Source organism: Amycolatopsis sp. NPDC045836, from assembly GCF_056431745.1.
On sequence record NZ_JBWKKF010000014.1, the window covers coordinates 56,475 to 110,974 of the forward strand.

62 protein-coding genes and 2 riboswitches (2 of these 64 cut by a window edge) are annotated in these 54,500 nt (G+C 71.8%); of the genes, 22 read left to right on the top strand and 40 right to left on the bottom strand.

Features of this window, described 5'->3' with window-relative positions:
- The 5 genes from AC07EG_RS25835 to AC07EG_RS25855 all read left to right on the top strand — a co-directional run.
- A protein-coding gene (locus tag AC07EG_RS25835; protein ID WP_478255760.1) for a TIGR03086 family metal-binding protein crosses the window boundary here: on the top strand, positions 1-109 show its end. Its footprint begins 470 nt before the window's first position; the window shows 109 of its 579 coding nt (coding positions 471-579); its start codon lies off the left edge, out of view; the stop codon is at positions 107-109.
- 191 nt (positions 110-300) lie between these two features.
- Positions 301-1,668, top strand: coding sequence for a hemolysin family protein (locus tag AC07EG_RS25840; RefSeq protein WP_478255761.1), 1,368 nt, complete (start codon positions 301-303; stop codon positions 1,666-1,668).
- Positions 1,665-2,714 carry a hemolysin family protein gene (locus tag AC07EG_RS25845; protein ID WP_478255762.1) on the top strand — a complete coding sequence of 350 codons (1,050 nt, stop codon included), beginning with the start codon at positions 1,665-1,667 and terminating at the stop codon, positions 2,712-2,714. Before AC07EG_RS25840 ends, AC07EG_RS25845 begins: the two co-directional genes overlap by 4 nt.
- On the top strand, positions 2,711-3,616 hold the full coding sequence (locus tag AC07EG_RS25850; protein WP_478255763.1) for a 3-methyladenine DNA glycosylase: 906 nt from the start codon (positions 2,711-2,713) through the stop codon (positions 3,614-3,616). The genes AC07EG_RS25845 and AC07EG_RS25850 overlap by 4 nt, the downstream gene beginning before the upstream one ends.
- A 412-nt stretch (positions 3,617-4,028) precedes the next feature.
- A complete protein-coding gene (locus AC07EG_RS25855) occupies positions 4,029-4,589 on the top strand; it encodes a hypothetical protein (RefSeq protein WP_478255764.1) in 561 nt (186 codons plus the stop codon).
- Positions 4,590-4,593: 4 nt separating this feature from the next.
- Here AC07EG_RS25855 and AC07EG_RS25860 read toward each other — a convergent pair whose 3' ends face one another.
- Positions 4,594-5,319, bottom strand: coding sequence for an aldo/keto reductase (locus tag AC07EG_RS25860; protein WP_478255765.1), 726 nt, complete (start codon positions 5,317-5,319; stop codon positions 4,594-4,596).
- Positions 5,320-5,426: 107 nt separating this feature from the next.
- Between AC07EG_RS25860 and AC07EG_RS25865 the strand changes: the two genes are divergently transcribed.
- Entirely contained in the window at positions 5,427-6,629 is a 1,203-nt protein-coding gene (locus tag AC07EG_RS25865) for an MFS transporter (protein WP_478255766.1), read from the top strand.
- Here the strand turns inward: AC07EG_RS25865 and AC07EG_RS25870 are convergent.
- A complete protein-coding gene (locus tag AC07EG_RS25870) occupies positions 6,600-7,412 on the bottom strand; it encodes a helix-turn-helix domain-containing protein (protein ID WP_478255767.1) in 813 nt (270 codons plus the stop codon). The genes AC07EG_RS25865 and AC07EG_RS25870 overlap by 30 nt on opposite strands.
- A gap of 110 nt (positions 7,413-7,522) precedes the next feature.
- Here AC07EG_RS25870 and AC07EG_RS25875 point away from each other — a divergent pair, with 110 nt between their 5' ends.
- Entirely contained in the window at positions 7,523-7,879 is a 357-nt protein-coding gene (locus AC07EG_RS25875; RefSeq protein WP_478255768.1) for a nuclear transport factor 2 family protein, read from the top strand.
- Positions 7,880-7,911: 32 nt separating this feature from the next.
- Positions 7,912-8,021, bottom strand: a riboswitch (glycine riboswitch).
- 3 nt (positions 8,022-8,024) lie between these two features.
- Positions 8,025-8,126: riboswitch (glycine riboswitch) on the bottom strand.
- Between the two features lie 42 nt (positions 8,127-8,168).
- On the opposite strand, the gene AC07EG_RS25880 is transcribed toward AC07EG_RS25875, so the two are convergent.
- Entirely contained in the window at positions 8,169-8,735 is a 567-nt protein-coding gene (locus AC07EG_RS25880) for a MerR family transcriptional regulator (protein WP_478255769.1), read from the bottom strand.
- Positions 8,736-8,937: 202 nt separating this feature from the next.
- Here AC07EG_RS25880 and AC07EG_RS25885 point away from each other — a divergent pair, with 202 nt between their 5' ends.
- Positions 8,938-9,570, top strand: a complete 633-nt coding sequence (locus tag AC07EG_RS25885; protein WP_478255770.1) for a TetR family transcriptional regulator — start codon at positions 8,938-8,940, stop codon at positions 9,568-9,570.
- A 40-nt stretch (positions 9,571-9,610) separates the two neighbouring features.
- On the opposite strand, the gene AC07EG_RS25890 is transcribed toward AC07EG_RS25885, so the two are convergent.
- The 7 genes from AC07EG_RS25890 to AC07EG_RS25920 form a co-directional block, all read right to left on the bottom strand.
- Positions 9,611-10,084, bottom strand: a complete 474-nt coding sequence (locus AC07EG_RS25890; RefSeq protein WP_113692302.1) for a bifunctional nuclease family protein — start codon at positions 10,082-10,084, stop codon at positions 9,611-9,613.
- Between the two features lie 245 nt (positions 10,085-10,329).
- A complete protein-coding gene (ftsR, locus tag AC07EG_RS25895) occupies positions 10,330-11,076 on the bottom strand; it encodes a transcriptional regulator FtsR (protein WP_478255771.1) in 747 nt (248 codons plus the stop codon).
- Positions 11,073-11,537 carry a glycogen accumulation regulator GarA gene (gene garA, locus AC07EG_RS25900; protein WP_478255772.1) on the bottom strand — a complete coding sequence of 155 codons (465 nt, stop codon included), beginning with the start codon at positions 11,535-11,537 and terminating at the stop codon, positions 11,073-11,075. Before garA ends, ftsR begins: the two co-directional genes overlap by 4 nt.
- Before the next feature lie 118 nt (positions 11,538-11,655).
- The gene (gcvH, locus tag AC07EG_RS25905; RefSeq protein ID WP_478255773.1) at positions 11,656-12,039 is read right to left on the bottom strand and encodes a glycine cleavage system protein GcvH; all 384 of its coding nucleotides are present in this window, start codon (positions 12,037-12,039) and stop codon (positions 11,656-11,658) included.
- A 48-nt stretch (positions 12,040-12,087) separates the two neighbouring features.
- Entirely contained in the window at positions 12,088-12,729 is a 642-nt protein-coding gene (clsA, locus tag AC07EG_RS25910) for a cardiolipin synthase ClsA (protein ID WP_478255949.1), read from the bottom strand.
- Positions 12,730-13,597: 868 nt separating this feature from the next.
- Positions 13,598-15,298: an AMP-binding protein gene (locus AC07EG_RS25915; RefSeq protein WP_478255950.1), complete on the bottom strand. Its 1,701-nt coding sequence runs from the start codon at positions 15,296-15,298 to the stop codon at positions 13,598-13,600.
- Positions 15,299-15,314: 16 nt separating this feature from the next.
- Positions 15,315-16,160, bottom strand: a complete 846-nt coding sequence (locus AC07EG_RS25920) for a crotonase/enoyl-CoA hydratase family protein (RefSeq protein ID WP_478255774.1) — start codon at positions 16,158-16,160, stop codon at positions 15,315-15,317.
- Positions 16,161-16,283: 123 nt separating this feature from the next.
- Here AC07EG_RS25920 and AC07EG_RS25925 point away from each other — a divergent pair, with 123 nt between their 5' ends.
- Positions 16,284-17,150 (top strand): alpha/beta fold hydrolase, encoded by an 867-nt coding sequence (locus tag AC07EG_RS25925; protein WP_478255775.1) that lies wholly within the window; start codon positions 16,284-16,286, stop codon positions 17,148-17,150.
- Here the strand turns inward: AC07EG_RS25925 and cobA are convergent.
- From cobA to mrf, 6 genes are read right to left on the bottom strand one after another with little or no spacing between them, the layout of a single operon-like run.
- Positions 17,139-18,359, bottom strand: coding sequence for a uroporphyrinogen-III C-methyltransferase (gene cobA, locus AC07EG_RS25930; protein ID WP_478255776.1), 1,221 nt, complete (start codon positions 18,357-18,359; stop codon positions 17,139-17,141). The genes AC07EG_RS25925 and cobA overlap by 12 nt on opposite strands.
- 37 nt (positions 18,360-18,396) lie before the next feature.
- Positions 18,397-18,792, bottom strand: a complete 396-nt coding sequence (locus AC07EG_RS25935; protein ID WP_478255777.1) for an ankyrin repeat domain-containing protein — start codon at positions 18,790-18,792, stop codon at positions 18,397-18,399.
- 1 nt (position 18,793) lies between these two features.
- Entirely contained in the window at positions 18,794-19,600 is an 807-nt protein-coding gene (locus AC07EG_RS25940) for a class I SAM-dependent methyltransferase (RefSeq protein ID WP_478255778.1), read from the bottom strand.
- Positions 19,597-19,755, bottom strand: coding sequence for a 50S ribosomal protein L32 (gene rpmF / locus AC07EG_RS25945; RefSeq protein WP_478255779.1), 159 nt, complete (start codon positions 19,753-19,755; stop codon positions 19,597-19,599). Before rpmF ends, AC07EG_RS25940 begins: the two co-directional genes overlap by 4 nt.
- Positions 19,755-20,012 (bottom strand): type B 50S ribosomal protein L31, encoded by a 258-nt coding sequence (locus tag AC07EG_RS25950; protein ID WP_478255780.1) that lies wholly within the window; start codon positions 20,010-20,012, stop codon positions 19,755-19,757. The genes rpmF and AC07EG_RS25950 overlap by 1 nt, the downstream gene beginning before the upstream one ends.
- The gene (mrf, locus tag AC07EG_RS25955) at positions 20,009-21,253 is read right to left on the bottom strand and encodes a ribosome hibernation factor-recruiting GTPase MRF (protein WP_478255781.1); all 1,245 of its coding nucleotides are present in this window, start codon (positions 21,251-21,253) and stop codon (positions 20,009-20,011) included. Before mrf ends, AC07EG_RS25950 begins: the two co-directional genes overlap by 4 nt.
- Positions 21,254-21,304: 51 nt before the next feature.
- Here mrf and rpmB point away from each other — a divergent pair, with 51 nt between their 5' ends.
- The 4 genes from rpmB to rpsR are packed head-to-tail and all read left to right on the top strand — an operon-like array spanning position 21,305 to position 22,241.
- The gene (gene rpmB, locus AC07EG_RS25960; RefSeq protein WP_478255782.1) at positions 21,305-21,541 is read left to right on the top strand and encodes a 50S ribosomal protein L28; all 237 of its coding nucleotides are present in this window, start codon (positions 21,305-21,307) and stop codon (positions 21,539-21,541) included.
- Positions 21,541-21,705, top strand: coding sequence for a 50S ribosomal protein L33 (gene rpmG / locus AC07EG_RS25965; protein WP_153033109.1), 165 nt, complete (start codon positions 21,541-21,543; stop codon positions 21,703-21,705). Before rpmB ends, rpmG begins: the two co-directional genes overlap by 1 nt.
- Entirely contained in the window at positions 21,705-22,010 is a 306-nt protein-coding gene (gene rpsN, locus AC07EG_RS25970) for a 30S ribosomal protein S14 (protein WP_478255783.1), read from the top strand. Before rpmG ends, rpsN begins: the two co-directional genes overlap by 1 nt.
- A gap of 6 nt (positions 22,011-22,016) precedes the next feature.
- On the top strand, positions 22,017-22,241 hold the full coding sequence (rpsR, locus tag AC07EG_RS25975) for a 30S ribosomal protein S18 (protein ID WP_478255784.1): 225 nt from the start codon (positions 22,017-22,019) through the stop codon (positions 22,239-22,241).
- A gap of 43 nt (positions 22,242-22,284) precedes the next feature.
- Here rpsR and AC07EG_RS25980 read toward each other — a convergent pair whose 3' ends face one another.
- The 5 genes from AC07EG_RS25980 to AC07EG_RS26000 form a co-directional block, all read right to left on the bottom strand.
- Positions 22,285-23,169, bottom strand: a complete 885-nt coding sequence (locus AC07EG_RS25980) for an LLM class flavin-dependent oxidoreductase (protein ID WP_478255785.1) — start codon at positions 23,167-23,169, stop codon at positions 22,285-22,287.
- Between the two features lie 44 nt (positions 23,170-23,213).
- Positions 23,214-24,617 (bottom strand): pyridoxal phosphate-dependent decarboxylase family protein, encoded by a 1,404-nt coding sequence (locus AC07EG_RS25985; protein WP_478255786.1) that lies wholly within the window; start codon positions 24,615-24,617, stop codon positions 23,214-23,216.
- Positions 24,614-25,912 carry an MFS transporter gene (locus AC07EG_RS25990; RefSeq protein ID WP_478255787.1) on the bottom strand — a complete coding sequence of 433 codons (1,299 nt, stop codon included), beginning with the start codon at positions 25,910-25,912 and terminating at the stop codon, positions 24,614-24,616. Before AC07EG_RS25990 ends, AC07EG_RS25985 begins: the two co-directional genes overlap by 4 nt.
- A gap of 240 nt (positions 25,913-26,152) precedes the next feature.
- Positions 26,153-27,178 (bottom strand): LLM class F420-dependent oxidoreductase, encoded by a 1,026-nt coding sequence (locus AC07EG_RS25995; protein WP_478255788.1) that lies wholly within the window; start codon positions 27,176-27,178, stop codon positions 26,153-26,155.
- Positions 27,179-27,188: 10 nt separating this feature from the next.
- A complete protein-coding gene (locus tag AC07EG_RS26000) occupies positions 27,189-28,127 on the bottom strand; it encodes an oxygenase MpaB family protein (RefSeq protein WP_478255789.1) in 939 nt (312 codons plus the stop codon).
- A gap of 81 nt (positions 28,128-28,208) precedes the next feature.
- On the opposite strand from AC07EG_RS26000, the gene AC07EG_RS26005 reads away from it, so the two are divergent.
- Entirely contained in the window at positions 28,209-28,796 is a 588-nt protein-coding gene (locus AC07EG_RS26005) for a TetR/AcrR family transcriptional regulator (RefSeq protein WP_478255790.1), read from the top strand.
- Here the strand turns inward: AC07EG_RS26005 and dmpG are convergent.
- The 3 genes from dmpG to AC07EG_RS26020 are packed head-to-tail and all read right to left on the bottom strand — an operon-like array spanning position 28,766 to position 31,499.
- Positions 28,766-29,809, bottom strand: a complete 1,044-nt coding sequence (gene dmpG, locus AC07EG_RS26010) for a 4-hydroxy-2-oxovalerate aldolase (RefSeq protein ID WP_478255791.1) — start codon at positions 29,807-29,809, stop codon at positions 28,766-28,768. The two genes, AC07EG_RS26005 and dmpG, sit on opposite strands and share 31 nt — an antisense overlap.
- Entirely contained in the window at positions 29,806-30,702 is an 897-nt protein-coding gene (locus tag AC07EG_RS26015) for an acetaldehyde dehydrogenase (acetylating) (protein ID WP_478255792.1), read from the bottom strand. The genes dmpG and AC07EG_RS26015 overlap by 4 nt, the downstream gene beginning before the upstream one ends.
- An 11-nt stretch (positions 30,703-30,713) precedes the next feature.
- Positions 30,714-31,499, bottom strand: a complete 786-nt coding sequence (locus AC07EG_RS26020) for a 2-keto-4-pentenoate hydratase (protein WP_478255793.1) — start codon at positions 31,497-31,499, stop codon at positions 30,714-30,716.
- A gap of 40 nt (positions 31,500-31,539) precedes the next feature.
- Here AC07EG_RS26020 and AC07EG_RS26025 point away from each other — a divergent pair, with 40 nt between their 5' ends.
- Complete coding sequence (locus AC07EG_RS26025) at positions 31,540-32,292, top strand: IclR family transcriptional regulator (RefSeq protein WP_478255794.1); 753 nt, start codon at positions 31,540-31,542, stop codon at positions 32,290-32,292.
- Between the two features lie 56 nt (positions 32,293-32,348).
- Here the strand turns inward: AC07EG_RS26025 and AC07EG_RS26030 are convergent, their stop codons facing one another.
- Positions 32,349-33,773, bottom strand: a complete 1,425-nt coding sequence (locus AC07EG_RS26030; RefSeq protein ID WP_478255795.1) for an ABC transporter ATP-binding protein — start codon at positions 33,771-33,773, stop codon at positions 32,349-32,351.
- On the bottom strand, positions 33,770-34,102 hold the full coding sequence (locus AC07EG_RS26035; RefSeq protein WP_478255796.1) for a hypothetical protein: 333 nt from the start codon (positions 34,100-34,102) through the stop codon (positions 33,770-33,772). Before AC07EG_RS26035 ends, AC07EG_RS26030 begins: the two co-directional genes overlap by 4 nt.
- A gap of 99 nt (positions 34,103-34,201) precedes the next feature.
- Between AC07EG_RS26035 and AC07EG_RS26040 the strand changes: the two genes are divergently transcribed.
- Complete coding sequence (locus AC07EG_RS26040) at positions 34,202-34,756, top strand: TetR/AcrR family transcriptional regulator (RefSeq protein WP_478255797.1); 555 nt, start codon at positions 34,202-34,204, stop codon at positions 34,754-34,756.
- Here AC07EG_RS26040 and AC07EG_RS26045 read toward each other — a convergent pair.
- From AC07EG_RS26045 to AC07EG_RS26055, 3 genes are all read right to left on the bottom strand, one after another.
- On the bottom strand, positions 34,753-35,685 hold the full coding sequence (locus AC07EG_RS26045; RefSeq protein WP_478255798.1) for a hypothetical protein: 933 nt from the start codon (positions 35,683-35,685) through the stop codon (positions 34,753-34,755). The genes AC07EG_RS26040 and AC07EG_RS26045 overlap by 4 nt on opposite strands.
- A 269-nt stretch (positions 35,686-35,954) precedes the next feature.
- On the bottom strand, positions 35,955-37,154 hold the full coding sequence (locus AC07EG_RS26050) for a glycoside hydrolase family 3 N-terminal domain-containing protein (RefSeq protein WP_478255799.1): 1,200 nt from the start codon (positions 37,152-37,154) through the stop codon (positions 35,955-35,957).
- Positions 37,151-37,831 (bottom strand): zinc ribbon domain-containing protein, encoded by a 681-nt coding sequence (locus AC07EG_RS26055; protein ID WP_478255800.1) that lies wholly within the window; start codon positions 37,829-37,831, stop codon positions 37,151-37,153. Before AC07EG_RS26055 ends, AC07EG_RS26050 begins: the two co-directional genes overlap by 4 nt.
- A gap of 194 nt (positions 37,832-38,025) precedes the next feature.
- Between AC07EG_RS26055 and AC07EG_RS26060 the strand changes: the two genes are divergently transcribed.
- Positions 38,026-38,499 carry a carboxymuconolactone decarboxylase family protein gene (locus AC07EG_RS26060; RefSeq protein WP_478255801.1) on the top strand — a complete coding sequence of 158 codons (474 nt, stop codon included), beginning with the start codon at positions 38,026-38,028 and terminating at the stop codon, positions 38,497-38,499.
- Here AC07EG_RS26060 and AC07EG_RS26065 read toward each other — a convergent pair.
- The 3 genes from AC07EG_RS26065 to AC07EG_RS26075 are packed head-to-tail and all read right to left on the bottom strand — an operon-like array spanning position 38,492 to position 41,027.
- Positions 38,492-39,226, bottom strand: a complete 735-nt coding sequence (locus AC07EG_RS26065) for an FAD:protein FMN transferase (protein WP_478255802.1) — start codon at positions 39,224-39,226, stop codon at positions 38,492-38,494. The two genes, AC07EG_RS26060 and AC07EG_RS26065, sit on opposite strands and share 8 nt — an antisense overlap.
- A complete protein-coding gene (locus tag AC07EG_RS26070; protein WP_478255803.1) occupies positions 39,226-39,642 on the bottom strand; it encodes an FMN-binding protein in 417 nt (138 codons plus the stop codon). The genes AC07EG_RS26065 and AC07EG_RS26070 overlap by 1 nt, the downstream gene beginning before the upstream one ends.
- A gap of 8 nt (positions 39,643-39,650) precedes the next feature.
- Positions 39,651-41,027, bottom strand: coding sequence for a ferredoxin reductase family protein (locus tag AC07EG_RS26075; RefSeq protein ID WP_478255804.1), 1,377 nt, complete (start codon positions 41,025-41,027; stop codon positions 39,651-39,653).
- A gap of 131 nt (positions 41,028-41,158) precedes the next feature.
- Here AC07EG_RS26075 and AC07EG_RS26080 point away from each other — a divergent pair, with 131 nt between their 5' ends.
- The 3 genes from AC07EG_RS26080 to AC07EG_RS26090 are packed head-to-tail and all read left to right on the top strand — an operon-like array spanning position 41,159 to position 43,667.
- Positions 41,159-41,857 (top strand): response regulator transcription factor, encoded by a 699-nt coding sequence (locus AC07EG_RS26080; protein ID WP_478255951.1) that lies wholly within the window; start codon positions 41,159-41,161, stop codon positions 41,855-41,857.
- A complete protein-coding gene (locus tag AC07EG_RS26085; protein ID WP_478255805.1) occupies positions 41,854-43,287 on the top strand; it encodes a sensor histidine kinase in 1,434 nt (477 codons plus the stop codon). Before AC07EG_RS26080 ends, AC07EG_RS26085 begins: the two co-directional genes overlap by 4 nt.
- Positions 43,287-43,667, top strand: a complete 381-nt coding sequence (locus AC07EG_RS26090; RefSeq protein ID WP_478255952.1) for a TIGR03618 family F420-dependent PPOX class oxidoreductase — start codon at positions 43,287-43,289, stop codon at positions 43,665-43,667. Before AC07EG_RS26085 ends, AC07EG_RS26090 begins: the two co-directional genes overlap by 1 nt.
- A 667-nt stretch (positions 43,668-44,334) precedes the next feature.
- Here the strand turns inward: AC07EG_RS26090 and AC07EG_RS26095 are convergent.
- A complete protein-coding gene (locus tag AC07EG_RS26095; protein ID WP_478255806.1) occupies positions 44,335-45,048 on the bottom strand; it encodes an MBL fold metallo-hydrolase in 714 nt (237 codons plus the stop codon).
- Between the two features lie 61 nt (positions 45,049-45,109).
- Between AC07EG_RS26095 and AC07EG_RS26100 the strand changes: the two genes are divergently transcribed.
- Positions 45,110-46,138: a hypothetical protein gene (locus AC07EG_RS26100; protein WP_478255807.1), complete on the top strand. Its 1,029-nt coding sequence runs from the start codon at positions 45,110-45,112 to the stop codon at positions 46,136-46,138.
- A gap of 22 nt (positions 46,139-46,160) precedes the next feature.
- On the opposite strand, the gene AC07EG_RS26105 is transcribed toward AC07EG_RS26100, so the two are convergent.
- The 6 genes from AC07EG_RS26105 to AC07EG_RS26130 are packed head-to-tail and all read right to left on the bottom strand — an operon-like array spanning position 46,161 to position 52,834.
- A complete protein-coding gene (locus tag AC07EG_RS26105) occupies positions 46,161-47,177 on the bottom strand; it encodes an N-acetylglucosamine kinase (RefSeq protein WP_478255808.1) in 1,017 nt (338 codons plus the stop codon).
- Positions 47,174-48,454: a 6-phospho-beta-glucosidase gene (locus AC07EG_RS26110; protein WP_478255809.1), complete on the bottom strand. Its 1,281-nt coding sequence runs from the start codon at positions 48,452-48,454 to the stop codon at positions 47,174-47,176. Before AC07EG_RS26110 ends, AC07EG_RS26105 begins: the two co-directional genes overlap by 4 nt.
- Positions 48,451-49,326, bottom strand: a complete 876-nt coding sequence (locus AC07EG_RS26115; protein WP_478255810.1) for a carbohydrate ABC transporter permease — start codon at positions 49,324-49,326, stop codon at positions 48,451-48,453. The genes AC07EG_RS26110 and AC07EG_RS26115 overlap by 4 nt, the downstream gene beginning before the upstream one ends.
- On the bottom strand, positions 49,326-50,312 hold the full coding sequence (locus tag AC07EG_RS26120; RefSeq protein ID WP_478255811.1) for a carbohydrate ABC transporter permease: 987 nt from the start codon (positions 50,310-50,312) through the stop codon (positions 49,326-49,328). The genes AC07EG_RS26115 and AC07EG_RS26120 overlap by 1 nt, the downstream gene beginning before the upstream one ends.
- An 11-nt stretch (positions 50,313-50,323) precedes the next feature.
- Complete coding sequence (locus AC07EG_RS26125; protein WP_478255812.1) at positions 50,324-51,652, bottom strand: extracellular solute-binding protein; 1,329 nt, start codon at positions 51,650-51,652, stop codon at positions 50,324-50,326.
- Positions 51,653-51,682: 30 nt separating this feature from the next.
- The gene (locus AC07EG_RS26130; protein ID WP_478255953.1) at positions 51,683-52,834 is read right to left on the bottom strand and encodes an ROK family transcriptional regulator; all 1,152 of its coding nucleotides are present in this window, start codon (positions 52,832-52,834) and stop codon (positions 51,683-51,685) included.
- 173 nt (positions 52,835-53,007) lie between these two features.
- Here AC07EG_RS26130 and AC07EG_RS26135 point away from each other — a divergent pair, with 173 nt between their 5' ends.
- On the top strand, positions 53,008-53,850 hold the full coding sequence (locus AC07EG_RS26135) for a hypothetical protein (RefSeq protein ID WP_478255813.1): 843 nt from the start codon (positions 53,008-53,010) through the stop codon (positions 53,848-53,850).
- A gap of 1 nt (position 53,851) precedes the next feature.
- Here the strand turns inward: AC07EG_RS26135 and AC07EG_RS26140 are convergent, their stop codons facing one another.
- On the bottom strand, positions 53,852-54,500 hold the final stretch of the coding sequence (locus AC07EG_RS26140; RefSeq protein ID WP_478255814.1) for an ABC-F family ATP-binding cassette domain-containing protein. Its footprint extends 989 nt past the window's final position; the window shows 649 of its 1,638 coding nt (coding positions 990-1,638); the start codon falls outside the window, past its right edge — the gene reads right to left on this strand; its stop codon occupies positions 53,852-53,854.

The following is a 54,500-nucleotide window of genomic DNA, read 5'->3' on the forward strand; positions in this document are numbered from 1 at the left end:
CAGCGGGATCTTCGCCGCCCCGGTGGAAACCGGGCCGGACGCCACCCCGTCGGACCGGCTGGTCGCCCTGCTCGGCCGGGACCCCGGGCTCACCAAGGCGAAGCTGTGAGCAGGGGCATCCGCCGATCACTGGCGCGTTCGGCCCAATCGGCCGGTATCATCAGCGAGACTGACCACTCTTTTTCCGAGGAGAGACTCTTCCGTGCGCGACGCGCCGTCACCTGGTGACAGTACAAAGCCGGGTGGCACACCCGGCTCGCCCGACCCCGCCGGCCCGAGAACCACTCCCGGAGCCCGGTGATGGAAATCCTCCTGTCGATCCTCGGCGTGTTGTTCGTGGTGGTGCTGACCGTCGGCACCGGTCTCGCCGTCGCCGCCGAGTTCTCGCTGACCGCGCTCGAGCGCAGCACCGTCGAGGCCAACGTCCGCCAGGTCGGTGACAAGAAGGCCAAGACGCTGCTGGAAGCCCACCGGACGCTGTCCTTCCAGCTCTCCGGCGCCCAGGTGGCCATCACGCTGACCACGCTGGTCACCGGTTACGTGGCCGAACCGCTGATCGGTGACCTGATCGAGCCGCCGCTGACCGGGCTGGGCCTGCCGCCCGCGGTGGCCGCCGGCACCTCGGTGGTGCTGGCGCTGGTGATCGCCACCTCGCTGTCGATGGTGCTCGGCGAGATGATGCCGAAGAACCTCGCCATCGCCCGGCCGCTGCAGACCGCGCGCGCGGTGGCCGGTTACCACTCGCGCTTCTCCAAGACCTTCAAGTGGCTCATCACGCTGATGAACAACAGCGCGAACTGGGTGGTGCGCAAGTTCGGCGTGGAGCCGCAGGAGGAACTGCGCTCGGCCCGGTCGCCGCAGGAACTGGGCTCGATCGTGCGCTCCAGCGCGGAGAGCGGCACGCTCGACACCGCCACCGCCGAACTGCTCGACAAGTCGCTGCGCTTCGGCGACCGCACGGCCGAGGAGCTGATGACCCCGCGCGTGCAGGTCGAGTCGCTGACCGTGGACCAGTCGATCAGCGACCTGATCGAGCTGTCCCAGCGCACCGGCTTCTCCCGCTTCCCGGTCTACAACTCCGACCTCGACGACGTGCAGGGCGCCGTGCACGTCAAGCAGGCGTTCACCGTGCGCCCGGCCGAGCGCGACACCGTGCGGATCGGCTCGGTGATGCGCCCGGTGCCGACCGTGCCCGAATCGCTGCCGGGGGACGCGCTGCTGAACCGCCTGCGCGACTCGCGGTACCAGCTCGCCATCGTGGTCGACGAGTACGGCGGCACCGCCGGGCTGGTCACCCTGGAGGACGTGGTCGAGGAGATCATCGGCGACGTGCGCGACGAGCACGACGACCGCGAGGAACCGTCGTCGCGGCAGCTCGGCGCGGACAGCTGGGTGGTCTCCGGTCAGCTGCGCGCCGACGAGGTCCGCGAGATCACCGGGTTCCGCATGCCCGAGGGTGACTACGAGACGATCGCGGGCCTGGTGCTCGAACGCCTCGGCCGCATCCCCGCCCCCGGCGACTCGGCCGAGGTCGACCACTGGCAGCTCACCGTCACCGCGATGGACCGGCTGCGCATCGCCGAGGTCAGCGTCCGGCCGAGCCCCGACGAACCCGGGGGTGCCACGGCGGCCCCGCCCGTTTCGCACCGGGTGGAGGTGGCCAGGTGAACGACGGGGTCGCCATCGCGCTGATCGGCCTGCTGCTGCTGGCCAACGCCTTCTTCGTGGGTGCGGAGTTCGCGCTCATCTCCTCCCGGCGGGACCGCCTGGAGGCGCTCGCCGAGCAGGGCACCACCCGCGCCCGGATCGTGATCAACGCCAGCAAGCACGTCTCGCAGATGCTGGCCGGTGCGCAGCTGGGCATCACCATCTGCTCGCTGCTGCTGCTCCAGTTCGGTGAACCCGCGGTGGCGCACCAGCTGGAGGCCGCGTTCACCGCGGTCGGGCTGCCGCTGCCCGGCTACGTGATCCACCCGATCGCCTTCGCCTTCGCGCTGACCGTGATGACCATCCTGCACGTGCTGATCGGCGAGATGGTGCCGAAGAACCTGGCCATCGCCGATCCCGAGCGGCTGGCGCTGTGGCTGGTGCCGGTGCACGTGGCCTGGGTCAAGCTGGCCAACCCGTTCATCTGGCTGCTGAACACGGTGGCCAACGCCGGGCTGCGGGTGCTCAAGGTGGAGCCGAAGGACGAGCTGGAAACCGCCTACACCTCCGCCGAGCTCGCCGAACTGCTCAGCGAGTCGCGGCGCGAGGGGCTGCTGGAGCAGTCGGAGCACCAGCGGCTGAGCCAGACGCTGTCCTCGGTCCGCAAGACGGTGAAGGACGTGCTGGTGCCGGTCAGCGAGCTGACCACCCTGCCCGCCTCACCCACCGTCGGTGACGTGGAGCAGGCGGTCTCCAGCACCGGTTTCTCCCGCTTCCCGGTGCTCGACGCCGACGGCGGCCTGACCGGCTACATCCACGTCAAGGACATCCTGGAGCTGGTCGGCCAGCCCGCCGAGACGAAGCTGCCGCCGTCGAAGACGCGGGCGCTGAGCGAGGTCTCGGCCGGTGCCAAGCTGGACAGCGCGCTTTCGGTGATGCGCCGCGAACGGGGGCACCTGGCCAGGGCGCTGGGCGCGGATGGCACCGTGGTCGGCGTGGTGGCGCTGGAAGACCTGGTCGAGGAGTACGTGGGCACCGTGCGGGACGGCACGCACGTGACGGCGTGAGCACGCCGGTGGTCCTCGCCGAGCCCGAGTGGCGGGCTCGCGAGGAGGCCCACGTCGAGCGGATGCGGAAGTGGACGGTCCCGCACCAGGAACGCCGGTCCCGCGGTGAGAAGCACCCGGTGCTGGACTTCCTGTTCACCTACTACTCGCACCGCCCGGCGCACGTGGAGCGCTGGCAGCCGGGCTTCGGCGTGGTGCTGGCCGGTGCCTCCGCCCGGCGGTTCCTCGAGCGGCGGGGGTACCGCGAGACCGGATCGGGCGTCACCGTGGACGCGGCCGAGTTCGCTCGGGCGCGGGAGCGGACCGCGCGGTTCGTTTCCGCGCTCCTCTCGGCGACGGCTTCGCGCCCGGCCCGGCTCAGCTGCTTCGGGCTGCACGAGTGGGCGATGGTCTACCGGCAGCCGCACGACCAGGTGCGGCACGCCCAGCTGCCGCTGCGGCTGGGCAGCCGCGGGACCGACGAAGTGGTGGAGTCGCTGGAGGTCCGCTGCGGCCACTTCGACGCCTTCCGCTTCTTCACCCCCGAGGCCGTGCCGCGCAACACCCTGTCCCCCACCCGTGAGACGCAGCGCGAGTTCGAGCAGCCCGGCTGCCTGCACGCGAACATGGACCTGTTCAAATGGGCCTACAAACTGGGCCCATTCGTACCGGCCGAACTCGTCGGCGACTGTTTCGAACTGGCCGCCGACATCCGCGAGCTCGACATGCGCGCCAGCCCTTACGACCTGTCCCCGTTCGGTTACCCAGCGGTGCCGATCGAAACGCCGTCCGGGCGAGCGGAATACGCCAGGGCGCAAGCCGCTTTCGCCCGGCGCGCGGCACCCCTGCGGGCTCGCCTGATCGAGTGCAGCGACACACTGTTGTCCGTTTGTACCGATGCTGGCAGGCTGTGCGACAACTGAGGGTCATCACATTTCCCGGACAGATTACGTCTGTTAGAGTGATAACGTTTTGGTTGCATACTGAGAGCGTCTGAGTATCAGAGCAGAAAGGCACACGATGGGGCGACACAGCTTGGTCGAGGACCCGGCTCCGGAACCCCCTCACGGCAGACCGTCCGGCCATCGTTCCCCCGCGAACCGGACGTCCGCTCCCCGGACCGCACCTCCCCGAAACGCACCACCCCGGGCTCTTCCGGCGCCCACGGCATCCCGGACCCCCCGCCGCACCCCGGAACCCCCGCCCTCCTCCTACTTCACCCCCGCACCGCCCGAACCCGAGCAGGGTCCCGAGCGGAACGCCGGCACCACCGGCAGCCACAAGGCGGTCAGCGCCACCGGCAGCCACCGCGCCATCGGCAAGACCCGGCGCCGCGTGGCCAAGTGGCCGATCGCCTGCCTGGTGCTGGTCGCCCTGCTCGGCCTCGGCTGGCTGGGCTGGGGCTGGGCCACCGGCGAGCTGAACAGCCGCGCCGAAGCACAGGCCGCCAGCTGCGCCGAGGGCGACTCCAGCCTGCGGCTGATCGTCACGCCCAGCGCCGAGGCGCCGGTCAAGGCCGCGGCCACCCGCTGGAACGACGCGAAGACCGTGGTGCACGGGCACTGCGTGCTCATCACCGTGGACGCGATGGCCTCGCAGCGGGTGCTCGACGCCCTGCTCGGGCACAGCGAGCTGAGCTCGATCCGCGGTATGCCGGCGGCCTGGCTGCCGGAGTCCTCGTGGTGGACCAGCGAGCTGACCACGAAGAAGCCCGAGGTGATCGGCTCGCCACCGCAGTCGGTGGCGTCCGGGCGCTCGGCGGACTACCCGTTCCTCGGGCTGTCCGGCAACGGCGTGGACGACGTGCAGAAGCGGGCGGCGCAGACCTTCCGCGGTTTCCTCACCGAACCCGCGCAGCAGGCCGACTTCGCCGCCGCGGGGCTCAGCGCCGCGTAGGCGCTCAGGTCCCTTCGAGTTCGGCGATGACCGCGAGGTCGTCGTCGGCGAGTTCGAAGTCGAACACGCCGAGCTGCTCGGCGAGCAGGGTGCGCGGGCCGGGGCCGACCACCACGGCGTGCCCGAGTTCGAGCTGCCAGCGCAGCACCAGCTGGGCCGGGCTCTTGCCGTACTTGGCGGCCAGCCCGCGCAGCACCCGGGGCAGGCTGCCCGGCCCCAGCGGGTCGGCCGCGACGGTGACGATGCCGTGCTGCGCGTGCAGGGCACGCAGTTCGGCTCGTGGTGCCCTCGGGTGCAGTTCGAGCCGGTGCACCGCGGGCAGCCCGATGGTGCCGAGGAAGTGCCGCAGCGCGTCCGCGGTCAGGCCCGCGACGCCGAGCGCGCGGACCTGGTCTTCGGCCTGGGCCCGCTCCAGTTCGCGCCACGCCTGCGCGGTCGGCCGTTCGAGCAGCACCAGGTCGATCCGGTCGGTGCCGAGCATGCGCAGTCCGGAGGCCAGCGCCTCCCCCGCCCCGTTGCCCGGCAGCGTCAGCGTGACGAACACTTCGTCGCGCGGCAGGTCGCGGATCGCTTCCCCGGCACCGGATTCACCGGACGGGCGCACGCCGACGGCCCGGTAGCCGGTGGCCAGCGCCTGGCGCACCGCCCCGGCCACGGTGTCCGGCGGCAGCGCACCGGCGTCGAAGCTGATCAGCGGGAGTTGGACCTCGTTGTGCAGCGCGATGCTCACCAAGTTCTCTTCCTCACTGGCTCCGGCGCGGGCGGTTCCGCTGCGAGAATCCTCTCACCTGAGCGGCTGGGCGTGCCCGGCGGCGCGGGCGCTGCGACGATGATCGAGTGCCCGTCCCCCGCCCGGCGACCACCGGACTGGCGCTGGTCGTCACCGCCTCGCTCGCCGTTCACCTGGTGACCTTCCTGATCCGGCCGGTGGCCTCCTACCGCGTGCTGGCGCTCGGCGGCGACGCGACCGCGGTCGGGCTGGTGGCCGCGGCGGGCGCGCTGCTGCCGGTGTTCCTGGCGCTGCCGATGGGCCGGGCCGCCGATCGCGGGGCGATGGGGTGGCTGCTCACCGGCGGCGGGCTGGCGATGACCGCCGGTGCGCTCGGCCTGGCCTTCGCCGGCACGCTGCCGGTGATGGCCGCGGGCAACGTGGTGATCGGCGTCGGCCAGCTCGCGCTGATGCTGGCCTTCCAGGGCCTGGTCGCCGAGCTTTCCCCGCCGGAGCACCAGGACCGCAACTTCGGCTGGTTCACCGCGGCCGCCTCGGTCGGGCAGCTGATCGGCCCGCTCACCGGTGGCTGGGTGATCGGTTCGGCCGGTGCCGGCGGGATGATCGCCGAGACCCGCGAGGCCTTCCTGCTCGCCGGCGGGGTCGGTGCGGTGATCACCGCCCTCTGCCTGGCATTGGCCTGGACGCTGAAAACGCTGACGCGCCACAAGAAGAACGGCGACCGAACCGTCCACAAGGGATCGACCGGGGCGCTGCTGCGCAACCGCAGGCTGCTGGTGGCGATCTTCACCAGCTTCTCCGTCATGTCCGGTGTGGACGTCGTCACCGCGTACCTCCCGGTGCTGGGCGAGGACCGCGGGCTCAGCCCGGCCGTGGTCGGCGTGCTCCTGGCGGTGCGCGCCGGTTTCTCCTTCCTGTCCCGGTTGCTGATCCCGGTGCTGGTGGGCCGGTTCGGCAGGCTCGCGGTGCTGTTCGTCAGCGGCGGGCTGGCCGCGCTCTGCGTGCTGGCGCTGGTGTTCGCCGACGGCTTCTGGCCGCTGGCCGTGGTGATGGCGGTGCTCGGCATGGTGCTCGGGCTCGGTCAGCCGCTGACCATGACCTGGACCGTGCGGGAGGCGCCGGACAACCTGCGTTCCACCGCGCTCGGCCTGCGCCTGACCGGCAACCGGGTGGCGCAGGCGGCGGCGCCCGCCGCGGCGGGCGCGGTGTCCGGCCTGGTCGGGGTGACCGGGCCGTTCCTGCTGATCGCGCTGCTGCTGTTCGCCTCGACGATCACCGTGCTACCCGGCTGGCGGGCCGAGCGGGGTTGACCGGATCACCTCGGCGGTGTGCGCGTCGGCCGGGAAGAACGCCTCGATGGACAGTTCGGCCAGGGTCACGTCCAGCGGGGTGCCGAAGGTGGCGACCGTGCTGAAGAAGGCGAGTTCCGTGTCGCCGTGGCGGAGGCGCAGCGGCACCACGATGTCCCCCGGCTTCGGCACCTCGACCTCGGGCACCACGTCGTCGCACGGATAGCCCCGCAACTCGGCGAGCAGTTCGGCCAGTTCGGGGTCGGCGGTGGCGGCCACCTCCCGGCGCAGCCTGCCGAGCAGGTGCGCCCGCCACTCCCCCAGGTTCGCGATCCGCGGCGCCATGCCGTGCGGGTGCAGCGTCGCCCGCAGCACGTTCACCGGCCCGTCGAGCAGTTCCGGGGCGACCCCGGCGACCAGCAGCGCCACGCTGGCGTTGGAGTCGACCATGTGCCAGCGCCGGTCGATCACCACCGCCGGATACGGCTCGTGCACGGTCAGCAGTTGCCGAACCGCTTCGCGGGCAGCGGTCATCTCGGGTGCGTCGAGCCCGCTCTCGCCGTACACCGGGGCGAAGCCGGCGGCGAGCAGCAGCTGGTTGCGCTCGCGCAGCGGCACGTCGAGGTGTTCACCGAGGCGGAGCACCATGTCGCGGCTCGGCGCGGAACGGCCGGTCTCGACGAAGCTCAGGTGGCGGGTGGAGATATCCGCCGAGATGGCGAGGTCGAGCTGGCTGATCCGCCGCCGGTCCCGCCATGCGCGGAGGAGTTCGCCGACGGGACGCGGAGCGGTTGCAGTGGTCACGGCACCGACGTTACGGGCGGACCGGCGCCGCTGCCATTACTTCGCGGGTAATCGACGCGCGGCGCCGCGGCGGCCAGAGTTGCGTCCACCAACCGAGTCAAGGAGTGACCATGACCGACTTCACCGCCCTCGCCGAGCGCTACATCGCCGCCTGGAACGCCACCGGGACCGACCGCCGCACCCTGATCGAGGAGTTGTTCACCGAGGACGCCGGGTACACCGATCCGCTGGGCGCGGTGACCGGCTGGGACGGCATCGAGAAGTTCTTCGCCACCGCGGCCGAGCAGTTCGCCGGACTGCGGTTCAGCCTGCACGGGCCGGTCGACGGGCACCACGACATCGCGCGGTTCACCTGGCACCTCGGCGCCGAGGGCGCCGAGCCGCTGGCGATCGGGTTCGACGTGCTGGTGGTCGAGGACGACCGGATCGCGCGGGTGCACGGGTTCCTGGACAAGGTGCCCGGCTGAGCTCGCCACGCGGGCGGGGGTGGAAGCCTCCCCCTCTGTCCCTGCCCGCTGCCGGGCGCCTGAGAGGTTCACCCGCGAGTCCACGGGCTTGCACCTTCGGCGGGGTCGTGCGGTGAGTGGCCGGCGACCCGCTTTCCAGAGGCGTCTCCCCCGCGCGGTCCTGGGTGCCTGAGAGTTTCCGGGGAGGAGTTGCTCCTTCGGCGCCGGGCGAGGCGATTGGCCGCCCGGTCTCTCCCGCGCAGGGTTTACGACTACGGGAGCCAGGTTAGCAACTCACCACTGGCGCCGATCAACCGGTCCGGCGGGCGTTGCGGCGCTGGGTCAGCTCGTCCGGCTGCACGTTCTCCACCACACCGCCGTCGGCCCGTTCGGCCGGGAACTCGTGGATGGTGCCGCTGATCTCCTGCATGGCCCCGCTGACCGCGATGCCGAACACACCCTGCCCGCCCTGCAGTAAATCGACGATCTCTTCGGGTGAAGTGCACTCGTAGACGGTGGTGCCGTCGGAGAACAGGGTCACCTTGGCCAGGTCGCGGACCCCGCGTTCACGCAGGTGCTCCACGGCGACCCGGATGTTCTGCAGGGAGACGCCGGTGTCCAGCAGGCGCTTGACGATCTTGAGGACCAGGATGTCCTTGAACGAGTACAGCCGCTGCGAACCGGAGCCGTGCGCGGTGCGGATGCTCGGCGCGACCAGCTTCGTCCTGGCCCAGTAGTCCAGCTGGCGGTAGGTGATGCCGGCGATCTGGCAGGCCGCCGGCCCGCGGTAGCCGACCAGTTCGTCGGGCAGGGACGCGTCGGGAAACAGCTCACCTTGCTCGCCGTCGGCCACCTCGAACGACCTTCCCTCGACCACCCATGCCTCCCCTCGCCCGGCCACGCCGACCGGCAGAACATGTCCTGGTGGATCCAAACATCCGAACGGCGTAATCACACCGTCGAGATTCACCTCCTGTTGACGGTAAGCCGGGCGAGGGGGCCGGTCAACGCGACGCGCGGCCGACCCGGCCAACGGGTTCCCCCTTGGCGGTCTTACTTAATCGTGTTAATTTTTACTCATGCAGGTAAACGAGCACACCCAGCCGGAGCTGGGACTGACCGTGACCGAAGCGGCACGGCGCGCACAGATCATCCAGGCCACCATCGAAGTGATCGCCGAACTCGGCTACGCGAAGGCGTCGTTCGCCCGCATCGTCGAGCACGCCGGGCTGAGCAGCACGCGGATGATCTCCTACCACTTCGCTTCGAAGGAGGAGCTGATGAGCGCGACGATCGGGCAGATCTCGCAGCTCAAGGACGAGTTCATGACCGAGCGCCTGGCCGGTGACACCACCAGGGCGGGCATGCTGCGGGGGTTCATCGAGTCGGAGGCGGCCTTCGCGGCCGCGCACCCGGCGTTCCAGCGGGCGATGAGCGAGATCCTCGGCCAGGTGTGGGGCGGCCAGGAGGGCGGCGGCCACATGTTCCACGAGGCGGTGCTGCGGGACATGCGGGTCGGCCGCATCGAACGGCAGCTCGCGCAGGGGCAGCGGGAAGGCGCCTTCGGCGAGTTCGACGTCGAAGTGATGGCGCTGAGCATCCGGCAGGCCCTGGACGGCCTGGCGAACCGCCTGGTCCGCGAACCGGACCTGGACGCCGAACGCTACGGCCGGGAACTGGCCAACCTCTTCGAGAAGGCGACCAGGGCGTGATCACCGGATTCCACTCGCGAGGTCGCGCCGGAGGCGCGACCTAAGTATCAGCTCCGCGGAAATCCTCAGGGGAGACGGAGTCGAGGAACTCGCGGAACTTCTCGACCTCGTCTTCCTGCTCGTCCGGGATGATCAGCCCGGCCTCCTCCAGCACCGCGTCCTCGGCGTGGATCGGCACGCCGACCCGCAGCGCCAGCGCGACCGAGTCGCTCGGGCGGGCCGAGACGCGGATGTCGCCGTCGAAGACCAGTTCGGCGAAGAAGGTGCCTTCGCGCAGGTCGGTGATCACCACCTGCTCGAGTTCACGGCCCAGTGCGCCGATGACCTCCTTGAGCAGGTCGTGGGTCAGCGGCCGGGCCGGGCGCACCCCCTGCTGCTCCAGTGCGATGGCAGTTGCCTCCACCGAGCCGATCCAGATCGGCAGGTACCGCTCTCCCTCGGTCTCCCGCAGCAACAAGATCGGCTGGTTCGCGGGCAGTTCGACCCGCACGCCGACGACGCGCATCTCGCTCATCGGGTTCGCCTCCCTAACCTGCACACGGGCCGCACGCTGTGCCAAGGGTCCCGCATCGCCACCCTCGACGCTACCCGTTCTACGGACGCTGTGCTCGCTCTACCTTCGCGCCCGCCTCGCGGGCTTCTCCAACCGTACGGCATCGGGGTCCCCGCGTTCAGCAACGGATTCGGTGCCGGGCCGTCCCGGCACCACCACAACAGGCGCAACGCGGGGCCGGGCAAGATCATTCCCGGCCGGCCGGGTCAGCCGCCGGTCACCCCGCGGATACCCGCCTTGACCAGCAGCGTGTGCAGGGCGACCGAGAGCGCGGCCAGCTCGCGCACCACCTCGTCGGCCCTGGCCTTGGCGGCCGCGTCGCGCTGCCGGTAGACCGGCGTAACAATTTGCTCCAGTAGGCCGACCTCGCGGTCCGCGGAGGCCCGGAAGGCCCGCAGGTGCCGGGGTTCGATGCCGTACTCGGTCATCGCGCGCACGGTTTTGGCCACCAGCACCGCGTCGGGGTCGAAGAACCCCGCGGCTCCCGGCCGGACCAGGCCGTACTGCTGCAGTTCGGCCAGCATCGCGGCGTCGATCCCGGACTGCGCGAGCAGCTCCTCCTGGGTCAGCCGCACCGGCCTGCCCGGCTCGAAGTCGGCCGGGGTGGGCAGGCCGTGCGGCTCGGCCGGGCTGCCGAGCGAAACCAGCTTGCGCGGTGGCCGCAGCGACGGCACCGGCGCCTCGGCCCCGCGATCGGCGGCGTCGAGCTGCTCCTTGATCACCTTCAGCGGAAGGTAGTGGTCGCGCTGCGCGGACAGCACGAAGCGCAGCCGCTCGACGTCCGCCGCGGCGAACTGCCGGTAGCCGGACGCCGTCCGGCCAGGCTGCACCAGTCCCTCCGACTCGAGGAACCGGATCTTGGAGATGGTCACATCGGGGAAGTCGGCGCGCAGCTGCGCCAGCACCGCCCCGATGCTCAGACCATCACGCGGTTGCCGCCCGGCAGCCGTCACCGCGCCCCCTGGCCCCCGTGCCCCGGGCCGGTCAGGAAGACGAGGCGGAACTTGCCGATCTGGACCTCGTCGCCCCCGGCGAGCACGGCCTGGTCGACCGGCTCACGGTTGACGTAGGTGCCGTTGAGGCTGCCCACGTCGATCACCACGAACTCGCCACCCTCGCGGCGGAACTCGGCGTGGCGGCGCGAAACCGTCACGTCGTCGAGGAAGATGTCGCTGTCCGGGTGGCGGCCGGCGCTGGTGGTGTCGCGGTCGAGCAGGAAGCGCGAGCCCGCGTTCGGGCCGCGCTTGACCACCAGCAGCGCCGAACCGGCAGGCAGTGCGTCGATGCCCGCGACCGGGGGCTCGGGCGCCTGGGTTTCGTGCCCTTCCGCCTCGGCGAGGAAATCGGCCCGGAAGACGGAGGTCCGCTCCGGAGACTGCTCCGGGGGAACGCCGGGCCCGTCGTTCGTGCTCACCTGAGCTCTCCTTACGCACTGAAGGTTTCGTCGAAACTTGTGCAGCCCAACGTACCGTGCCTGATCGATTCGGCCCCTGGTGGGCTCCCCCAACCGGCCCTGTCCGCCGGCGGGCCGGTCAGCCCTTGGTCAGCCGCTGGTACGCCTCGGCGTCGAGCAGGCTGTCGGCGGTGGCCGAGCCGGTCAGCTTCAGCTCGATCAGCCAGCCCTCGCCGTAGGGGTCGCTGTTGATCAGCTCGGGCGATTCGGCCACCGCGTCGTTGACCGCGACGACCTCCCCGTCCAGCGGCGCGAACAGCTCGGACACGCTCTTGGTGGACTCGACCTCACCGAAGCTCTCCCCGGCGGTCACCGCCAGGCCGGGTTCGGGCAGGTCCACGAACACCACTTCGCCGAGCTGGTCCTGGGCGTACTCGGTGATGCCCACGCGCACCGACCCCTCGCCGTGCGTGGCGACCCACTCGTGCTCCTCGGTGTAGCGAAGCTCTTCCGGAGTGGACAACGCCGGTCCCCTTTCTCACCGCCTGTGCCGGGCATGCAGTCTCGCACCTCAGACCCGGGTGGCGGCACCCCGCCCCGGCGATATCGCCCGCACGGTCTGGAGCACGTACAGCGCGCCGGACCACAGGTACAGCACGCCGCCCCAGGTGGTGAAGGCGTAGGCGATCGGGCGGGCGACGGCGGCCAGGTCGGAGCCGCCCTGGGTGAGCAGCAGGAAGGGGAAGGCGTACATCAGCACGAAGGTGGCGCCCTTGCCGATGTAGGTCACCTCGGGCGGGGCGAACCCGTGCCGGCGCAACACCAGGATGCACCCGCCGACGACCAGTTCGCGCAGCACCAGCGGCACCACCACCCACCAGGGCACGATGTCGCGGAGCAGGAAGGCGATCAGGGTGGCGACGATGTAGAGGCGGTCGGCCGCCGGGTCGAGCAGCTGGCCGAGCCTGCTGGTCTGGTCGAGCCAGCGGGCGAGCTTGCCGTCGAGCCAGTCGCTGAAGCCGCCGAAGGCCAGCACCGCCAGCGCCCAGCCGTCCTCCTCCGGGCCGAGCAGCAGCCACAGGAACAGCGGCACCCCGGCCAGGCGGAGGATGGACAGCAGGTTCGGCACGGTCAGCGCCTGCCGGAGCAACGACGGCTCCGGTCGGGTGCCGGGTTCGGTACCGGGCTCGGTGCCCGGTTCGGTGCTGGGCAGGGACTCGCTCACCCGCCCAGCCTAGTCAGGCCGGGGGCGGGTGAGCGGCCGCCTGCTCGGCGGCCGGGTGGGTTCCGGCCGCGCCGGTGGGCGCCTGCCGCTGTCCGCCGGTCGCTTGGCGGAGCGGCACGGCTGGACCTGCCGCTGTCCGCCGGTCGCTTGGCGGAGCAGCACGGCTGGACCTGCCGCTGTCCGCCGGTCGGCTGACGCGGCGGGTGAGGTCCCGGCCGCGCCGCTGCTCTCCGGGTACCGGCAGGTCGGCCGCAGCCCGGCAAGGCGGTCAGCTGGAGCACCGGAAGCCTCAGCCACGGCGGTCGGCAGGCGCGGCGGCAACTCCAGCCGCAGCGCTCGCCGGTCAGCAGGCGAAGCAGCGTTCAGCCGCTCGGGGGGTCAGCTGGCGCGGCGGTAGCTCCAGCCCCGCCGCTGGAGAGCCGCTCGGGTGAGGACCTGCGGGCGGCCGTGCGGGTCGGTGCCGACCCAGCGCGCGTTGTTCTCTAGCACGTACGGGCGTCCCAGGCTCCACACCACGCTGCACGGCGCGGTCGGGGGCGTGGCGGTCTGGGACTCGGTTGTATCCGGTTCTGCTGGGTTTTCCATCGCTCTCAGTGCTTTCGGGGTCGTGCGTTCGGGGTGATCGTCGGACGCACCGCGCGGGGGTCGTGGTGCCTCCTCACATACCTGTCGGTCGGCAGCGGCCGTTCGTTAACGGCCCGGGCGGAATATTCACCCGATTTTCCACTTGTCGAGACGAGGAATCACCCGCGGTAACCATCCACAAAGGACAGGAAGCGGCGGCCTCGGCGAGAACGGGCACGCACGTGTCCGGCACGACCTGCGGCGAGCAGGACCGCCGCCGGAACGACCGGCCTCAGCCCTTCAACGTCGGGAAGTCCTCTTCGCGGAACTCGCCCGACGGCCGGTCGGCCGCCTCGTGCTCCCGGCCACGCAGTTCCACCCGCCGGATCTTGCCGGAGATGGTCTTCGGCAGGTCGGTGAACTCCAGCCGCCGGATCCGCTTGTACGGCGCCAGGTGCTCCCGGCAGTGCGCCAGGATCGACAGCGCGGTGTCGGCGGTCGGCTCGTGGCCGCCCGCCAGCACCACGTACGCCTTGGGCACGGCCAGCCGGATCGGGTCGGGCGCGGGCACCACCGCGGCCTCGGCCACCGCCGGGTGCTCGATCAGCACGCTTTCCAGTTCGAACGGCGAGATCCGGTAGTCCGACGCCTTGAACACGTCGTCGGTGCGGCCCACGTAGGTGATGTAGCCGTCTTCGTCGATCGAACCGACGTCGCCGGTGTGGTAGTAGCCGTTCGCGAAGGCGGCTTCGGTGCGCTCGGCGTCGTCGGCGTACCCGGTCATCAGCCCGACCGGGCGGTGCGCCAGGTCGAGGCAGATCTCGCCCTCGTTGGCGCGCTCGCCGGTCACCGGGTCGACCAGCGCCACGGCGAAACCCGGCAGCGGGCGGCCCATCGAACCCGGCCGCACCGGCTGGCCGGGGGTGTTCGCGATCTGCACGCTGCTCTCGGTCTGCCCGAACCCGTCGCGGATGGTCACCCCCCACGCCTGGCGGACCTGCTCGATCACCTCCGGGTTCAGCGGCTCACCCGCCCCGACCACCTTGCGCGGCGGATTCTTCAGCGCGCTCAACTCGGCCTGGATGAGCATCCGCCACACCGTCGGCGGGGCGCAGAAGCTGGTGACGCCGCAGCGGTCCATCTGCGCCATCAGCGCGGTCGCGTCGAACCGCGTGTAGTTGTGGAGGAACACCGTGGCCTCGGCGTTCCACGGCGCGAACACGTTGCTCCAGGCGTGCTTGGCCCAGCCCGGCGACGAGATGTTCAGGTGGACGTCGCCCGGTTCCAGGCCGATCCAGTACATCGTGGACAGGTGCCCCACCGGGTACGAGACCTGCGTGTGCCGCACGAGTTTCGGCTGGGCGGTGGTGCCGGAGGTGAAGTAGAGCAGCAGTTCGTCGTCGGCGCGGCTGGTGCCGTCCGGGGTGAACTCCGGGGATTCGCCGTACGCCGCGGCGAACTCGTGCCAGCCGCCGGCGGGCTCCCCCACCGCGATCCGGGTGTACCCCCCGGGGACGCCGTCGAATTTCGCGGTGTCCGCCGCGCGGACGACCACGTGCTTCGCCCCGCCGCGGTCCACCCGGTCACGCAGGTCGGCCGGGCCGAGCAGGGTGGACGCCGGGATGATCACCGCGCCGAGCTTGATCGCGGCGAGAATGGTCTCCCACAGCTCGACCTGGTTGCCCAGCATCAGGATCAGCCGGTCGCCGCGGCGCACGCCGAGCCCGCGCAGCCAGTTGGCCACCCGGTCCGACCGGCTCGCCATCTCCGGGAAGGTCCAGCGCTGCTCCGAACCGTCCTCTTCGACGATCCAGAGCGCGTACCGCCGGGCGTTCGCCGGATCGCGGGCGATCACGTCGAACCAGTCCAGCGCCCAGTTGAACTCGCCGAACTCCGGCCAGGCGAAGCCGTCGTTCGCGGCCGCGTAGTCCTCCCGGTGCGCGAGCAGGAAGTCCCGCGCCCGCCGGAACCGCTGGGAAGCCTCGTCGCTCACCTTGGTCACTCCCGTTTCATTCGCCGTTGAATTCCGGTGCGCGCCGCTCCAGGAACGCCTGCGCCGCCTCCGCGAGGTCCTTGCTCGGCAGGAACGCGGCGTTCCAGGTGGCCACGTACCGCAGGCCGTCGGTGATCTGCCGCTCGGTGTTCACCGACAGCACGTCCTTCGTACCCTGCACCACCAGCGGCGGGTTCGCCGCGATTTCCCCGGCGAGTTCGCGGGCGGCGGCCAGCACCGCGTCCTGGTCCGGGTACACGGCGTTGACCAGGCCGATCCGCTCGGCCCTGGCGGCGTCGATGTCCTTGCCGGTCAGCGCCAGCTCACGCAGGTGGCCTTCGCCGACGATGGCGGCGAGCCGCTGGAGGCTGCCGAGGTCGGCGACGATGGCGACCTTGACCTCACGCACGCTGAACTTGGCTTCCGCGCTGGCCAGCCGGACGTCGGCGGCGCTGATCACGTCCACGCCGCCGCCGATGCACCAGCCGGAGACCGCGGCGATCACCGGTTTGCGGCAGCGCGCCACCGCGGTGACGCTGTCCTGGAGGGTGCGGATCTCGTCGAGGAAGGCGGTGCGCGGCTTGGCCAGCGCGTCCCCGGCCAGCAGCGGGGCCCAGCTCGGCATCATCGCCGGCAGGTCGAGGCCGTAGGAGAAGTGCTTGCCGCTGCCGGTCAGCACCACGGCCCTGACCTCGGGGTCGGCGTCCAGCGCGCGGAAGACCAGCGGCAGCTCGCGCCAGAAGTCCGGGCCCATGGCGTTGCCCTTGCCCGGTCCCAGCAGGGTCACCTCGGCCACGTGACCGGTGCGGTCCACGTTGAGGGAGACAAGATCGGCGTAGGCGTTTTCGGTCATGGCGGTCATCATTACCCATCAGTACGGGCGGCGGCCAGCGACCGGCCGGTGATCGGTTGACGGGATGCCAACCGGTGCCGGTCAATGGTTACCTGGACGGGTGCGGGCGGTTCTGGAGGGACGGTGAGCGGGATGGGCGCGAACAGCGCGGCGGTGGTACTGGACGAACCCCGGGAACCCCGGCGGGTGCGCCGGCCGATCGAGCTGGCGGGCTCGTTCGTGCACGGGGGGCACCGGCTGGCCTACACCGAGTACGGCGCGGGCGATCGGGTGGTGGTGCTCACCCACGGCATCATGTTCACCCGCCGGATGCACGCGCCGCTGGCCAGGCGGCTGGCGAGCGAGGGCTACCGGGTGGTCACCCTCGACCTGCTCGGGCACGGCGAGTCCGACCGCCCGGCCGACTCGTGGCTGTACTCGATGCCCGCCTTCGCCGAGCAGACCGTGGCCCTGCTCGACCACCTCGAGGTGGACCGCGCGGTGCTCGGCGGCACCTCGCTGGGCGCGAACGTCTCGCTGGAGGTCGCGGTGTCCGCACCGGAGCGGATGCGCTCGCTGATCGCCGAGATGCCGGTGCTGGACAACGCCATCGTGGCCGGGCTGCTGACCTTCGCGCCGCTGCTGTTCGCGGCGCGGTTCGTGCCGCTGACCGTGCGCGGGGTGGCCGCGGTGGCGGGGCTGGTGCCGCACGGCAACCAGTGGGTGGACGTGGTCACCGACACGCTCGACCAGCAACCGGCCGGCATGGCCGCGTTGCTGCACGGCGTGCTGTTCGGCCGGATCGCCCCGCCGAAGTCGGTGCGGCGGCGGATCGAGGTGCCCGCGCTGGTGATCGGCCACCAGCGGGACCCGATCCACCCCTTCGGCGACGCCGACACCCTGGCCGTGGACCTGCCCGGCGCGGAGTTCATCCAGGCCCGCAGCCCGATCGAGTTCCGGCTGGACCCGGGCAGGCTCACCGACGCGGTGCTGGACTTCCTGGGCCGCTCATTCGCCTGATCCCAAGCCGGCGACGGGTCCGATCACGATGATGGCCGGCGGGCGCACGCCCGCTTCGGCCGCGGCCTCGGCCGCGGTGTCCAGAGTGGACCGCAGCACGCGCTGGGTGCGCATGGTGCCGTCCTCGACGATCGCCACCGGGGTGTCGCCGGGACGGCCGCCGTCGAGCAGGGCACCGGCGAACTTCGCCAGCCGCTCCACGCCCATCATCAGCACGATCGTGCCGCGCAGCCGGGCCAGCGCGGACCAGTCGGTCAGCGACTGCGGGTGACCCGGCGGCACGTGGCCGGAGACCACCACGACCTCGTGGCTGACCCCGCGGTGGGTCACCGGCACGTCCGCCACCGCCGGCACGGCGAAGGCGCTGGTGATGCCGGGGACCACGGTGACCGGGATGCCCGCGTCGGCGCAGGCCAGCAGCTCTTCGAAGCCGCGGCCGAAGACGTACGGGTCGCCGCCCTTGAGGCGCACGACGAACTTGCCCGCCTTGGCCTGCTCGATCAGCGTGGCGTTGATCACGTCCTGGCTGGCGGCGCGGCCGTACGGGATCTTGGCCGCGTCGATCACCTCGACCTCGGCGGGCAGTTCGTCGAGCAGTTCGCGCGGGCCCAGCCGGTCGACCACCACCACGTCGGCGCGGGCGAGCAGCCGCCTGCCGCGGACGGTGATCAGCTCCGGGTCGCCGGGCCCGCCGCCGACCAGCGCCACACCGGGCAGTTCGTCACCGGGCGTGCGGTACTCGGCGGCCACCGTGCCCGCGCGCAGACCGTCCAGGATGGAGTCGCGCACCGCCGCCGAGCGCAGCGGTTCACCGCCGGAGAGCACGCCGACCAGCACTCCCCCGTGCCGCCCGCTGGCCGGGGTGACCGCGCTGCCCTCGGTCCCGGCGTCGGCGCGGACGCAGAAGACCCGCGAGCGCTCGGCTTCGGCGCAGACCGCGGCGTTGACCTCGGCGCGGTCGGTGCAGGCGAGCGCGTACCAGGCGCCTTCGAGATCACCGTCGGCGTACTCGCGCCGGTGCCAGCGCAGCTCGCCGACCTCGGCCATGGCCTCCACCGACGGCGTCGCGCTCGGCGCGATCACCTCGACCGCGGCCCCGGCGCCGACCAGGCGCGGCAGGCGCCGCTGGGCGACCATGCCACCGCCGACCATCACCACCCGTTTGCCGGAGAGGTCGAGGCCGGAGAGGTAGTGCGGATCTTCGGGCATGCGTAGAAGCATGCCTCGCCGCGTGGGCGGCGGTGCGTCAGGGCTGCAGGATTGTGAGCATCGCGGTATTGCCGAACAGGCGCGCGGTCTCCAGCGCCGACGGCTGCCCGGCCGCGGGGTCGGCGCCGCCCGCGAGCAGCGCCTCGACCACCTCCGGTTCGGCCTTGAACACCGCACCGGCCAGCGGGCTCTGGCCGCGGTCGTTGGTCCGGTTCGGATCGGCTCCGCGCGCCAGCAGGGCGGTGACGGTGGCCGCGTGCCCGTGGTAGGCGGCGAGCATGACCAGGGTGTCCCCGCGGTCGTTGGTCAGGTTCGCCGGGAGGCCGGCGTCCAGGTAGGCCACCAGGGCTTCGGTTTCCCCGTTCCTGGCGAAACCGAAGACCCTGGCCCACAGGCCGAGCATTTCCGGGCTGGGCTCCATGGCCGCCAGCATCTCACGCGGGCACGCGGCCCACCCCCACCAGCGAACCGCAGTCGAGCGAGGTCAGGCCCGCTTCGGCGAGTCCGGCCAGGTAGCGCTCCTTCACCCGCGCGACGGCCGCCTCGTCCAGTCCGTCGAGGAAGGCGCGCATGGCCGCGCCGAGGTAGAGCTTCCAGGCGTCCTCGGGGTGCAGCGGCTGGACGTACTGGACCTCTTCGACGGTGACGTCGGCCAGGCCCAGTCCGGTCAGCCAGCCGGTCAGCTCCGCCGGTGTGCCGATCCGGCCCTGGGAGCCGACGCGGCCGACCGAACCCGCCAGTTCCGGGCGTTCGGGCACGGCCGCGGCCTGGCCGATCGGCACGATCCTGGCCATGCCGTCGCGGCGCCAGGTGGTCACCGCGAACCGGCCGCCCGGGCGCAGCAGGCTGATCAGCCGCCGCGCCCCGGCGTCCATGTCCGGGAAGAAGAACACCCCGTAGACGCACTGGACCAGGTCGTACGGGCCGCCGTCCCAGGTGAGCACGTCGTGCGCGGTGAAGGTCAGCTGGTCGAGCCCGTGTGCCGCGGCGGTGGCCCGGCCCTGGTCGAGCAGCCCTTCGGCCACGTCCACCGCATCGACGTGCCCGGACGGGCCGACGGCCATCGCGGCGGGCACCGCCGACGCGCCCGAGCCGCAGCACGCGTCGAGCACGCGGTCCCCCGGCGACGGGCGGGTGACGGCCACGGTGATCTCACCGAGCGGCCGCCACAGCCGGGCGTACCAGTCCGCGAACTGCGGCCCGGCGGTGCTGAACACGCCCGCGGCGAACTCGGGGTTCACCGGGCGAGCCGCTGGAAGTGGGCGATCAACCGGCGCGGCACCAGTTGCCGCTGCCCGTCGACCACGATCGGCACCAGGTCGGGCGCGGTGGCCTTCCACTGCGCGCGGCGGTGGCGGGTGTTGCTGCGCGAGGTCCTGCGCTTGGGAACGGCCATCACCTACCGGCCTTTCGCGATCCGTAGCGGCGGTGGAACTTCTCGACCTGGCCGGCGGTGTCCATGATGCGGCGCGCACCGGTCCAGAACGGGTGGGAGGCGGAGCTGATGTCCACCAGCACCAGAGGATAGGTGTTCCCGTCGGCCCACTCGACGGATTTCCCCGAGGTCATCGTGGAGCGGGTGAGGAAGGCCTCGCCGGTGGCGGTGTCCTGGAACACCACGGGGTGGTAGTCGGGGTGGATACCCGGTTTCATCGGTGCTCGTCCTTCCGGTCGGCAGCCGAGACCTCGTGTCCCGGCGTGCTCTCGTTCTCGTCACACGGTTCTTCGTGCCATTCGCCGAACGGGTCCGGGTAGCGCGCCCACGCTCCCGGCCCGGCGGCGAGTTCGGCGTCGGTGAGCAGCGCCGCGTCCAGCGCCGCGGTCACCTCCGCCGGGGTGGCCTGGTGGGTGAGCACCACCAGTTCCTGCGCGCGGTCGCCGAACTCCGGGTGCCAGCGCAGCGACGCCAGGGTGCGGCGTTCCGGGCTGACGTCCGTCCACTCGGGACCGTCGTCGGCGGCGAGCCAGGCGCCGGCGTGACCGATGCCGAGCCCGCCCCCCGCGGACTCGACCCACAGCGCCATACCGGGCTGGCTCGCCACCCACACCCGGCCCCGGGTGCGCACCACACCGTCGAGCAGCACGTCGATGGCTTCGTGGAGGCGTTGCGGGTGGAACGGCCGGGTCCGGGTGTAGGTCAGCAGCGCGATGCCGCAGTCGTCGCCCAGCGGTGGCTGGCCACGCAGGAGGGCGCCGTGCATGTCGGTGACCTCGCCGAGCCGGGCGCCGGCGGGCACGGCTTCACGCACGTCGGTCACCTCGCTCAGGTCGAGCCGGGAGGCCGTGGGCGCCAGGCGGTCGAGCACGGCCGCGGTCTTGGCGGCGCTCCAGGCGTCGGGCGCGTCCCCGTGGAGCACCAGCACGTCGGCGAACTCGGCCTGGGAGATGCCGACCTGGGCGAGCGTGCGCTCGTCCTCCGGACTGGCCCGCAGGCCGCGTTCGGCGAGCGTGTCGTCCCCGGTCACGTCGGCCAGCCAGGTGCCGCGGTCGAGCACCGCGACCACGGCCTCGACCCGGACGTCGTCGAGCACCGGCCGGTCGCCGACCAGGGTGTGCTCCAGGGCCCAGCACACCGGCTCCGGCTCCATCGCCTCGTCGAGCCGGACCACGATGCGCCGCACCTCGGGCAGCCGGGTCAGCTTGCGCAGCAACGGGAGCAGGTCCTGGCGCAGGGTGCAGGAAACGCAGCCGTGCGCCAGTTCCAGCTCGGTGAGCTGGTCACGGGGCCCGAGCTGCAGCCTGCGGGTGACCACCCCTTCGCCGATGCGGCGCAGGTTGTGGTGCACCACCGCGGTGCCGGGCTCGCCCGCCCGCAGGCGGTCGGCCAGCGCGGCGCCGGCCCCGGCGGCCAGGCCGGCGATCAGGGTGAGGGGAATGCGGGGGTCTTCGATCACGGGGGTGTACTGTAGATGAAAATGACTATCAATTCCAACTGAGGAGGACAGGTGTCGGCTGTGTGCCAGGTCACCGGGCGGCGGCCCGGGTTCGGCAAGCAGGTTTCGCACTCGCACAAGCGGACCTCGCGCCGCTGGGACCCGAACCTGCAGTCGCGGCGGTACTGGGTGCCGGGTGAGGGCCGGTGGATCCGGCTGCGGGTGTCGGTCAAGGGCATGAAGACCATCGACAAGCGCGGGATCGACGCCGTGGTCGCCGAACTGCGGGCCCGGGGGGAGAAGTTCTGATGGCGCGCAACGAGATCCGGCCGATCGTCAAGCTGCGGTCCACCGCCGGCACCGGGTTCACCTACGTCACCAGGAAGAACCGCCGCAACGACCCGGACCGGCTGGTGCTGCGCAAGTACGACCCGGTGGCGCGGCGGCACGTCGAGTTCAAGGAGGACCGCTGATGGCGAAGAAGTCGAAGATCGCCCGTGACGCGCAGCGGCGCGTGGTGGTGGCCCGGCACGCCGAACGGCGGGCCGAGCTGAAGGCGGTCGTGCGCTCGCCCGGTTCCTCCCCGGAGAAGAAGGCGGCGGCGGTTTCGGCGTTGCAGGCGCTGCCCCGCGACGCGAGCCCGACGCGCCTGCGCAACCGGGACGTCGCCGACGGGCGGCCACGCGGGCACCTGCGCAAGTTCGGCCTGTCCAGGGTGCGGTTCCGGCAGATGGCGCACAACGGGGAACTGCCCGGCATCTCGAAGTCGAGCTGGTGAGCGCCGGTGAAGCGTGAACCGAAGAAGCGGCGGAACCCGCTGACCGCGGCGAAGGTGTCCGAAGTGGACTGGAAGGACACCGAGCTGCTGCGGAAGTTCGTCTCCGACCGCGGCAAGATCCGGGCGCGCCGGGTGACCGGGCTGACCCCGCGGCAGCAGCGGCAGGTGGCCACGGCGATCAAGAACGCCCGCGAGATGGCGCTGCTGCCCTATCCGGTGCGCGGTCGCTGACCGCCCCGGGGGTGGCTCCCGGCCGAGGGGAGCCGCCCCCGGTTCAGCCCAGCAGGACGCGTGCCTGCGCCAGACCGTCCACCTGGGACCGCCAGTCCCCGCCGCCGATGCCGAGCACCAGGTGGTCCACACCCGCCGCCGCGTACTCGGCGAAGCGGTCGGCGGCTTCGTCCGGGGTGCCGGTGATCGGCACCCGCCGCGCCCGCTCGATCGGCATGCCGTACCCGCCGGCGATGCCCTCCGCGAGTTCGTCGGCCGAGGCACCGCCGAACGAAACCACCCCGCCCACGGTCACCGTCGGCAGCGGGCGTTCGTACTCCCCCGCCAGCTCGGCCAGGTGCCCGCGGCCGCGGACCACCTCGTCGACCGGGATGAGCGACGGGAACCAGCCGTCCCCGAAGCGGGCCGCCCGGCGGCGGGCCACCGCCGAGTCGTTGCCCACCCAGACCGGCGGCTGGCGCACCCCGGGGGCCAGCTCGACCACCGGCTCCCCCGGTTCGCCCGCCAGCCGCACCGGCTTGCCCGCCAGCAGGTCCGGCAGCAGCTCCAGGGCGAGGTCCGTGCGCCTGCCCCGGTCGGCGAACGGCACCCCCGCCGCCGCCCACTGCGCCGCCCCGCCGCCCGACCCGACCCCCAGGACGAGTCGGCCGGCGGAGAGGTACTGCAGGCTGGCGAGCTGCTTGGCCGCCCAGGCCAGCGGCCGCAGCGCGGGCACGAAAACGCTCGCCCCGATCCGCACCCGCTCGGTGACCGCGGCGGCGGTGGCCAGCCCGGCCACGCAGTCCACCGTGGCCATCCCGGTGGCCAGGTGGTCCCCCAGCCACACCCCGTCCAGTCCGGCCGCCTCCGCGTGCCGCGCCGCCACCCGCAGGTCCAGTCCCTGCTCGCGCTGCACGGCGACCGACGGCAGGACCACTCCGATTCCCATCACGGGAACGATCCTGGGACCTCGACCATGCTGGAGGTCAAGGGTCAGTCGTGCAGCCGCCCGAGGAATTCCAGCAGCAGCCGCTCCCGCAGGCGCGGCGGTGCGGCGGCGAGCAGCGTGTTGACCCCGGCCATCCGGGCGGGGACCACGTCCGGGCCGCCCATCCCGGCGGCGTCGAGCAGGCCGGCGAACTGCGCCGGGGTCAGCTCCCCCGGGTCCAGCGCGGCGACGAACTCGAGCACCCGCGGGTCCACCGCGACCGGCCCCGCCGCCCGGGCCGCGGCGACGGCGTCCGCCAGGTCGGCGAGGAACTCCCGCTCGTGCCCCCGGTTCGCCGCCGACAGCGTGAGGTGCAGGTTCGCCGGGGAAACCCCGTGGGCGAACTGCGGCTGCACGTACCAGTTCCGCGCGGACATCTCGTCGGCCACGGTGAACAGGTCGAAACCGGGCTCGCCGTCCAGCGCGAAGGCCACCAGGGTCGAGTCGGGGGCGCCCAGCACCCGCAGGCCGCCGATCCCTGCCAGCCCGGCGGCGATCTCCTCCGCCGCCGCCCGCGCCTGGAGCGCCAGCCGCCGGTAGCGGTCCGGGCCGAGGTGCCGGACCACGGCCCACGCGGCAGCCAGCGGACCGCCCGAGCGGGTGGACTGCACGGTGGTGTTGAGCATCGTGTACCCGGGCCAGTCGGCGCTGGCGAAGTAGTGGCCGCGGCGCAGTTCCGCATCGGCGTGCAACAGGACCGAGACACCCTTGGGGCAGTAGGCGTACTTGTGCAGGTCGACCGAAACGCTGGTCACCCCGGGCACGTCGAAGCCGAACGGCGGGACCCCCAGGTGCGGCAGCACCCAGCCGCCGATGCAGGCGTCGACGTGCATCCGGGCACCCCTGGCCGAGGCGGCGGCGGCGATCTCGGCGATCGGGTCGAGCACGCCGTGGGCGTAGGACGGGGCGCTCGCCACCACCAGCACGGTGTGCTCGTCCATCGCCGCCGCCATGGCCGCCGGGTCGGCGCGGAAGGTCACCGGGTCGACCGGCACGGAAACGGCCCGCACGCCGAAGAAGTGCGCCGCCTTGCGGAACGCGGCGTGCGCGGTTTCCGGCAGCACCATCGCGGGCTCACGCACCCCCGGCGCGCCTTCCCGCGCGGCGAGCACCGCCAGCAGGCAGGACTCGGTGCCGCCGGAGGTCACCGCGCCGACCGTGGCCGCGGTTCCCCCGGCCAGTTCCGCGGTCGCGGCCACCAGGTCGTTCTCCAGGCGCAGCAGGCTGGGGAAGGCCGTCGGGTCCAGGCCGTTGGCGTGCGCGGCCAGCGCGTGCGCCTCGGCGGCGAGTCCGTCCAGGCCGGACAGTCCGCTGTCGTAGACGTAGGCGAGCGTGCGGGCGCCGTGCGTGGGCAGGTCACCGGCACGCAGCGCGCGGAGTTCGGCGAGCACCGCCCCGGCCTCGGTCACCGGCCCGGTTCCAGGATCTTCTTGCGCAGCAGCGGCAACGCCAGCGCGACCAGGATCGCGGGCAGCAGCGAGAAGCCGAGCAGGATGGCGGTGATCGCACCACCCGGCTGCACCGCCGAAGAGTCCACAGAGGACACGTAACCGCCGAGCTGGAGGATCAGCCCGAACAGGCCGGGCCCCAGCGCCAGGCCGAGCGTCTCCCCCGCGGTCCACACCCCCGCCGCCACCCCGGCGCGGGTGGCGCCGGTGCGCTCCTCCTCGGCGGAGATCAGGTCGGGCAGGATCGCCAGCGGGAACACCTGGATCCCGGCGTAACCGACACCGGCCAGCGCGACGAACACGAAGACCACCGGCAGCGGCAGCACCCGCGACGCGAGCATGCCGAGCAGGGCGACGGCGAAGACCAGGGTGAAGATCCGCAGCCCGGTGACCTTGCCCCAGCGGCGGCCCAGCGCCATGCACAGCGGCATCACCAGCAGCGCGGGCCCGACGAAGCCGACGAAGAGCAGGGTCTGCAGGCCGGGGTCGCCGAGCACGTACCTGGCCACGTAGCTGACCCCGGCCAGCAGCGTGCCGATGCCCAGCGACTGGATGAAGTAGACACCGAGCAGCCAGCGGAACGCGCGCCACTCGCGCATGGTGGTCAGCAGTGCACGCCAGCTGGTGGTGGGCTGGCGGACCTTCGCCACCGGGGCGTTGCGGATGCTGAAGTACACCCCGAGCGCACCGGCGAGGATGACCAGCCCGATCACCACGCCCATCGCCCGGTAGCCGGGCACACCGCCGAAGAGGTCCACGACGGCGGGCGCGCCGCCGCCGGAAACCAGGATCGCCAGCGCCAGCACGCCGATGCGCCAGCTGTTCAGCCGGGTGCGTTCCTCGTAGCCGGGCGTCAGTTCGGCGGGCAGCGCGTTGAACGGCACCTGGAAGAAGGCGAACGCGGTGGCGCACAGGAAGAACACCGCCACCACGTACCCGGCGTCGAGCCAGGTCCTGCCGAACCCGGGATGGGCGAACAGGGCCGCGAACAGCACCGCCACCCCGATCCCGCCGAACAACAGGAACTTCGCCCGGCTGCCGTCCTTGGCCAGGCGCGCGTCCGAGATGCGGCCGGCCACCGGGTTGAACAGCACGTCCCACGCCTTGGGCACCAGCACGATGGCACCGGCGATCGCGCCGGGCACGGCCATGGTGTCGGTCAGGTAGGGCAGCAACAGCAAACCGGGCACGGTGCCGAACGCACCGGTGACGAACGAGCCGACCGAGTAGCCGAGCCGGGTCTGGAGCGGGAGCACGGCACGACTCTATCTTTGGCTATGCCTCCGGCATAGCGGCGAGGTCGCTTTTGAGCCGGTGTCTGGAGCGGGCACCGCTCCGGCCCCGGGGGCCGCATCTTTGGCTATGCCTCCGGCATAGCGGCGAGGTCGCTTTTGAGCCGGTGTCTGGAGCGGGCACCGCTCCGGCCCCGGGGGCCGTATCGGTGCCCACTCCAGACACCGGCGCGACCTCGCGGGTGGGAGTGGGGGTGAGCGTGCCTACGAGAGGACGTCGGCGATCTTGCGCAGGGCTGCCGCGTCCCCGCGCACCAGCAGGGTGGTGACCACGGTCTTGTCCCACTCCGCCAGTTCCTCTCGGATCTTCGACGGCGGGCCGATCAGCGAGATGTCCTCCACCAGCGCGGTCGGGATGGCGGCGGCCGCCTCCTGCTTGCGCCCGGCCAGGTACAGCTCCTGCACCTGGCCGGCCACCTCCTCGTAACCCATGCGGACGAAGACGTCGTGGTGGAAGTTGGCGTCCTTGGCGCCCATGCCGCCGATGTAGAGCGCCAGCGACGGCTTGATCAACGCGGCCGCCTCCTCCACGTCGTCGTGCACGATCACCGGCGCGGAAGCGGGTACCTCGAAGTCGGCGAAGCCCCGGCGGGCACCCGGGCGGGCGAAGCCCTCCTCCAGGGCGGCGCGGTAGAAGGCATCGCTCTTCGGCGAGAAGAACAGCGGCAGCCAGCCGTCGCAGATCTCGGCCGAGAGCGCCACGTTCTTCGGCCCCTCGGCGGCCAGGTAGATCGGCAGGTCGGCGCGCAACGGGTGCACGGTGGACCTCAGCGGCTTGCCCAGCTTCGCGCCACCGGGGTGCGGCAGCTGGTAGAACTCGCCGTCGAAGGTGACCGGCTCCTCCCGCGCGAGCACCCGCCGCACGATCTCCACGTACTCACGGGTGCGCGCCAGCGGTTTCGGGTACGGCTGGCCGTACCAGCCTTCGACCACCTGCGGCCCGGACGCGCCGAGGCCGAGCACGAACCGGCCGCCGGAGAGGTGGTCCATGGTCAGCGCGCTCATCGCGGTCGCGGTCGGCGTGCGCGCGGACATCTGCACGATGTTGGTGCCCAGCTTGACCCGCTCGGTGGCGGCGCCCCACCAGGCCAGCGGGGTGAACGCGTCGGAGCCGTACGCCTCGGCGCTCCAGACCGAGTCGAAGCCGAGCCGGTCCGCCTCGGTGATCGCCTCCAGCGCTCCCGGCGTCGGGCCGGAGGACCAGTAACCGACGTGGTAACCCAGCTTCATGCGCTCTCCTTCAGTTCGGCACCCTGGGTGCATAGTGGGTGGGGCGATCGCGTTCGTCCAGCGGGGGCAGGTTGCGGGCGGGTGTTTCCACCAGCGGCGCGTCCACCGGGAGCTTGCCCGCCACCCGCCGCCAGCCCGCCCGCGCCCTCGGGTGGTAGCGGCGCTCGAACGGCACCAGCTTGAACGCCGCGTTGATCAGCTTCCCGGTGAGCCGGTGCAGCTTCTCGTCACGCGCGGTCCAGGGGTAACCGAGCTTGTCGCGGATCGGCGGGTCGTACAGGCCGACGGTCAGCCAGACGAAGTTGCGCGCGACCAGCGGCCGCACCAGGTTCCACACCGGTGACGGCAGCCACCACAACCCGTTCGGCTTCGGGATGTCCCCGATGTCCAGCACGTCGCGGGTGGCCTTGTTGTCCTCCAGCACCTCGGTGCACATGTGGTGCCAGTACTCCTGGAACTCCTCCCAGGTCTTGGGCACCGGCCGCGTGCTCATGCCGTACATCCGGTACCACTGGACGTGCTCGTCGAACATCTTCCGCTGCTGGTCGGCGGTCAGCCCGCCCATGAAGTTCTCGGCGATGAGCAGGGCGCTGACGAAGAAGGTGGCGTGCGCCCAGTAGAAGGTGCCCGGGTTCAGCGCGTGGTACGGGCGGCCCTGCGCGTCCACGCCCTTGATCGTGTTGTGGTACCCGCGGACCTGCTTGGCGGTCTCGTGCGCGCGGGGGCCGTCGTAGATCACTCCCCCGATCGGGTAGAGCGAGCGGAACAACCGCTGCCAGCGTTCCTCGAAGAACCGCGAGTGCTCCTCCACCCCCGCGCCCAGCTCCGGGTGCATGTTCTGCATGGACCCGGCCCACAACGCGATCAGCAGGCCGCGCCAGTCGCCGAAGTACTTCCAGGTCAGCGAATCCGGGCCCAGGGGCTCCGGGGACCGAGTCTGCTCCGGCACGGGCGACCTCCTCAATGTGACCACAGGCGTTGTCAGGTTAGGATTGACAACGACCGTAGTCAACTGACGAGTAGGTTTCACATGTCCAGCCGGACCTGGGGTGGCACCACGCTGACCGATCGCCGGGCAGCACGCCGCGCGCAGTTGATCGAGGCGGGCATCGACCTGCTCGGCGCGGAAGCGGGCCCGGCGGTGAGCGTGCGCGCGGTCTGCCGCCACGCCAAGCTCACCGAGCGGTACTTCTACGAAAGCTTCGCCGATCGCGACGAGGTCGTGCTGGCCGTTCACGAGCACGTCGGCCAGGCCGCGCGGCAGGCGCTGATCGACGCGGTGGAGGCCGGTCCCGCCGAACCGGCGGCACGGGCCCGCGCCGCGGTGACCGCCTTCGTCGAGCTGATCATCGACGACCCGCGGCACGGCCGGGTGCTGCTGCTGGCCCCGCTGAGCGATCCGGCGTTGTCCAGCCGAGGGGTCGAACTGCTGCCCGCCTTCGCCGCGCTGATCCGCGAGCAGCTGCCGCCCGGCGCCGCCGAGGTGGAGCGGGACATGACCGCGATCGGGCTGGTCGGCGCGCTGGCGAACCTGTTCATCGCCTACCTCGGCGGCCTGCTGGAGGTGTCGCGGGAGCAGCTGATCGATCACTGCGTCCGGCTGCTCACCCGCGCCTGATCCCGTTCCGCCACCAGCTTCAGCGCGATGTCGATGATCATGTCCTCCTGGCCGCCGACGTACTTCGCCGCGCCGACGCGGTAGAGGATTTCGTGCGCGGGCACGCCGTAGCGCTCGGCGGCGCGTTCGGCGTGCAGCAGGAAGCTCGAGTACACCCCGGCGAAGCCCTGCACGATCGACGACCGGTCCAGCACCGGCAGCCGGGTGATGTACGGCTTGACCACGTTCTCCGCGGCGTCCATCAGCACGTCCTTGTCCACCCCGGTGCGCACGCCGAGGCGGTCGAAGGTGGCCGCGAGCACCTCCGTCGGCGAGTTGCCCGCCCCGGCCCCGAGCGCGGCGAGCGAACCGTCGATCTGCCGGGCGCCCGCGCGGTGGGCCAGCACCGAATTCGCCACGCCGAAGCTCAGGTTCTGGTGCCCGTGGTAACCGACCTGCGCCTGGTCGCCGAATTCCGCGACCAGCGCGGCGACCCGGTCCGAGGCGTCCTCCAGGATCAGCGCGCCCGCCGAGTCCACCACGTAGACGCACTGACAGCCGGCGTCGACCATGACGCGGCCCTGCTCGGCCAGTTCTTCCGGCGTGGACATGTGCGCGAGCATCAGGAAGCCGACGGTTTCCAAGCCGAGTTCCCGTGCCGCGCCGAAGTGCTGGATCGAGACGTCGGCCTCGGTGCAGTGGGTGGCGATCCGGACCGCACCGGCACCGAGGTCGGCCGCCGCCCGGAGGTCGTCGACGGTGCCGAGGCCGGGCAGCAGCAACACGGCGATCTTCGCGCGCTTCGCCTCGTCGACCGCCGCCGCGATGAGCCTGCGCTCGTCGACGAGCGAGAACCCGTAGTTGAAGGTGGAGCCGCCGAGGCCGTCGCCGTGGGTGACCTCGATCAGCGAGATGCCCGCGGTGTCCAGCGCGCGCACGGTGTCCCGCACGTTCTGCTCGGTGAACTGGTGCGCCATGGCGTGGCTGCCGTCGCGCAGGGTGGTGTCGACGAGGCGGACTTCCCGCGTGCTCATGCCGAAACCGCCTTCCGCTGGGCGAGCAGTTCACCGACGCGGGCCGCGGCGGCGGTCATGATGTCCAGGTTCCCGGCGTAGCGCGGCAGGTAGTCGCCGTTGCCCGCCACTTCGAGGAACACCGCGACCCTGGCGCGGCCCCGCCAGCCCGGCCGGGGGTCGTCGAACTGCGGTTCGGCGGTGAGCGTGTAGCCGGGCACGTACTCCCCCACCGCGCGGACGACCTCGTGCACGGAGTCGGTGACGGCCACCCGGTCGGCATCCGGGTCGATGGCGCAGAACACCGTGTCCCGCATGATCATCGGCGGCTCCACCGGGTTGATGATGATGATCGCCTTGCCGTGGCCCGCGCCGCCGACCTCTTCGATGCCGCGTGCGGTGGTGCGGGTGAACTCGTCGATGTTGGCGCGGGTACCCGGTCCCGCCGAGCGCGACGAGACCGAGGCGACGATCTCCGCGTACGGCACCGGGGTCACCCGGGACACCGCGTGCACGATCGGGATGGTGGCCTGGCCGCCGCAGGTGATCAGGTTGAGGTTGGGGGCCGACAGGTGTTCGGTCAGGTTGACCACCGGGCAGGTGAACGGGCCGATCGCGGCGGGGGTCAGGTCGATCGCCTGGATCCCGACCTCGGCGTAGCGCGGTGCGTTCGCCTCGTGTGCTTTCGCCGACGTGGCTTCGAAAACCAGCTCCGGCGGTTCGTCCTGGGCGAGCAGCCAGTCCACGCCCTCGGCCGAGGTGCGCACACCGAGCGCGGCGGCGCGCGCGAGCCCGTCGGACGCCGGGTCGACACCCACCACGTACCGGACGTCGAGGTGTTCGCTGCGGCGCAGTTTGACCAGCAGATCGGTGCCGATGTTGCCGGGACCGACGATGGCGGCGGTGCGGGGCACGGGCGTCCTCCCTAGCTGAACACGGCGCTGACCGCGCCGAGCCCGTCGACGGTGCAGGTGACGTGGTCGCCGGGGGCGACCGGGGAAACCCGGGTGATCGAGCCGGACAGGATGACGTGGCCCGGCTGCAGCGCGGTGCCCATCTCACCGAGCTTGTTGGCGATCCACACCAGACTGTTCAGCGGGGAGCCCATCACCGCGCCGCTGTGGCCGGTTTCGATCACCTCGCCGTTGAGGCGCAGTTCGCACGGGGCGCTGGTCAGGTCGATCGCGTCCACCGGCACCGGGGTCGCCCCGAGCACCACCGCGCCGGAGGAGGCGTTGTCCGCCACGGTGTCCACGATGGAGATCCGCCAGTCGCGGATGCGGGAGTCGACCAGTTCCAGGGCCGGTAGCAGGTGGTCCACCGCGTCGGCGGCCTGCTCCGCGGTGATCCCGGGGCCCTGCAACGGTTTCCGGAGCACGAAGGCGATCTCCGGCTCGATCCGCGGTTGCAGGAAGCGCGCGGTCGGGATGGGCTCGCCCTCGGCGTAGAACATGGTGTCGGTCAGGTGCCCGAAGTCCGGTTCGTCCACGCCGATCTGCCGCCGGGCCGCTTCGCTGGACAGGCCGACCTTGTGCCCCCGCACCACCGCCCCGCCCGCCTGCCAGTGCCGGACCTGGGCGAGCTGCACGGCGTAGGCGTCGGCGACGGTGAGTTCGGGGTGGTCCTCGATCAGCGGCGGGATCGGTTCCCCGGAGACGTAGGCGGCGAGCAGGTCCTCGGCGAGGGCGTGGTGCAGGGCGGTGTCCGGCATGGCACCCACCATCCACCCGCGAATGGGGCACACTCAATGCATGTGTCCCGCTGAGCGGAACGACGAGGGGGCCACCGCGGCCCGGCTGGCCCTGCTGCTGACCGCCTTCCGCCCCGGCGACGACGCGCTGGGGGTGTCCGAACTGGCGCGCCGCACGGGGCTGCCGAAGTCGAGCACGCACCGGCTGATCGGCCACCTCGCCGGGCACGGGTTGCTGGAACGGGACGGGCGGGCGGTCCGGCTGGGGCTGCGGCTGTTCGAGATCGGCCAGCTCGCGATCCGGCAGCGGGGACTGGTCGACGCGGCCCGGCCGTACCTGGCCGATCTGCGCGAGGCCACGCACAACACCGTCCACCTCGCGATCCTGGAGGGAACGGAGGTGGTCTACCTCGACGTGCTGCGCGGGCCGGACGCCCCGCACCTGCCGTCCCGGACCGGCGGCCGGTTCCCGGCCCACGCCACCGCCGTCGGCAAGGCCATCCTCGCGTTCTCCCCGGACGACCTGGTGGAGCAGGTGATCGCGGCCGGGCTCGAGCGGATCAGCCCGCGCACCATCACCGCGCCCGGCCTGCTCCGCCGCCAACTCGCCAAGGCCCGGCTCGACGGCGTCGCCCACGAACGGGAGGAGTCGGTGCCGGGTGTGGTGTGCGTGGCCGGCCCGGTGCTCGATGCCGGCGGGCACGCCGTTGCCGGGATCTCCCTGTCGGGCTGGGCGAACCGGATGAGCACGGCGCGGATCAGCCCGGCCGTCCGGACCGCGTCACTGGCGCTCTCCCGGACCCTGCGGGGCTGACTCCGGTTCTTCCGGTTTCGCACCCACCAACTCCCCTCCTCACCGCGAATCGTCCGCTACGCGGCCGGTTCCTGCTCCTCCGTCGCGATCCGCAGCGACTCGACGAGTTCCCGGTAGAGCTCGTCGGTGCGCAGCAGTTCCTCGTGGGTGCCCCGCGCCCGGATGCGGCCCTCCGCCATCACCACGATGGTGTCGGCGTCGAGCACGGTGGACAGCCGGTGCGCGATGGTGACCACCGCCCCGGTGGCCGCCCGGCGGCGGATGCAGTCGTGGACCGCCGCCTCGGTGAGGCCGTCCACCTGGGCGGTCGCCTCGTCCAGCAGCAGCACCTCCGGGGTGCGCAGCACCGCCCGCGCCAGCGCGATCCGCTGCCGCTGCCCGCCGGAGACCGAGGTGGGCGAAAGCGGGGTGTCCAGCCCGTGTTCCAGTGTCGTCACCTTCTCGGTCAGCTGCACCTCGTCGAGCACGGCCCGCAGTTCGGCCTCGCCCGCGTCCGGGTGCGAGTAACGCAGGTTGTCCCGGATGGTGCCCGGCACGATCGGCGTCTCCTGCTCGACGTAGGCCAGCCGCTCGCGCACCTGCCCGTAGGTCAGTTCACCGTACGGCCTGCCGTCGAGCAGCAGTTCCCCTTGCTGCGGCTCGAGAAAACGCAGGATCAGCGAGAACAGCGTGGTCTTGCCCGCCCCGGACGGCCCGACGATCGCCACGTGCCCGCGGCGCGGGATGTCCAGGTCGATCCCGCGCACGGCGGGCTCGGCGTCCGGCCCGTACGCGGCGGTGATGCCGCGCAACCGCAGCACCGGCCCGGCCGACGCCGGGCCGGTGGCGCCGGGTGCCCCGTCGGTTTCGACCGGCATCGCCTCCACCTCGCGGATCCGCGCGGCGGCGGCGATCCCGGACTGCAGCGTGGTGACGTTCTGGCTCAGCTCCATGATCGGCTCCATCAGGCCGAAGGCGTAGAGCAGGAAGGCGATCAGGCTGGACACCTCCAGCACGCCGAGGCCGACCCGCCACGCCCCGAGGCCGAGGATGGCGATGATCGCCAGCTGGACTCCGGACCAGGCGATCGTCCACGCCACCGCCTCCCGCCGGACCGCCCGGATGCTGTGCGCCGCCGACGCTTCCGCCTCGCGGAGCACCCCGTCGGCCTGCCGCTCCTCGGCCCGGCTGACCTTCACCGTGCGGATCGCCTTCAGCGTGCCCTCCAGCAGCCCGCCGAGCTTGCCGACGTGGTCCTGCGCGCGTTCCTGCGCCTTCGCGATGGCGGGCATGAGCAGGGCGAACAGCAGCGCGATCAGCACCACGGCCAGCACCGTGGTGCCGAGCAGCACCAGGTCCAGCAGGCCCATCAGCACCAGCGTGCCGATCAGCAGCACCACGCCGTTGATCAGCGAGATCACGCTCGACGTGGCCGCTTCGCGCAGCAGCACGGTGTCCGAGGTGACCCTGGTGACCAGTTCACCGGCCGGGCGGCTGGTCACCGCGGGCACGGTGGCGCGGAAGAACCGCCGGACCATCGCCTCGCGGGCCGCAGCACCACGCGTTCGCCGAGGGTGCCGAGCAGGATCCACTGGCAGGTCCAGATCAGCGCGCCCGCCACCAGCAGGGCGAGCAGCGCGAACACCGGCTGGGCCGGCGAGCCGGCCGCGCCGAGCTGGTCGAGCACCCACTTGGTGACCATCGGCGTGGCCAGGCTCATGCCCGAGCCCAGCAGGGCCAGCCCCAGGCCCAGCACCAGGGTCGGGCGGTGCGGGCGGGCGAAGGACCACAGCGTCCGGAGCCCGGGCAACCTGGCCGGACGGACAGTCATGCTCTCTTTTTGAACATCCACGCTCAACAGTGGAACATCGATGTTCCATTCTCGTCAACCCGGATTCCGTTCCGGAACACCGCGTCGTACGGTGCGAGGATGAGCGAGGAGACCGGGGCCCGGGCACGCACCCGCCGGGCGATCCTGGACGCCGCGATCGCGGTGCTGAACAAGGACTACAGCGCGTCACTGGCGGACGTGGCGAACGCGGCCGGGGTCGGGCGGACCACCGTGCACCGCTACTTCCCGGAACGCTCGGACCTGCTCGAAGCCATCGGCACCGACGTGCTGGAGACCATCGAACTCGCCGCCGCCCGCGCCCGCCTCGACGAAGGCGACGCGCTCGAAGCGCTGGACCGGCTGTGCCAGGAGTACTTCGACCTCGGCGGGGTGCTGATGCTGCTGTTCAACCACCCCTCGCTGATCAGCGACGAAGCCTGGGAAGAGGAGAGCGAGGCCGACCGGGCGCTGAACCGGCTGATCGAACGCGGCCACGCCGACGGCGTCATCGACCCGTCGATGCCGGCGGCCTGGGTGAACAACGTGGTCTGGGCGCTGCTCTACGCCTCGTGGCAGCAGTGCGAAGCCGGCGATTCGAAGCACACCGCACTGGGCCTGTGCCTGCGGTCCCTGCGCAAGACCCTGGCCGCCTAGCCGGACCACCGGAAGCCGTAGGCCAGTCCGGGCAGCAGGCGGTGGAACTCGCCGCGGATTTCCGCGGTGGGGTCCGGCCGGACCGGTTCGCCGGTGACCACGGGATCGTCGAGATCGCGCTGGAAACCGCCGGTCACCCGCCAGACCGACGAGGGCAGCCGGTCGGGCCGGAACCGCACACGCAGGTCGAAATGGTCGCAGCGCTGTTTCGGCACGCACACGTAATGCGGCTGCGATTCGCTTTCCGCCAGGAATCGCAGCACAAAAACGTGTGACTCGCCCCGGCGCAACGGCGACGGCAACCGCAGGGCGAAACCGACGCGGTCGCTGGACTCCTTTTCCGTGCCGACGAGCCTGCCGCCGCTGAAGACGTCGATCCGCGGCCCGGCGGGCGCGGCGGTCACGGTGAAGGCCAGGCCGAGTTCACCGATGCCGTCCCGTTCGGCCACCACCCGCCGGATCTCGAAGGCTTCCGGCGCGGCGGACTCCAGGTTCACGAACGTCCGCAGTTCCTCGGTGTACCAGCCGGGGCCCGGTTCCTCCGGCGGGCTCGGCGCCGGCGGGGCGGGCGACCGGCTGTCCACCAGCTCCGCCAGGTGCACGATGCCGTCGTCGATCCGGCGCCGCACGGTGCGCCGGTCCCGGTGCAGTTCGTCCGCCGCGCGATCGATGCGCTCCTGGTAGAACGGCAGGCGCAGGCGCGGGTCCAGGGCGAAGGCGACCAGCAGCAGGCCGCCGAGGTCCTCGGGCAGTTCGGCGATCGCGGCCGCCAGCGTGGCGGTGACCTTGTCGCGGACCTCGGCCGGGCGGTCCCCCTCGCGCACCCCGCAGCAGCGCCGCAGCTCCGGCCCGATCCGCTCGCCGAGGGTGCCCGTGAGCACCCCGCGGCCCTTGCGCAGCGCCTTCAGCTCCTCGACGAGTGCGCTCACCGCGGTCGTTCTCCTTCCGGGTTCCGGCGGGTTCCAGATTGGCCGGGCCCGGCCCGGCACGCAAGCCCGCCCGGGTGTTTCCGTTTCCGGAAAAGCCGGGAAACAGGAAACCACTGCCGCCTCACCGGACCCGCCCCGATGCTGGATTTCGCAGGTACTCGATTCCGGAAAGGAGGAGAAATCCCGTGCAGACCCACTTCGTGCTGGAATTGCTGGCCGGCTGGCTGGCCGTGTTCACCGGTTGAAAGCTCGCGCCTTCCGCGACCGGGTCACCGGCAGCCCGTGCGCAGGCGCAGCACCCGGGTCAGGGCTTCCGCCACCCGGTCCGCGGGGAGTTCCCCGGAAGCCCTGGCCCGCTCCAGCCTGGTCAGAACCGGCCCCGGGGCGTCGTGGCCGGACCACAGGGCCAGGTCGGCGCCGGCGACCAGGGCGGCGAGCACCGCGTCGGGCAGGCGGTAGCGGTCGGCGATCGCGCGCATGGCGCCGAGGTCGTCGGTCATCGCGACGCCGTCGAAGTGGTAGTCCTGGCGCAGCAGCCGGTACGCGGCCGGGCTGAGCGTGGCCGGTGCTCCCCCGGTCAGGCCGGGCACGTCGAGGTGGCCGAGCATCACCGCGGGAGCCCCGCGCTGCACCAGGTTCGCGTACGGCAGCAGGTCCCCGGACTTCAGTTCGGCCAACGGCGGGGTGCGCACCAGCTCCTGGTGCGAATCGCCGTTCGCGCGGCCGTGGCCGGGGAAGTGCTTGAGCACCGGGATGACCCCGGCTTCGGCGAGACCGTCCGCGAACGCCCCGGCGTACCGCGTCGCCACCACCGGATCGGCGCCGTAGGACCGGTCGCCGATCACCGTGTCCGCCGCGGCCTCGCTGAGGTCGGCGACCGGGGCCAGGTTGACCGTCACCCCGCGTTGCTTCAGCTTCCGGCCGCGCTCGGCACCGAGCGCACGCACCTGCTCCGGCGTCGCCGACGCGGCGAGTTCGCGGGCGCTGGCCAGGTCGCCGTCGAGTTCGTCGATCCGCTGCACCCGGCCGCCTTCGTCGTCCACGGCGACCAGCAGGGGGTGCGGTGAAGCGGCGTGCACGGCGCTCAGCCGGTCGCCGGTGAGCACGCGGGTCGCGTTGCCGCCCAGGAAGATGCCGCCGACGTGCTCGTCGCGGACCACCTCGACCGCGTCCCGTTCGTCGGCCGGGTCCACCCCGACCACCAGCAGCTGAGCCAGCTGGTCGCGTTCGCTCATCCCGGCGGCGAGCCCGGCGCAGTCCGGCGCCTCGGAAAGCTCCGGAAGCTCCGGAAGCTCCGGTGAACCCGGTGGTGCGGGCGGGCGCTGCACCGGTGCCGCCACCGCCCGCCCCGGCTGGACCCGCGGCACCGCCGGCGCCGCGTGCGGCACGACGGCCACGATGACCGCGCAGACCGCCGCTCCCGCGCAGAGCGAGAGCAGCCAAGCTCTGGTACCGGCCGAACGCGTCATTTGCGGACCAGTGTATTTCCTTCGTACCCGCCGGTGTGCGCCAGCCGTTTGGCGTAGCAGTCGTCCTTGCCGATGCCCTGGCTCACGCACCAGCCGTTCGCCGCTTCCCCGGAGGCGAAGGTCTCCGGCACCACGGTGATCCAGAAGTCGGGGTGCTGGAAGCTGCTGAAGTCACCGGACCACAACAGCAGCGCCCGCGGATACCGCCGCTTGTGCTCCTGGTGGCCGGCCCAGATCTTGCGGTGGTCGTAGGTCACCCCGCGTGCCACCAGCCCCGGCTGCTTCGCCGAGAGCTGCGGCACCCAGTGACCCACCAGCGCGGAAACCTCGGCGCGATCCGCCTCCACCTGCCCGCGCAGCGAGGACAGCGCGGACTCCGGCGCGGGCTCGGTGACCGTGGTGGTGGACGGCCGGTCGGGCACGGTGTACTGCGGCGTGGCGTACTCCGTCGACGTCGCCGCGGGTGGCACGTAGACCGCGTAGCCCTCGGGTGCCTGCTGCGCCACGTTCGCCCGGCCCTGCCGGACGAGCACCGCGGTCAGCGTCACGAGCAGGCCGATCACCAGGGTGATCGCCACCGCGGTGAGCGACTTCACCCCGGCGGTCCACCCCGTCTCGTACGGCGGCGGATCGGGCCGCGGGTACCGCCACTGCTGCTGACCTCGCCAGTCATCCACCGGGAACCCCTCCGTTCGGGTACGACGCACGGAGGTAGTCGGCGGGCGAAAACCGGTGTTACGACACCGGAAACCGGGTACGTGCGGCTGTTTCCCACCGCGGTGCGAGCCACGTCACACCGAGTGCTGTCACAGACCGCCGGGCTGCGGTGTCGAAGAGGTGTATTCACCAACAACCCCGAAGGAGCACTTCGATGGAAGCCCGGCTCAACATGTTCGAGAACCCCGTCGTGGCCAAGGCCTTCAAGGGCATCATCGCGGCGGGCAAGGCGGTCAGGGACTCGTCGCTGCCCCACGAGATCGCGCACCTGGTGGAAATCCGCGCCAGCCAGATCAACGGCTGCGGGTTCTGCACCGACATGCACACCAAGGAGGCCGAGCACGCCGGGGAAACCTCGGTGCGGCTGAACCTGATCGCGAGCTGGCGCGAGGCCACGGTGTTCACCGAGGCCGAGCGCGCGGCGCTGGAGCTGACCGAAGAGGCCACCCGGATCGCCGACGCGGCGGGTGGCGTCTCGGACGAGGTCTGGGACAACGCGGCCAAGCACTTCGACGAGGAGCAGCTGGGCGCGCTGGTGATCAGCGTCTCGCTGATCAACGCGTTCAACCGCGCCAACGTGATGGTGCGCCAGCCCGCCGGTTCGTACCGGGTCGGCCAGTTCAGCTGAGCGGCAGGTTCGGCGAGCGGAAGACGCGGTCGTCCTCGGTGACCGCGAAGACCTCGCACCCCGGTTGCGCGGCGGCCCACTCCGGGCCGTCCGCGCCGAGGGCGAAGGCGGCGGTGGCGGTGGTGTCGGCGATGGTGAGCGTGTCGGCGACCACGGTGATGCTCTTCAGGCCGGTGGCCGGGGCGCCGGTCCGGCCGTCGAGGATGTGGTCGCCGCGTTCGTAGCGGCCCGAAGTGGCCACGGCGGCGTCCTGGACCGCCAGCACCGCGCACAGCTGGTCGATCCGCTCCGGGTGGCGGACGCCGACGCGCCACGGACCGCCCGCGGCCACCACGTCGCCACCGGCGTTGACGCAGAAGCGGCGGGCACCGGCGTCCATCAGGGCCTCGGCGGCCCGCTGCACCGCCCAGCCCTTGACCACCGCGCACGGGTCGAGGCCGCGGCCGGGCAGGCGCACGCTGAACGCGCCGCCGGTGCGCTCCTCGTATCGGCGGCACACCGCCAGCACCTCGATGAAGTCGTCGCTGAGCTCGGCCGGGGCGAGTTCGGCGCGGTTGAGCCTGCTCACCTCGCTGTCCTCGCGGAACGGGCTGAACCGCGCGTCGACCGCGCGCAGCCAGTCGAAGGCGTGGTCCACCGCGGGCCCGAGCGGGCTGGTGGTGGCGCGGATGTCGATCGAGATGGGGAAGCCCATGATGTGCTCGACCCGGCGTGGCTGCCCCAGCATCAGGCACCTTTCCCGTCGAGAGCCGCCTGCAGCGACTCGGCGTAGGCTTCACTGGTCATCGTCGCTCCCGAAACCGTGTCGATGTCCGCGCTCTGGGCGGTGAGGACTTCCTCCCGCAACACGGGTAACGCGCGCTGGGTCGGATTGGTGTCCGGCGCGCGCAGGACCTGCACCCCGGTAATGGTGCCACCGGTCAGCACCACCTGCACCTGAACGGTGCCGTGGCGGCCGGCGGCCACCTCGGTGCCGGTCAGCGTCCTGGTGTCCGCGGCACCCGCCTCGGCGGGTGCGCTGCCGGTGGCCGGAGCGGGTGCTTGCGCCACCACCACGGTCCCGGTGTGCGGGGTGGGCTCGTACTGCCACAGCCAGGCGAACCCACCGGCGGTGAGCAGCAGCACGGGAATGGTCTTCTTCATCTCTCTCCTCAACCGGCCAGGCTGAACCGCTCGGCGTGCACCTGCGCCGCGGGCAGGCCGAGTTCCTTGAGGCCGCGCAACGCGGCCTTGGTCATTCCGGGCGGACCGCAGACGAACACGTCCCGGTCGGTCACGTCGGGCACCAGCGCGGCCAGGTTCCGCGGCCCGAGCACCGGCCCGTCCGGACCGTCCTGATCGGACGGACCGGTGAGCAGCCGCAGCTCCGCGCCCCGGGTGCGGGCGATCGCGGTCAGCTCGGCGAGCAGCACGGCGTCGGCCGCCGACCGCACGCGGTAGAGCACCACCACGTGCCCGGCCACCTCCTCGAGCAGGGCGCGGATCGGGGTGATGCCGACCCCGCCGGCGATCAGCAGCGCGTTGCCGCGGGTCTGGTGCGCGGTGGTGAACGCGCCGTACGGCCCCTCGGCGAACACCCGGGTGCCGGGCCGCAGCCCGCGCAACCCGGCGCTGCCCCGGCCGACGGCCTTGGCGGTCAGCCGCAGCGACCGGCCGTCCGGCGCGGCGGACAGCGAGTACGGATTGGCCTGCCACCACCGGTCGCGCCTGAGGAAGCGCCACAGGAAGAACTGCCCGGCGCGCACCGGCAGCTCGTCCAGCTTCTCGCCGGTGATGTGGACCGACACCACCTCCGGTGACTCCGGGACCACCGCGGTGACCCGGAACCGGTGCTTGAGGTTGCGCCGCAGCGGCAGCACCACCCGGCCGGCGACCACCGCGGCCACCGCCGCGCCCCACAGCGTCCACCAGTACGCCCGCGCCGGGGCGGAGCCGACGAAGGTCTCGCCCACCGCGACCTGGTGGCCGAAGGCGAGCACCACGGCGAGATAGGTGTAGAGGTGGGTGAAGTGCCAGGTCTCGTAGGCCAGGCGCCGCCGCGCGTACCGGGCCGACAGGCCGCCGACCAGCAGGACCAGCACCAGCGCCACCACCGCGCGCAGCACGTCCTCCATCGTGGTGACCAGCGTGCCGAGCTGGTCGATCGGGCCGGTGCCCTCCACCGCGGCGTAACCGGAGACGATGAACACGGCGTGCCCGGTCAGCGTCCACAGCAGGCCGAAGCCGAGCAGGCGGTGCCACGAGGTCAGCCGGTCCATGCCGAGCCTGCGGTCCAGCCAGGGCAGCCGGGCGACCAGCAGCAGCTGGAAGGCCATCAGCAGGGCGCCGTAGAGCCCGGTGAGGCGCCCGAGCGAGACGAGCGCGTTGCTGGACGGCGCGGAGGCGGTGAACAACGCCGTGACCACCACGGCGTTCGCGGCGAGCAGGGCGGACAGCGCGAGCCCGGCGGTGGTCCGCGGGCGGAGGGCGGCACCGCGTTCGACGGCGGGCTGGCGGGCGGGTGACCCGGCGGTGGTGACTTCGGCCATGGGCCCAGCCTGTGCGGCGAAGCTGTGGGCTTCCTTTTCGCCACCTGTCGAGATCCTGTCGGTCGGGCGCCACGCCACCCCCGCGCCTCGCCAGCGGCGGCGGCGTGGCGCACCATGGCACCGTGAGCACGGTGAACGCGAACAACCCGGTGAAGCTGCTGGTCGTCGACGACGAACCGCACATCGCCGACCTGGTGGCGACGGTGGCGAAGTACGAGGGCTGGCAGGCCGTCACGGCGGGCAGCGGCGAGGCCGCGCTGCGTGAGGCCGCCGGGTTCCACCCCGACATCGTGGTGCTGGACGTGATGCTGCCCGACCTCAACGGGTTCACCGTGCTGGACCGGCTGCGCGAGGGCGGCACGATGGTGCCGGTGGTCTTCCTCACCGCGAAGGACGGCACCGCCGACCGGATCGCCGGGCTGACCAGGGGCGGCGACGACTACCTGGTCAAGCCGTTCTCGGTGGAGGAGCTGATGGCGCGGCTGCGGGCGGTGCTGCGCCGCAGCACCGGCCCGGCGTGGCAGCACTCGGTGCTGCGGGTGGCCGACCTGACCATGGACGAGGACACCCGCGAGGTCCGCCGCGGTGACCGGCTGATCACGCTCACGCCCACCGAGTACGAGCTGCTGCGGTACCTGATGCGCCGGTCGCCGGGCGTGCTGACCAAGGCGCAGATCCTCGACCACGTGTGGGAGTACGACTTCGGCGGCAAGTCCAACGTGGTGGAACTGGTCATCTCGCACCTGCGGCGGAAGCTGGACAGCGGGGCGGAGCCGTTGATCCACACCGTGCGCGGGGTCGGCTACGTGGTGCGCCAGGCGGCTCGGTGACCCGCTGGCTCGGCGCGTGGAACCGGCTCCGCCTCGGCACCCGGCTGGCGTTCGCGCTGGCCGCGCTCTCGCTGGTGGTCTTCGCCATCGTCGGCACGCTGACCGTCGGCATCATGCGGGACTACCTGCGGGACAAGCTCGACGACCAGCTGACCTCCAGTCAGCTCGACGAAAGCGAGAAGCTGCGCAAGTACCCGGCGAAGGACCCGACGCCGTTCTACTCGTGGTACTCGGTGGCCTTCGAGGTGCGGAACGGGACCGCGACCCCGCAGCCGGAGGACCGGCTGCCGCAGGACGTCGAGGACCTGGCCGGGGTGGCGCGGGACGCCACCGAGACCGAGGTGATCCGGACCGTGCACCTGCGCGGCGAGGGCGACTTCCGCGTCCGGGCCTGCCCGATCGACCGGGTCACCGGCACCGTGCTGGTCAGCGCGGCGCCCGAGGCCGAGCTGGACAGCACGGTGCAGCAGCTGATCGCGGTCGAGGTGGCCTCCTTCAGCCTGGCGCTGGCGATCCTGGTGATCACCGGCCGGATCGTGCTGCGCCGCGGCCTGCGCCCGCTCAGCGACATGACCGCCACCGCGCACGACATCACCACCCGCGACCTCACCGACTCACCGGACCTGCCGGTGCGCGCCACCGGCACCGGCGGCGGCGTCGAGGTGGACGAGCTGCGGACCGCGCTGAACACCATGCTCGCGCACATCGACTCGTCACTGGGTGCCCGGACCGCGGCCGAGCAGCGGCTGCGCCGGTTCATCGCGGACGCCTCCCACGAGCTGCGCACCCCGCTCACCTCGATCCGCGGTTACGCCGACCTGTTCCAGTACGCCGCGGCCAACGAACCCGCCGAGCGGGAGGCGCACCTGGGCAAGCTGCGGCAGGAGGCGGGCCGGATGAGCCTGCTGCTCGACGACCTGCTGCTGCTCGCCCGGCTCGACGACGCCGAGGCCGAGGCCCCGCTGCGGCGCGAGGAGCTGAACCTGGTGGACCTGGTCACCGCGGCCGCCGACGCCTTCCGCGCGGCCCACGGTGACCGCGAGCTGACCGTGGTGGTCGGCACCGACCCGATCACCCTGTTCGCCGATCCGCTGCGCCTGCGGCAGGTGCTGGACAACCTGCTGACCAACGCGGCCGTGCACACCCCGCCGGGCACCTCGGTGACCCTGGAGGCGCACGCGAGGGGCGCCGAGGCGGTGCTGGAGGTGGCCGACACCGGCCCCGGCATCCCGCCCGAGGACCAGGCCCGCATCTTCGACCGCTTCTACCGCGTCGACCGTTCGCGCGCGCGGCAGCGCGGTGGCAGCGGGCTGGGGTTGTCGGTGGTGCACTCACTGGTCACCGCGCACGGCGGTACCGTGGCACTGGCCAGCGGTCCGGGCCGGTGCCGGTTCACCGTCCGCCTGCCGAGGAACGAGGGACCCCGTTGATCGACCCGTCCGACGAGTTGCGCGCGTTCTGGGCCGAACGGCACTTCCCGACGCTGACCACCCTGCGCCCGGACGGGCTGCCGCACGTCGTGCCGGTGGGCGTGACGGTGGACGAGGACTTCTCGGTGGCCAGGGTGATCACCTTCCGGGCCAGCGTGAAGGCCCGCAACGTCCGCCCCGGCGACGTCCCGGCCGCCGTCAGCCAGGCCGACGGCCGCCGCTGGTCCACGCTGGAAGGCCGAGCCCGCCTCCTGACCGACCCGGACTCGGTGCGCGACGCGGAAGACCGCTACGCCGCGCGTTACCACCGACAGCCGCGCCCCAAGCCCGACCGGGTGGTCATCGAAATCCAGCTGATCCGGAACCTGGGCATGCGCTGATCCAGCCGGCGCGCACAGGCGCCGGAACGCCAGCGGAACCGGACGCCCCAAGCACCGGCAGGACCGGAGCGCCGAGCACTGACCACCCCAGGCACCGAAACGCCAGCAGTCCCCGGGCACCAAGGCACCGACAAAACCGGGTACCCCGAGCACCAACAAAAGCCGAGCGCCCAAAGCACCAGCGAACCCGGGCGCCAAAAGGCGAACCCCAAGCGCCAACAGGAACCGGCACCCTGACAGCAATAGAATGGGAACCAAGGCACCAAAGAATCAGGCACCTCGAGCGCCATGGACCCGCACCCAGTTCACCAGCAAAACCCGGACACCGAGCACGCACAACACCAGGGCACTGGCCGCGCCCGGACACCGAGCCGAAGCCCAGTCGGGCACCAACCACACCCACACACCAGAACAACAAGCCCCCGAACACCAACCACACCCAAACACCAGAACAGCAACCCACCCGGACACCAACCACACACCCAAACACCAGCACAGGAACCCACTCGGACACCAACCGCAGCCGGGCACCAAAGCCGAGAACCCACCCACACCCCCCTCCCACCCCGGCCCGAAGCCAAAAACACGGCGAAGGGCCTTTTGCCAAGGCATCTTTCCCGCCTTGACAAAAGGCCCTTCGCCGTAGTCAGAATCAAAAAAGGGGTGGTCACCCCGCGAACATAACCCGCCACTCCTCCAGCGACCGCGGCCGATACACAAAATTGTCCCGCCGCACCTCCGAAAGCGGCGAAGAAGGCGCCGCCGAATACTGGTGCCCCGGGTACACCACCGGATCCCCGGGCAAACCCGCCAGCCACTGCAAGCTGCGGTACATCGCATCCGCGTCACCGCCGGGGAAGTCGGTGCGGCCGCAACCCTCCAGGAACAGGGTGTCCCCGGAGACCAGGCGGTCCTCCCCGACCAGGAAGCACTGGCTGCCGGGGGTGTGCCCGGGCGTGTGCAGCAGCCGCACCGGGATGGAGCCGATCTCCACCAGGTCGTCGTGGTCGTGGCCGACCAGGTCCGAGTCCGAGACCCCGGTGACCCGCTTGACCCACTCCGCCTCGTCACCGTTGACGTGCACCGGGACCGGTGACAGCGCCAGCAGGTCGGACAGGCCGGGCAGCGAGAAGCCCATCATGTCGCCGCCGACGTGGTCGGGGTGGTGGTGGGTGACCAGCGCGCCGGTCAGCCGCATGCCGTCGGCGGCCAGCACGTCCAGCAGGTCCGCCACCCGGTAGGCGGGGTCGACCACCATCGCCGCACCGGTCTCCCGGTCACCGATCAGGTAGGCGAAGTTGACCATCTGGGTGGCCACCGGGTCCCCGACGGCGAAGTCCCGGCCCGAGAGCAGCTGGCGGAAGTACAGGCGATCCGGCATGCGCTCACCGTACTGGGGACCCGGCGTGCGCGTCCCCGTGCGGGGTGCCACACTTCCGCGCGTGGAGTACCAGCTCATCGCCGAAATCGTCCCGCCAGCCGACGCCGCCGAACTGGACGCGCTCCAGCGGCTGGGCGTGGCCACGCTGCTCGACGAGCAGCTCGACCAGCTCGCCGCCGTCGAGGGTCCAGACGGGGTGGAGATCGAACCGGTGGACCACAGCGTGGAGGTGGGGGCCTCCGGCGCGGTGATCACCTGGGCGCTCGACGCGCCCGCGCTGGTGCTCGCCGAGGACGGCGCCCGCCACGTGCTCGACGAGCTGCTCGACCGGACCCAGCTGCTCACCGACTGGACCGTGCGCCGCTGCGAGGTCTCGGCTTCCGACGAGGACCTCGCCGCCGCGTTCAGCGACGACGAGCCGGTCGAGATCGAGGACGAGGCCGAAGCCGGCGAGGAGCCGACCGAGGAGGAGCTGGCCGCCGCCCGCGCCCAGCTGCTCGCCAGCGCGAGCCAGCTCCGGGCGTTCGGCCTGGAGGCGTTCGGGCACGTGCCCGACGACCCCGAGTCGGTGCCCGCCGAGCAGGCCACCCTGGTGGCCGGTGCGTTCGTGCAGGGCATCGAGGTGCTCACCGACGAGCTGTTCCAGGACATCCAGGCGCTCGAAGAGGCCGAGGTGACCGCGGGCGAGCAGGACACCCTGTGGGTGCTCGACCAGTTGCCGGAGCGGTTCGCCGACCAGTACACCGCGTTGTTCGCCAAGCAGTTCCTGGTCAGCACCTCGATCCTGGGCTACCGGCTGTGCCAGCCCGGCTGGACCGCCCCGCAGAGCACCGCCGAGGCGCTGGGCCTGCACCTGATCAAGTCGGCCGCGGCCGTGCAGCTGGACCTGTCCGGGATCAGCGAGGAGCTGCCGCTGGAGCAGATCTTCGCCGCGTTCAACGAGCACGCCTTCGAGGACCTCGACCACGAACTGCTCTTCGAGGCCGAGACCGAGGACGGGGTCAAGGGCCTGGACTTCGCCGACTGGTTCACCCCGCGCCCGCACCTGGCCGAGACCGTGCACCCCTACCTGACCAGCACCGAGGACTGAACCCGGGCGGCCACCCGCGGCCTCACGCGGGTGGCACCTCCTTCCGGCTTTCGGTCACCACACCGCCCGAGAGCACCCGCAGGCGTTCCTTGGCGGGCACGTCCGCGCCGATCGCGTCCAGGCCGAGCAACGCCGCGCCGACCACCGGCGCCACGTCGACCACGCGGAACTCCGCGCGCGGTGCCACCTTGCGGCAGCGGCGTTCGATCTCGGCGATCACCGGCTCCCCCACCCCGGTCAGCACACCCCCGCCGAGGATCACCTCCGGCGTGCCCGCGGTCAGCCCCAGCCGTCGCAGGCTGACCCCGGCCAGCACGCTGACCTCCTCGACCAGCCGGTCCACCACCCCCTGCGCGATCTCGTCCCCGGTCGCGGCCACCTCGAACAGCACCGGGCACAGCGCGTGCAGCGCGTGGGCGGGCAGCCGGCCGAAGTGCAGGCGGTGCACCACCTCCACCACCGAATCGGCCTCGAAGTGCGCCAGCACCGCGGGCAGCAACCCGGTCCACGGGCCGCGGCCGTCCTCCGCGCGCACCGCCCACCACAGCGCTTCCTCGCCGAGGTGGGCGCCACCGCCCCAGTCGCCGGAGATCCGGCCCAGCGCGGGGAACCGGTGCACCCGGCCGTCCGGGCCGACCCCGACGCAGTTGATCCCGGCACCGCACACCACCGCCACCCCGGTTCCGCTGGAGGTGCCCGCCCGCAGCAACGCGAAGGTGTCGTTGCCGACGGCCAGCGACTGCGACCAGCCGCGGGCGGCCAGCGCGTCGTGCAGGATCTTCTCCTCCCGCGGGAGGTCCAGGCCGGCCAGGTAGGCCGAGGTGTGCACGCCGAACGGCCGGTCGGCGGCCAGCCCGGCCCCCGCCAGCGCGGTCAGCACCAGTCGTTCCAGCGTTTCGACGCAGGCGGTCACGCCCACGTTCTGCGGGGAGGCCCCGGGGCCGCGTGCTTCGCCGAGCACGTTCCCCTCGGCGTCGACGAGCAGCACGTCCGTTTTGCTGTTGCCGCCGTCGATCGCCACCACCAGCTCGGAGGTCATGCCTTGGCCCACGGCAGCAGGTCGCGGTTCTCCTGGATCAGCGCGTCCGCCAGCAGGTCGGCCTGGCGGTACTGGCCGATCAGCGGATGGGCGAGCAGCGCGCCGGCGACCCGCTCGCGGCCCCCGTGCAACGCCGCTTCCAGCGCCAGGTTCTCGTACGCGGTCACGTGCGCGATCAGCCCCGCGAGCATCGGCTCCACCGGCGCCACCGGCAGCGGCCTGGCCCCGTCGCCGTCCACTGTGGACGGCACTTCGATCACCGCGTCGTCGGGCAGGAACGGCAGCGTGCCGCCGTTGCGCACGTTGACCACGTGCTCCTCGGCCGGTCCGCCCCCGGTCAGCGCGTGCACCAGCTGCACCGCGGCTTCGGAGTAGAACGCCCCACCCCGCCGGGAAAGCTGCTCCGGCTTGGTCACCACCGACTCGTCCTGGTAGACCTTCAGCAGTTCGTTCTCCACCTCGGTCACCACGTCCGCGCGCGGCAGTTCGCTGCGCTGCTTTTCGACCACCTCGTCGTGCGAGTAGTAGTACTTCAGGTAGTACGACGGCACCACACCGAACCGGCGCAGCCAGTCCACCGGCATGCCCAGGTGCTCGGCGACGGCCTCGCCGTGCTGCTCGACCAGCTCCGGCAGCCGGTCGGTGACCGTGCCGTCGGCCCCGGTCACCCGCACCCCGCGTTCCCAGCTCAGGTGGTTCAGCCCGACGTGGTCCAGCCGCAGGCGTTCGTGCTCCACGCCCAGCAGTCCGGCGAAGGTGCGCTGCAGGTGGATGGCCACGTTGCACAACCCGACCGCGCGGTGCCCGTGGTCCAGCAGCGCCCTGGTGACGATGCCGACCGGATTGGTGAAGTCGACGATCCAGGTGTCCTCCCCCGCCACCGCGCGCACCCGGTCGGCGAGGTCGAGCACCAGCGGTACCGTGCGCAGCGCCTTCGCCAGCCCGCCCGCGCCGGTGGTCTCCTGCCCGACGCAGCCGCAGCGGTGCGGGAAGGTCTCGTCGGAGCGGCGGGCGGCCTGCCCGCCGACCCGCAGTTGCAGCAGCACCGCCGCCGCGCCGTCCACCCCGCGCTCCAGGTCGCCGGTGGTGCTGATCTTCGCCGGGTGCCCGGCGTGCGCCAGCAGCCGCGCGCTGAACTCGCCGACGATGTCCAGCCGGTGCGCGTCCGGGTCCACCAGCACGATCTCGTCGACGTCCAAAGTGGACCGTCTACCGGCGATGCCGTCGACCAACTCCGGCGTGTAGGTGGATCCCCCGCCGACCACTGTCAGTTTCAACCCTTGACTCCCGTGAACGTGATACCCCGGACGAACGACTTCTGGGCGAAGGCGAACAACACGATGACCGGCGCCATGATCAGCGCGGTGGCCGCCATGGTCAGGTTCCACTCCACGTGGTGCATGCCGCGGAACGACGCCAGCGCCAGTGACAGCGGCCAGCCGTCCCGGTTCTCGCCGGTGTAGAGCAGCGGGCCGAAGTAGTCGTTCCAGGTGAAGAGGAAGCAGAACATGGCGGTGGCCGCGATGCCCGGTTTCGCCATCGGCACCAGCACCCGGACCATCGCGGTGAACTCGGAGCAGCCGTCGATCTTGGCCGCCTCCAGGTAGTCACGCGGGATGGTGAGGAAGAACTGGCGCAGCAGGAACACGCTGAACGCGTCGAACAGGAAGTACGGCACGACCAGCGGCACCAGGCTGCCGGTGAAACCGAGGCGCACCCACAGGTCGTACAGTGGCACCACGACCACCTGCGGTGGCAGCATCATCGCGGCCACGACCAGCATGAAGCACAGGTTCTGCCCGCGCCAGCGCAGTTTCGCCAGCGCGTAGGCCGCCGGGATCGCCGAGAGCAGCATGCCCAGCGTGGCCAGCAGCGAGTAGGTCAGGCTGTTGACCAGGTAGTCCAGCAGCGGCACCTGGTCGAACACCTCGATGAAGTTCTCGAAGTGCCATTCGGCGGGCCACAGGCTCGCGGTCATCGCCTGGTCGCTGGCCATCACCGCGGTCAGCAGCACGAACACCACCGGCAGGGTGAACCCGATGCCGAGGGCCAGGCCGATCGCGTGCGCAGCCACCCACTGGAGCCGGCGGTCCCGCGACCGCCGCCGCCGCTCGGCCGGTTCGACCGGCCGTTCGCTCACCGCGACCATCACCCACCTCCCTCGACGGCGGAAGCCTTGCGCAGCTGGCGCACCAGGAGCCAGGTGAAGCCGAACGAGACCACGAACAGCAGCACCGCCATCGCCGCCGCGTAACCCATGTTGAAGTACCGGAAGCCCTGCACGTACAGCCAGACCGGGTAGGTCAGCGTCGAGTTCTGCGGCGCGCCGATGTACCTCGTGTTGCCCGCCACGTCGGAACTGCCCGAGGCCACCGCACTGGCCACCACCGCCTGGGTGAAGAACTGCAGCGCGAAGATGATCGAGTTGACCACGCCGAACAGCAGCACCGGCGAGATCGACGGCAGGGTCACGTGCCAGAACCGCCGCAGCGGCCCGGCGCCGTCGAGCTCGGCGGCCTCGTACTGCTCCTGCGGCACGTCCAGCAGCGCGGCCAGCACGATGATCATCAGCTCGCCGGAACCCCACAGCACCAGCAGGGTCAGCGCCGGTTTCGACATCGCCGGATCGTTGAACCACAGCCCGCCGTCGATGCCGAGCAGCCGCAGGAACCGGTTCACCGGGCCGAATTCCGGGTTGAACAGGAACACGAAGGCCAGCGTGGCGGCGGCGGGCGGGGCCAGTGCGGGCAGGTAGCACAGCGTGCGGATCAGCCCGACCCCGCGCTTGAGCCGCGCGATCACCGAGGCCACCCCGAGCGAGAAGATCACCCGCGTGACGGTCAGCACCACCACCAGCCACAGCGTGTTCCACGCCGCGGTGCCCACCAGCGGTTCGGTGGTGAACATCCGGGTGTAGTTGTCCAAGCCGATCCACTCCGGCGCGCTCACCAGGTCGTAGCGGGTGAACGAGTAGTACACCGTGGCGATCAGCGGATAGGCGAAGAAGATCGAGAAGCCGATCAGCGCCGGCGCCAGGAAGGCCAGCGCGGTCCAGCGGCGGCGGCCGTGGCCCGCCCGCCGCCGCTCGGGCGGGGCCGGGGGCCGCGTGACCGCGCGGCCGAGGGTGGCGGTCATCCCTCGCCGCCCTACTTCTGCGCCAGCTCGTCGTTGATCTGCGCGTCGACCTTCTTCAGGCCCTCCTCCAGGTTCGGCTCGTTGCCCGCCTGCCACCGCTCGGCGAAGTCGTTGACCGCCTTGAGGTGCGCGTCGCCGATCGGCGTGGTCGGGTTCGGCAGCAGCTTGCCGCTGGAGAACATGGTGAGGAACTCGCGGAACTGCTCGCTGACTTCCAGCCTCGGGTCCTTGAGCGCGGTTTCGGTGCTGGGCACGTTCTTCAGCCCGTTGCCCAGTTCCACCAGCGTGTCGGTGTCCAGCGACATCTGCTTGACCAGTTCCCACGACGCCCCGGGGTGCTTGGCGCCCTGGGGAATGGCGATGATGGTGCCGGTGGTGAAGGCGCCGCCGTAGCGGTCCGGCTTGCTGTCGAGCACCGGCGGCGGCGCGGTCCCGTAGTTCACCTCGGGCGCCTGGTCGGCCAGGAACGCGGTGCGGTACTCACCGTCGAGCATCATCGCGATCTTGCCGCGGTGGAAGGCGTGGTCGGCCGAGTACTGGTCACCGAGGCCCGACTTGAACTGCTCGACCTTCTGCGGTCCGCCGTAGGAGTCGATCAGCTGCTTCTGGAACTCGAACATCGCCTTCCACTCCTGGCTGGCGGCCAGGTTCGACTTGCCGTCGGCGCCCAGCCAGCGCGCGTCGAAGTTCGGCGCCCAGATCTGCGCCTGGTTCGAGTAGTGCGGCATGGACGGCAGGAAACCGGCGACCTTGATCGAGCCGTCCGGGTTGAACTGGGTCAGCCGCTTGGACACCTCCAGCAGTTCGCTGGTGGTCTTCGGCGGCTGGGTCACCCCGGCCGCGGCGAAGAGGTCCTTGTTGTAGTAGAAGCCGTAGACGTCGGCGAGCATCGGCATGGCGCACCGCTTGCCCTCGAACTCGGTGTAGCTGCGCACCGCCTCCGGGATCACGTTCAGGTCGACCCGGTCGCGTTCGAGGTACGGCCCGAGGTCGATGAAGCTGCCGGTGGAGCACCAGGCGCCGAGGTTGTCGGTGAAGAACGAGATGGCCACGTCCGGCGGATTGCCCCCGCGGATGGACTGGGTGAGCTTGTCGTCGTCCTGGTTGCCCTCGTGCTTGATCTGGATGTTCGGGAACCTGGTCTTCAGCTTTTCCAGTCCCTTGGTCACCACGTCGTACTCGCGCGAGGTGAACTTGCTGTAGACGGTCAGCGTCAGCGCCTCGTCCCGGCTTGGCGCCGCCCCGATCTCACCGCCGCCCGCCGGTCCGCTCGCCGCTGGGGAACAGGCGGTGAGCAGGGAAACCGACGCGATTCCGAGAAGCAGCTTGAACGCCCGCATAGGCACTCCTTGGGTGGGGGATGGCTGTTTTCAGGAGATCGGGACGGCCGCCGCCGGAGCGAGGCCGAACAACTGCTCGCGCACCACCGCCAGCGCCGAGTGCAGCGCGCCGGCGCGCACCGCGTTGCCCGGCACCGAGGCCAGGCCGACCGGCGTGCGCGGCACCACCAGCCGGTGCAGTTCCCCGGCGACCAGCCCGGTCAGCGCGGTGCCCCCGGCCCGGCTGACCTCACCGCACAGCAGCACGGTTTCCGGGTCCACCACGCTGACCACGTTGGCCACCCCGAGCGCCACCCGGCGCGCGAACGCGGCCAGGAACGCCTCGCCCCGCTGTCCACTCCGGACGGCGTGGCCCACGGCGGCCCAGCCGGTCGGTTCGTCGATGCCGTGCTCGGCGGCCAGCGCGACGATGGCGGGTGAGTCGACCAGGTCGCCGAACCGGCCGCCATCGGCCCCGTCGGCGCCGGGGACGCGCAGCCAGTCGAACTCACCACCACCGCCGGAAGCCCCGCGCAGCAGGCGCCTGCCGACGACCACCGCGCCACCGACGCCTTCGCTGAGCCAGACCAGCACGAAGTCCCGCAGTTCGGCGGCCTCGCCGGAGATCATCTCCTCCAGCGCCACCAGGTTCACGTCGTTCTCGATGGTCACGCCGACCCCGAGCGCCTCGGACAGCCTGCCCGGCAGGTCGAACCCGGACCAGCCGGGCAGGTGCGGCGCGGATTCCAGGTGCCCGCTGGTCGGGTTGACCGCGCCCTGCGCGCCGATCACCACGTGCTTGAGGTCTTCGAGCGCCAGGCCCGCGCTCGCCGCGGCGGCGATGGTGGCCTCGCGGAAGGCGGCGGCCACGTCGGCACCGGCGTCGACCGGCAGGGGTGCGCTGTGCTCGGCGCGCACCTTGCCGGTGACGTCGGCGATGGCGAACTCGGCGGCGTGCGGGGTCAGGTCGACCGCGGCCACGTGCGCCACCGCGCCGTTGACCGACCACAGCTGGGCCCGCGGCCCGCGGCTGCCGCCGCGCACGCCGTCCTTGACCACGATCCCGTCCTGCTCCAGCCTGCTCAGCAGCTGGGCGGTGGCCGGTTTGGACAGGCCGATCACGTACTCCAGGTCCGACCGGGTCAGCGGTCCTTCCCGCAGCAAGGTGTCGATCGCGGCGCGGTCGTTGATCTCGCGCAGCAGCCGTGGGCTTCCTGCTCGCACTGGACAGCTCCCCTGAAATTATCTGTTAACTTTCCAGACGGTTTCCGTCAGCGTAGTGAGCCAGGACACACCCGTCAACGGTTCCGCCGAAGTTGGTATGAACCACCTTCCGGCGGATTCGGCAGGCCACCCGCGACTGGTACGAGATTCCCATGCGCTTCAACAAGATCGTCGCCGCGTTCGCCCTCGTCCCCGCCCTCCTGCTGAGCACCGCCACCACCGCCGGGGCCACCGGCCCCTGGCGGAAGATCGGCTCCGACGTCGCCCGCCCGCTCGACGAGAGCCAGGGCCTGGCCACCGTCGAGCGTCCCGGTGGCACGACCATCCGCTACACCGGCATCGGCACCATCCCGCCGAACCTGGCCGCCCGCGGCTGGAACCACGTCGGGGACCCCGGCACCGCCAGGGGTTACTACATCGAGCCGTACCAGCGCGACGACCGCGGTGCGAAGCTGTTCCGCGTGCAGGCCCCGGACGGTTCGTGGGCGGAATACCAGCACGCGCTGGAATCCTGGGAGGCCAACAACAACTCGTTCGCCGCGGTCTCCCCCGACGGCGCGTGGATGGTGGCGGGCGAATGGGGCACGATGGACCGGCTCCTGGTGCACCCCACGCCCGGCCTGGTCGCGAAGAACCCGGCGGAGAACCTGCCGTACGCCTTCGCCATCCGCCTCGACCGGCCGGTGCGGGACATCCAGGGCTGCGACTTCGTCACCGCCACCCAGCTGCTCTGCTCGTCCAACGATCCCGCGGGCTCGCTGTTCGGCATCACCAAGCCGCTGCTGCAGGTGGATCTCGCCGGGGCGCTGAACGGCTCGGACGTGACCGGCCGGGTCAGCGCGCTGGGTCAGCTGCCGCTGGAAAGCGGCTGCTCCGGGGAGTTCGAGACCGAGGGCATCGACTTCGACGAACGCGACGGCACGCTGCGGGTGGTGGTGCTCTCCCCGAGCATCTGCGTCGCCTTCGACAGCAAGACCTGGCGCTTCCGCCGCTGAGCTAGCGTTCGGTGACCCGGCCCCCGGCGACTTCGAGGCGCCGGGTCACCGCCACCGCGTCCAGCATCCGGCGGTCGTGCGTGACCAGCAGCAGCGTGCCCGGATAGGTGGCCAGCGCGGACTCCAGCTGCTCGATGGCGGGCAGGTCGAGGTGGTTGGTCGGCTCGTCGAGCACCAGCAGGTTCACCCCGCGGGCCTGCAACAGGGCGAGCGCCGCGCGGGTGCGCTCCCCCGGGGACAGGGTGACCGCCGGGCGCAGCACGTGCACCGCCTTCAGCCCGAACTTCGCCAGCAGCGTGCGGATCTCGGCGGGGACCAGTTCCGGCACCTCGGCGGCGAACGCGTCGAGCAGGGTTTCCTCGCCGAAGAACAGCTTGCGGGCCTGGTCCACCTCGCCGACCACCACGCCGGAGCCGAGCGAGCACTGCCCCTCGTCCGGTTCGATCCGGCCGAGCAGCGCGGCGAGCAGCGTCGACTTGCCGGACCCGTTCGCGCCGGTGATCGCCACCCGGTCGGCCCAGTCGAGCTGCAGGTCCACCGGGCCGAGGGTGAACTCGCCCCGGCGCACCACGGCCGCCCGCGCGGTGGCCACCACCGCACCGGACCGGGGTGCCGCGGCGATCTCCATCCGCAGCTCCCACTCCTTGCGG

Excerpts from the sequence above, each read along its gene's own strand:
- AC07EG_RS26070 (WP_478255803.1), bottom strand. The coding sequence starts at position 39,642 with ATGAAGAAGACCATTCCCGTGCTGCTGCTCACCGCCGGTGGGTTCGCC.
- AC07EG_RS26040 (WP_478255797.1), top strand. The coding sequence starts at position 34,202 with ATGAGCGAGGAGACCGGGGCCCGGGCACGCACCCGCCGGGCGATCCTG.
- dmpG (WP_478255791.1), bottom strand. The coding sequence starts at position 29,809 with ATGAGCACGCGGGAAGTCCGCCTCGTCGACACCACCCTGCGCGACGGC.
- AC07EG_RS25840 (WP_478255761.1), top strand. The coding sequence starts at position 301 with ATGGAAATCCTCCTGTCGATCCTCGGCGTGTTGTTCGTGGTGGTGCTG.
- AC07EG_RS26115 (WP_478255810.1), bottom strand. The coding sequence starts at position 49,326 with ATGGTCGCGGTGAGCGAACGGCCGGTCGAACCGGCCGAGCGGCGGCGG.
- AC07EG_RS25995 (WP_478255788.1), bottom strand. The coding sequence starts at position 27,178 with ATGAAGCTGGGTTACCACGTCGGTTACTGGTCCTCCGGCCCGACGCCG.
- AC07EG_RS25950 (WP_478255780.1), bottom strand. The coding sequence starts at position 20,012 with ATGAAACCGGGTATCCACCCCGACTACCACCCCGTGGTGTTCCAGGAC.
- AC07EG_RS26125 (WP_478255812.1), bottom strand. The coding sequence starts at position 51,652 with ATGCGGGCGTTCAAGCTGCTTCTCGGAATCGCGTCGGTTTCCCTGCTC.
- AC07EG_RS26025 (WP_478255794.1), top strand. The coding sequence starts at position 31,540 with ATGTGTCCCGCTGAGCGGAACGACGAGGGGGCCACCGCGGCCCGGCTG.
- rpsN (WP_478255783.1), top strand. The coding sequence starts at position 21,705 with ATGGCGAAGAAGTCGAAGATCGCCCGTGACGCGCAGCGGCGCGTGGTG.
- AC07EG_RS26135 (WP_478255813.1), top strand. The coding sequence starts at position 53,008 with ATGCGCTTCAACAAGATCGTCGCCGCGTTCGCCCTCGTCCCCGCCCTC.
- AC07EG_RS26005 (WP_478255790.1), top strand. The coding sequence starts at position 28,209 with ATGTCCAGCCGGACCTGGGGTGGCACCACGCTGACCGATCGCCGGGCA.
- AC07EG_RS26035 (WP_478255796.1), bottom strand. The coding sequence starts at position 34,102 with ATGACTGTCCGTCCGGCCAGGTTGCCCGGGCTCCGGACGCTGTGGTCC.
- rpmF (WP_478255779.1), bottom strand. The coding sequence starts at position 19,755 with ATGGCCGTTCCCAAGCGCAGGACCTCGCGCAGCAACACCCGCCACCGC.
- AC07EG_RS25885 (WP_478255770.1), top strand. The coding sequence starts at position 8,938 with ATGCAGGTAAACGAGCACACCCAGCCGGAGCTGGGACTGACCGTGACC.
- AC07EG_RS26060 (WP_478255801.1), top strand. The coding sequence starts at position 38,026 with ATGGAAGCCCGGCTCAACATGTTCGAGAACCCCGTCGTGGCCAAGGCC.
- rpmG (WP_153033109.1), top strand. The coding sequence starts at position 21,541 with ATGGCGCGCAACGAGATCCGGCCGATCGTCAAGCTGCGGTCCACCGCC.
- AC07EG_RS26075 (WP_478255804.1), bottom strand. The coding sequence starts at position 41,027 with ATGGCCGAAGTCACCACCGCCGGGTCACCCGCCCGCCAGCCCGCCGTC.
- AC07EG_RS25925 (WP_478255775.1), top strand. The coding sequence starts at position 16,284 with ATGGGCGCGAACAGCGCGGCGGTGGTACTGGACGAACCCCGGGAACCC.
- AC07EG_RS26050 (WP_478255799.1), bottom strand. The coding sequence starts at position 37,154 with ATGACGCGTTCGGCCGGTACCAGAGCTTGGCTGCTCTCGCTCTGCGCG.
- AC07EG_RS26065 (WP_478255802.1), bottom strand. The coding sequence starts at position 39,226 with ATGCTGGGGCAGCCACGCCGGGTCGAGCACATCATGGGCTTCCCCATC.
- AC07EG_RS25920 (WP_478255774.1), bottom strand. The coding sequence starts at position 16,160 with ATGACCGCCATGACCGAAAACGCCTACGCCGATCTTGTCTCCCTCAAC.
- AC07EG_RS25980 (WP_478255785.1), bottom strand. The coding sequence starts at position 23,169 with ATGGGAATCGGAGTGGTCCTGCCGTCGGTCGCCGTGCAGCGCGAGCAG.
- AC07EG_RS25890 (WP_113692302.1), bottom strand. The coding sequence starts at position 10,084 with ATGAGCGAGATGCGCGTCGTCGGCGTGCGGGTCGAACTGCCCGCGAAC.
- AC07EG_RS25875 (WP_478255768.1), top strand. The coding sequence starts at position 7,523 with ATGACCGACTTCACCGCCCTCGCCGAGCGCTACATCGCCGCCTGGAAC.
- AC07EG_RS26105 (WP_478255808.1), bottom strand. The coding sequence starts at position 47,177 with ATGACCTCCGAGCTGGTGGTGGCGATCGACGGCGGCAACAGCAAAACG.
- AC07EG_RS26020 (WP_478255793.1), bottom strand. The coding sequence starts at position 31,499 with ATGCCGGACACCGCCCTGCACCACGCCCTCGCCGAGGACCTGCTCGCC.
- AC07EG_RS26120 (WP_478255811.1), bottom strand. The coding sequence starts at position 50,312 with ATGACCGCCACCCTCGGCCGCGCGGTCACGCGGCCCCCGGCCCCGCCC.
- AC07EG_RS26095 (WP_478255806.1), bottom strand. The coding sequence starts at position 45,048 with ATGCCGGATCGCCTGTACTTCCGCCAGCTGCTCTCGGGCCGGGACTTC.
- AC07EG_RS25935 (WP_478255777.1), bottom strand. The coding sequence starts at position 18,792 with ATGCTGGCGGCCATGGAGCCCAGCCCGGAAATGCTCGGCCTGTGGGCC.
- cobA (WP_478255776.1), bottom strand. The coding sequence starts at position 18,359 with ATGCCCGAAGATCCGCACTACCTCTCCGGCCTCGACCTCTCCGGCAAA.